Genomic DNA, 57,671 nt, shown 5'->3' with positions numbered 1-57,671 from the left:
TAAAACAGGAATGGAACAAGAACAACTAGAAGGTTTTGCTGCTGCAATGCTAGAGCGAATTCCACTAAAACGTATCGGACAACCAGAAGACATCGCCAATTTAGTAGCCTTTTTGGCTTCTGATGATGCATCTTTCATCACAGGAAGCGAATATAATATTGATGGTGGAATGAATGTGAATCCACTGTTAAGTTAATCAGGAATATTTGTATGTTTGTAGAGACAGTTTTTTTACTGTCTCTACAATCTGTCACGATATGCCAAGAGTAAAAAAATTTAATGAAGAAGAAACGCTAAATAAAGCCATGTGTTTGTTTTGGCGAAATGGTTTTCACGCAACTTCCATGCAAGATTTGGTAGATTATTTGGGAATTAATCGTGCAAGTATTTACGATACATATGGAGGAAAAAGAGCTCTTTTTGACAGCGCTTTTGACCATTACAGAAAAGCAAATAGAAAGCAATTACTAGCATTTTTAAAAAGTCAGAAAAGCGTAAAAACAGGGTTTCGAAAACTTTTTGAAAATGGAATCTCTGAAGCGGTTTTCGATACCGAACGTAAAGGTTGTTTTGTAATTAATGTAACGACAGAATTAGTGCCAAACGATGAAGAAATACTGCACGTTGTACAAGAAAATAAAGCTTTTATGACAGCTACTTTTGAAGAATTTTTACAATCGGGAATTGATTCAGGTGAAATTTCTGTGGATAAAAATATCAAAAACTTGGCTTCACTCCTACACACATTTTACAACGGAATTAAAGTAGTTTCTAAAACAGACGTTGATGAAGAAGAATTATTAACCTCGGTTGATACTATATTGACGTTGTTGGACTAATATATGAAACTATGAAATACATTGCTATTCTTCTATTATTTACAATTTTTTCCTGTTCAAATCATAATCACAAACTACAAAACGAAACAAAACGAAATCAACAAATTGACACTGTAAAGTATTCATATTCTGTATTCAATCATGGAAAAAGATTGTTTTTACTAAGTGACGGAAGCTTTATGAACGAAGTTTATACATTTAGTTGTTCTGGTAGTGGTTTTCACAAAAAAGTTTCTGGTACATACAAAATAGATAGCATCAGTTTAAGTCTCTTTCCTCAAAAAATAGCATTGACAACATATTCGTTTGATAGAAAAGTAAAACCCACCAAAGTTCAACTCGATTACGGAGTCGATTCACTTAAGATAAAAACTGAATTTAAAATTATACATTGGGAAACAAAAACGTATCTTCTTTCAGAAACGTATGATTATGATTATAGCGAAGACGAAGAAAACGATTTTATGAGATTTGCGGATTATGTCAATATTGGATTTGAACCGAAAACAAGTGGCATGTACTTATCACACAAAGAAAAAGATACATTTACATCTGCATTTGACATGCAACAGATTCCTGAAAAGTGGCAAAAATACTTTCTTAAAAAACCTATTGTAACAAAAATTAAAAATCTAAAAAAGGTATATGATTCTGAAGACTCAACATACTTTTTTTGGGAAATTGAATTGGACAAAGGAAAAAATGACGGAATGACAAAACGACTTTCATTCACCACAAAAGATGATATGATTTCTCTCGATATTGATTCCATTACAAATAATTCAAGTTTTGGAAAACATTTCGATCCAGATTTCATCACAAAAGACTATCCTATTGGAACTGAATTAAGAACAAAATGGGAGTAAAAAAGTTAACTACTATAACAAACTAAAAATGAAAGCATTCCTAAAGAAATATATTTTTCAAAAATGGTGGTTTCCAATATTATTGTTTTTAATATCATCGCTATTTTTTATGATGCTTCTTGCCTCTACTAAAAAAATTCTTCTATTTATTTCTGACTATTTTTTGTTGTTTACCTTCATTCTTTTGCTAATTGCAGGATTCTGGCAGTTATTTAGAGGGAAATGGTACTTGGGCTTACTTCAGTTAGGAGCATTATTTGTAGGTTTTGTCATATTGGTATTTGTATCAACATTTATGATGATGTTCGGACCAGATACAGATACATTTGCTGACAATTTGAAACTACCTGAAAATGTAAAACTAGCCTATCCGACTGATGTTAACATGAGAGTTAATTTTGAAAGAATCAGACTTGATAGCATGCAAAATAATGTACCCAAAGAAATTTCATTTCAACTTTACAACTCGTTTCAACCTGGTTTGTATGAATATGACTTATGGTTAAAATCTAATGAAAGTGGCACTATATTTCTAAAAGCATTTGAAATAACTCAAGAAATTGAATTATCAGTACCAAGACTTCAAAAGCGTTCAAGTATCAGTATAAGTAACACTAACGGAAAAATTAAAAAATTTGGAACTGTTGACAATTTTACCATTTACGAAGGAGATTGGGGAAAACCTTACGGAGCCAGATTTGAAGTTTGGTTTACGCCTGATGATGGCAATAAAAGCAGAAAACTTTATGAAAAAAACTATGTGATTGAAGGTTGGATGCGATAAAATAATTACAATTTTTACTGCAACAAATTACCAACTACTTTTCTTAGTGCGCATTTTGTCATGTTCTGTTTGTAAAAACTTTAAAATCGTTTCCACTTGCTTATCTACATTTTTAATTCGCAATACGCTAAAAATTAAGGTTCGTTTTCTTCCATCGGTCAACTTATCAAAAATTGCTTTTCCCTCAGGATCTTGCGCTAAAAAAACTTCCAAAACCTCTGGAATATCAACACCAAGCGGATTCGGGTCTTCTTCCAACCTATAAGAAAGCAATTCGCCAGCTTCTTTGCCTATTTCTTTGATGTAGCGTTTGGCAAGCATAATATAAAAGTCTCCATTTCCCAAATGATTCAAACCACATTGAATCTTCACTTTATCGTCAATGGTACAAATCAAACGTGTAGCGCGTTTCTTTTCAAACTGATTGACGATAGCTGCGGAAACTTCCAAATGGTAGTAACTTCCTCTTTTCTGTAAATGTTGTGTTCCTTCGAAAAACATACTATTCTTTTTCTTTAGTATAAGTCAACGTGCTACCACGATCAAGATAACTCAACACCATCGATTCGTCTGAATATTCGAGCAATCCGTAAGTAGTTACCTTTCCATTCCTGTCTTTTAATCTCAGATATTCAATACCATCTTTTTCATCAAGTTCGTAATAGTAGGTTTTATTTACAATCTCATCGCCTTTTTTGTGAAACATAGACAATCGATCGTTATAAATCTGAATGCCCTTATTTTTATCATCTGTGCTAATCCAACGTCCGTTTTCTAATCCAATTTTTTGAGTAGCTTCTGTAATAACCTCTTTATCATTTGAAGATGATGTCGTTGTCTTCTTTTCTCCACTTTCACAAGCAAAAAATGGTAAAATCATCGTTAAAAATAGAGTGATTTTTAATTTCATAAAAAATAATATTTTGTCAATTAACTAAGGTATTGATTTTTTACTACAATAGCACAAAAACTTATAACAGAGTATTTGTTTTAATTATACGATAATTCAAAAAACATCCTGAAAATCAAAAACTTGGCAAAATTTTTGAAAAACTCTATATTTACAACACAGAAAACCTTTCCCATGATATCATTTTCCCGATTACTCAAAAACTATTGTTTCATCCTATTATTTTTTGTGATTCCCTTTCACATGTACGCACAAAATCCTGTACAAGAAGGACAATGGTACGTAATTCAAAGCTGCAAAAAGCAATTAGTTATACAGACGCAACCACCGTTTCAAAATAATGGTATGGCTGTAATTTTAGGAAGATATAATACCAAAGATAATTCTCTTTTTAAATTTGAAGCAGCTGGAAACGGTTATTATATCATTCGTTCCAAACAAAATAACAAAGTATTAGACATTCGTGGCGGAAGTCAAGAAAATAATGCCGTGCTTCAAATGTGGGATCAAGCTAATGTAGAAAATCAGAAGTTTAAGCTAAGTCGTGCTACAAGTGATGAGCTTTATTATATCACTGCAAAACATAGCAACAAATCAATTGCAGCAGGCCCAGGATTTAAAATAGGAAGTACCGTTACACAAAAATATGGCGACGGACTTTCTAATGCAATGTTCAAATTTATTCCTCACAATCCCAAAAAGGAAAAACCGAAACCAAAACCTGTTGTCAATATTGCAATTCCTAAATTAATTACTCCTGTGACTGGACAAGTAATTGAAAATAAAAAAGGAAATATCATAAATTTTAAATGGAGTAAAGTACCAAATGCCACAAAATATCAATTATATGTAGAACATAGTAATAAAAAAGATAAACTTTTAAATAATATCTTCAAGGATAACTATTATGATTTAACGCTATCAGAAACACTACCAACCACATTAGCAAAAGGTGCTTGGGGTTGGTGGGTTAGAGCTCAAGTAGGTAACAAATGGAGTAAATGGAGCAAACCAAACACCATATACTTTAAAGAATCAGTAAAAACTACCATCACCTTAAATTCCCCACAATCCAATGCCTCATTGGCAAATGGGATAGAAAGCAGAAACGCAAGTTTCTCTTGGGACTTTGACTGGGAAGATGTGCCGAATGCAGAGCAATATGAAATTGTCATCATTCATCCAAACAATAACAAAAAATCAATTCTGAAAAACACACCTGTTTCCAGATATCAACTTGTGCAACGCGGCGGGCTTAAAAACAATGAACTTATTGGTTGGAAATGGAAAGTACGTGCATTTATAAATGGATCGTACAGAGATTGGTCGGCAACCAGAACGTTCAACGTGAAGCAAGCTAAAAAGCAAAGCACGCCTGTAAATCCTCCACCAGTTGTTACCGATAATTTAACAACACAAAGTACTGCCAATTTTAACAAAGCCGTAAAAAATAATTTTGCTGTCGAACTGAAAAACAAGATCAACAACAGAAGTACTTCTCTTGGATACAACGTTCAAAAAGATCACTTTAAAATGGGCGATTTTTTCAAAAATTGGCGCATCAAATATGTGCGAAATGGGATCTATCAGTTGCAAGTTGAAATAGATGGCAAATTTTGGTCATTAGCTTCCAAAGGTGCCGAAAAAGGCGATGTGAAACTCGCTGTTGACAATAGAAACGATGCATATCAACTTTGGAAAATTGAACAACAAACTGATGGCTACTATAAAATTACTAATATTGGAAACCAAAACAATCCAATCGTTGATGCAGAAGCACTTTTTTATGACACAAAAAATCATGACTTCTTTTTAACAATCTGGAAACCTGAAAGGAGTCTCAACGGACGTTGGTATTTTGATGCTAAAAAAACTGTAAATATTAAGCCTAAACCCATAGAAGACAGAATATTTAGAATGAACGCATCCAATGGAAAACGTGTTTGCTTAGCCTATATTATGACCTCGGATGCAACTGGGTACAACTCTTTACGATTTTGCAGTAAATACAATAGCAATAACACGTTGTTCAAGTTTGAAAGAACAACCAACGGAAATTACCTGATAAAAGTAAAATCAACTGATTTGGGAGAAAATAAATGGTATTATTTATCGAGTAACATGGAACTGTACGAAATTGACAAAAACAAAGATATTCCTATCAAAAATGAATATGGAATGTATTGGGCTATTATGTCAAAAGGCAATGGAAATTACACAATTTTTAATGTTGATGACAGAAAAGCGCTTGAATATGTAAAACGTCCGTATAGCTCACCGCGCGAACTTATAGAATTAAGAAAGTTAGCAAATAAGTATGAACAGTATTTTAAATTGTATTAAGTTAAATTCTAATTGATCTCTTTTATTACGAAGCTATATTTAGATGGTGGATTTATCACAAAGTAAAATTTACCCTAAAATTCATCTTATTAAGATCATAAAAAAACGGATTCCGTTAAAGAATAAAAAAGTTTCTCAAATTAAGGAAAAATTAACAGCATCAAGTCGTCAAAAACAGTTAAAAGGGTTTATTCTTTTGTAAATTTAAAAGGAAAAAATGAATTTAAATGACCACTTACAGTGGCGCTATGCCACAAAAAAATTCAATAAAGAAAAAAAAGTATCTGAAGAAACATTACAAGAAATACTTCATTCCGTTCAACTAAGCCCGTCTTCTTACGGATTACAATTATTTAAAGTTTTGGTAATTTCGAATGATGAAGTTCGAGAAAAATTAAAACTAGTGTCCATGGGGCAATCACAAATAACAGACGCTTCACACCTGATTGTTTTTTGCAACTTCACAAACTATGATTCACAACAAATAGATGATTACCTTGAATTAAAAGCGCAAACGCAATCTATTATTCTAAAAGATTTAGAAGCTTACGGAAATGTCATGAAAGATAATGTAGGTGCAATGGACGCTGATACTTACAAGAATTGGACTGCCAAACAAACATATATTGCACTCGGAAATTTACTAACATCGTGCGCAACACACAAAGTAGATGCATGCCCAATGGAAGGTTTTGAAGTAGAAAAATACAATGAAATTCTCGGTTTATCTGAAAAAGGACTCAACGCAGCAGTAATTGCTACAATAGGATATCGTTCCGAAGAAGACAGAACAAAAGATCAGGCAAAAGTTAGAAAACCAATGGCAAACCTCTTTGAGTTTCATAAATAAAACCAATTACTAAATATTTTATATAAAAAAAACACTGAAAATCATACGATTGACAGTGTTTCTGAGATTTTTTGGGAAAATTTTGTCGGGGTGGCAGGATTCGAACCTGCGACCTCCGCGTCCCAAACGCGGCGCGATAACCGGGCTACGCTACACCCCGAAAATTTAAATTCGTAGTTTTTAATTCCTAAAAAATTTCAGAACTACGCTCAAAAATTGGATTGCAAATATAAGGCTTTTATCGAAACAGAAAAGCAAAAACAATTTATTTTTTAAAAATAAATACAATCAATAATTTACTTAATTTTGTCACGTCTAAAAAAACTAAAAATATATGCTCATTATTGGTATTGGCGGAGGAACAGGAAGTGGAAAAACCACCGTAGTAAATGAAATCATTAAACAACTCCCTGAAAATGAAGTTGGAATCATCTCTCAAGATTCGTATTACAACGATACTTCTCACCTAAATTATGAACAACGCACAAAGATAAATTTCGATCATCCACGATCTATTGATTTCGATTTGCTCTGCGAACATCTAAAAGAATTAAAAAAAGGAAATCCTATTAACCAACCTGTATATTCGTTTGTAAAACACAATCGTACAGGCGATACCATTCATACACTTCCGCGAAAAGTAATGATTGTAGAAGGAATTCTTATTTTAACCAATACCGAACTTCGTAAAATGTTTGACATCAACATTTTTGTTCATGCTGATTCTGACGAACGTCTCATCCGAAGAATAAAGCGAGACATCACGCAACGTGGGCGCGATATTGATGAAGTGTTGGCGCGTTACCAAAACACACTCAAGCCTATGCACGAACAATTTATTGAACCTACAAAAGAATTTGCCGATATCATCATTCCAAACAATCGCTACAATACAGTAGCTGTTGATATTGTACGTACAATTATTAGCGAACGATTGGCCTAATTTTAGTACATTTATACAATATTTGTAACGCAATCACTAGCATGCTCAATCAATTTAAAAATATTTACATCATTGTATTAACCGCTTTTGTGATATGGATGCTTTTCATAGATACCAATTCGTGGTTAACACATCATGAACTAAATAGTCAAATAGAACTGCTAGAACAACAAAAAGCAAACCTACAACGTGAAATAGCCAAAGATCATAAAGTCATCAGAAAACTTTCTAACATCGAAGAATTAGAAAAATTTGCCCGCGAACGCTATTTCATGAAAAAAGAAAACGAAGAAATTTACATCGTAGAGTATGCAGATAGTCTAAAAATAACAACCAATGAGTAATTCACTATTCAACGAATTTGACCCAGTTTCTGCTGCGCAATGGAAACAAAAAATACAAGTCGATCTAAAAGGTGCCGATTACAATGAAACCTTAATCACTGCAACACAAGAAGGTATTGACATCAAACCATTTTATCACAGTGAGAATTTTGGCATAACACAACCAATTGCTACTCACTCAACTGCTTGGAAAGTCTCGCAACGTATTGTGGTAACAAACGCCAATGAAGCCAACAGCAACATCAAAGACATATTGGCAAGAGGCGCAGAAAGTATCATCTTATACATTACAGACGAAACAATTGCAATTGCTGAAATACTTGCTGAAATCGACCTAAAAAACGTTCCAATTCACATCGAAATGAGCTTCTTATCGGTGTCGTATTGTGCGGATATTGACGCTTTCGCGAAAGCTGCTCCTGCAAGTATCACACTTGGAGTTGATATTATTGGAAACTTAGCTTCCACAGGAAATTGGTTTGACAATCTTACGAAAGATCATGAAGCGGTTGAACGAATTCTGGAACTTCAAAACCTTAAAAGTTCACTAACTGTTCATGTAGATACGTATCAAAACGCAGGCGCAAACATGGTACAACAGCTTGCGTATGCACTCGCTCACGCAAACGAATACTTGAATCATTACGGTTCAAAAATCTCAAACAAAATCACGTTCAACGTTACAGTTGGCACACACTATTTCTTCGAAATTGCCAAACTAAAAGCCTTACGTCAGTTATGGAGTATTTTGGCAAAAGAATACGAGTTGCAACAAGAATGTATCATCATTGCTTCACCTTCAAAACGTAACAAAACCTTGTATGATTACAATGTAAACATGCTACGAACTACCACAGAATGTATGAGTGCAGTGTTAGGTGGCGCAGATATTGTGTACAATCTTCCCTACGATGCTTTATATCATCATGCCAACGAATTTGGAGATCGCATCGCAAGAAATCAACTCAGAATTCTAAAAGACGAAAGTTACTTTGACAAAACGGACAATCCAACGGAAGGTTCATATTACATCGAGAGCATCACACAACAACTCGCGGAAAAAGCACTAACACTCTTTAAAGACATGGAAGCCAATGGTGGATTCCTAAAGCAACTCAAAGCAGAAACCATCTATCGAAAGATCAAAGAAAGTGCCGCAAAAGAGCAAGCATTATTCGACGAAGGAAAAGAAGTTCTCTTAGGAACAAACAAATATCCAAATCCAGAAGATCGTATGAAACACGATCTAGAAATAGAACCTTTTGCTCAAAAAGAAGTACGTAAAGTATTGGTCATTCCAATCACATTACGACGATTGGCAACCAAACTAGAAAAAGAACGACTCAAAAATGAATAGAATCATTTACATCATACTATTCAGCTTTCTTTTCATTCAATGCGAAGATGACAAACATATTGCGGTTTCTAACAAAAATGTGGAAGGACGCTACATTCATCTGGAAACTGAAAATATTTACCTTTTTGTTCCTGAAAAAGTAAAACTATACACTAATGATGAATACGCACAATTCATTAATTCAATAGAAAACGAAGAATTCCGCAAAATGGAACGTGCGCGCTACCTACAAATGAAATATGGAAGCGCAGGAAACTTCTACATCATGGCAAGTGAAGACAGCGAAATTGACGTGACCTTCAGAACAGTTCCCTACATACCAATTAACAAAGAAGTTTCACAGCAAATTTTAAAATACTTAAACAGAGAACACAAAGCTGGAGGACGAATTCTTGGTTTGGAAAGTTCGTTTAGCAGAGCTGGAATAATAAAAAAAGGAGACGATCGTATTTTTAGAGCGATCTTTCTCTACAAAGGAATTGACTTGCTTACTGGAGAAAACGCAGAAATTTACACCTACTTTTATCTAGTAAACAGAGAAGGAAAATCATTCGTTTTAAGCTTTAACTCCAGAAAAGCATACGATTTTGATTCTTATGTTCAAAAAATAAAACTTTAACATGACGAGAAAAAACCTGCAACATATCACACTCGACGACACTACGAAAACGTTGGAAAAAAAACAAACTGCACCATTTAGCACTGCAGAAGATATTGACGTACAATCGTCGTACAGTAAAGAAGACATGAAAAAAGTGTCGCACTTAGATTTTGTAGCTGGAATTGCTCCCAATCTTCGCGGACCATATTCCACAATGTACGTTCGTAGACCGTGGACCATTCGCCAATACGCAGGATTTTCTACCGCAGAAGAAAGTAATGCATTTTACCGAAGAAACTTGGCTGCAGGACAAAAAGGATTATCAGTTGCGTTCGATTTGGCAACACATCGCGGTTACGACAGCGATCATGAACGTGTAGTTGGTGATGTTGGAAAAGCCGGCGTTGCCATTGATTCTGTAGAAGACATGAAAATTCTTTTCGATCAAATTCCACTAGATAAAATGTCAGTTTCCATGACCATGAATGGTGCCGTTTTGCCAATTATGGCATTTTATATTGTTGCTGCAGAAGAACAAGGAGTAAAACCAGCGCAATTGGCAGGAACCATCCAGAATGATATTTTAAAAGAATTCATGGTGCGTAATACGTACATATATCCACCAACGCCATCCATGAAAATTATCTCGGATATCTTTGAATATACTTCGGCAAACATGCCAAAATTCAACTCTATCAGTATTTCAGGATATCACATGCAAGAAGCTGGTGCAACCTGCGATATTGAACTTGCATACACCTTGGCAGATGGTTTGGAATACATTCGCAAAGGACTCGCCGCAGGAATGGACATTGACACCTTTGCTCCTCGCCTATCCTTTTTCTGGGCAATTGGAATGAATCATTTTATGGAAATTGCCAAAATGCGCGCAGCTCGAATGTTGTGGGCAAAATTGGTAAAACAATTCAATCCGAAAAATCCAAAATCATTATCCTTACGAACACATTGCCAAACAAGTGGTTGGAGTTTAACGGAACAAGATCCATTTAATAATGTGGCGCGAACGTGTATTGAAGCTGCTGCGGCAGCTTTTGGTGGCACGCAAAGTTTACATACCAATGCCTTGGATGAAGCAATCGCACTACCAACGGACTTTTCTGCACGAATTGCTCGTAACACGCAAATTTACTTGCAGGAAGAAACGAAAATCACCAAAACGGTTGATCCGTGGGCAGGAAGTTATTATGTAGAAAAACTAACGCATGAAATTGCGAATAAAGCCATGCAATTGATTGAAGAAGTCGAAGAATTAGGCGGAATGACCAAAGCGATTGAAGCTGGAATTCCTAAGATGCGTATAGAAGAAGCTGCTGCGAGAAAGCAAGCGAGAATCGACTCTGGACAAGACGTGATTGTTGGTGTCAACAAATACAGACTTGACAAAGAAGATCCATTACACATATTAGAAGTAGACAATCAAACTGTGCGAAATGCGCAATTGGCGCGTTTGGACGAATTGAAGAAGAACCGAAATGCATCAGAAGTAACAGAAGCTTTAGCAAAACTGACTGCTTCAGCAAAATCTGGGGAAGAAAACCTATTAGCATTAGCTGTTGATGCAGCTCGTAAACGTGCAACATTAGGAGAAATTTCAGATGCATTAGAAGCTGTTTTTGGAAGATATAAAGCACAAATTAAATCATTTTCAGGCGTGTATAGTAAAGAAATAAAAGACGATAGTTCATTTCAAAAAGCAAAAGACTTAGCAACAAAATTTGCAGAAATGGAAGGTAGACAACCGCGAATTATGATTGCAAAGATGGGACAAGACGGACACGATCGTGGTGCCAAAGTTGTCGCTACAGGTTATGCAGATGTAGGTTTTGATGTAGACATCGGTCCGTTATTTCAAACGCCGGCAGAAGCGGCAAAACAAGCAATGGAAAACGATGTACACATTTTAGGAGTTTCCTCTTTAGCGGCTGGACACAAAACCTTAGTTCCACAAGTAATTGCAGAATTAAAAAAATACGGACGTGAAGATATTATGGTAATTGTCGGAGGCGTGATTCCGCATCAAGATTATGAATTTTTATTTGACGCTGGTGCCGTAGCCGTTTTTGGTCCTGGAACAAAAATTAGTGACGCAGCCATTCAATTATTGGAGATTTTGATTGATGAATAATTTTTTTTTGGAGTTTGGATTGCTTCCTTTCGACTTCGCTCAAGATAAACGCTTTTGGAGTTAGGATTTTGGATTCTAGATTCAGGAGTCAAGATTGTTGCTTTTAGCATACAGGTGATACAAAACTGAGGAAAGATTTTATAAAAAATGGAATTTCAATCCATTTGTAAATTTCGAGATAATAATATGAGTACAAACTTTACAGTGGGTAATGATACGTTCGCAAGTAATCCTGGCAACGCCAACCTCAACCCATTTGTTTGGCTTTTTCATGATTTCAAAACGATATTTACGATTAGTGCCCTTTTTGGGTTTTCAATCTTTCTTACCATCAAATTTTCAGGTTGGTTCGGCATTCTCGCAGTACTATTTATGGCAATTAACATATTTTATTGGCTACGAAAAAAAGAACATTTTAAAAGTGGAGATTCTAATGGTGGAATGGTGGTTTCGATCAATCCAACATTAGTTGCAGTTACGACTGATTTGACAAAAGGATTTGGTGAATTCCCTGTTGTGAAAATAATTACGTGTAATACACTTAAAAATGTAAAAGTTGGAGATAAAATAGCAACCGTTGCTTTATACTCAGCTTCAGAAGATGACGACTTGCCTCATTGGATTGACTTTCATCCAATACCACTATCCTTTGCTACAAACAATGAAAAAGTTCTAAAAAGAGCTTTTGAATCTTATGACAGCGAACAATGGAAGAACTTGCAAAATCGTCTAGAAAAAATTAGGAAACCCTATAAAGAAGGATTGTATACATCAGAAACGCAAACCAGTGATTGGAAAAGCACGAACATTTTCTAAAAAATTGAAAGCTAATTTTTCTTCATTATTTTAAGTCAATTACCAAACCAATCCACTTCAAATTCTTTTACAATTTCATCCATTGATTTATGATCGTGAAGATTTTTAAACAATGCTGTTTCATGCCTGCTTTGTTTTCCGCCACCAACTCTGATTAATACATCAATATAGCGAATAAAGTCTTCTGATTCATCACCAAATCGATTTCCTATGATGATTTTCTTTTTCACAGGATATACACCACTTCGCACTCGTAACGCTTGTTTTGCTGAGAATCCTACCGTGACAAAACCAAATTCATCTGCCAATTCGTACGCGATTTTAGGAACGCCCGAATTGGTATAACCACTCACAATTTCGATAGTTTCTTCTGTATGTTTTTCTTTGATTTTTTGGAATTCTTCCTGCAAGATGTCACGTGCTGCTTTTTTGTCAAACTGATTTCTACTAAATCCGACAATTCCGTATTTTACAATTGGTTTCACTTTTTAATTGTTTTAAATTATTTAGCGTCAAAAATACACAAATAAATTTTAAAAAGCCGATTTGATAAATTTAATTTCTTATGAGAACTGCTAGTAAACTATTAGGTTTGACTCCAAGTACTACAAAAGATTAAGCTTTGCAATAGCATCGATAGCTGTATCTTTTTGAAAATTTTTACTAAAAAACGCCAACTATTTTCTATGTATTAAATTCTGTTTTTTAATTCTCAATTTTCATTCCCATCTACAACTTTAAAAATTTGTTCACTTAGTTTAAGACTATCATATTTTAAATTAGAATAATCTTTGTTATCATTTAAGAAGAATACTAAAATTACCTCTTGTAACGAAAACTTTTTTCAGGAACTTTCCCTACAACACCTTCAAAGAATTTATGAAAGTATTCAAAATCTGCTTCCATATCATCAGTCGTGTAGAATGGTTTGTCAATTTTGACTTCTTTTTTCCCAAAGTCAAATGCTACTAAAACAATGGGCACATTCGCTTCTTTTGCAATATAATAAAAACCTGTACGCAATTCATCTACGCGTTTGCGTGTTCCTTCGGGCGCAAGTGTTAGTCGAAATTCTTCTTTTCCATCAAATACGGCTGCCATGGCTTGCACTTTATTTTGTCCTGGTGTACGATCAATTGGCGCGCCACCTGTCCAACGAAAATACCAACCAAACGGAAACTTAAACAACTCTTTTTTTCCTACATAATTGATGTTCATTTTAGAGATGCTTCTCACCATAAGACCAATGTAGAAATCATGCCAACTCGTATGTGGAACTACAGCAACGATACATTTTTTTACTTTTGGATCAAAAGCACCTTTGAGTTTCCAGCCCATTAATTTGAAGTAGATAAATTTGTAAATCGCTCGTATCATTTGGGGATTTTTTATGGTGATTGTTCCTTTTTTATAGAAAGGCTAATTTAGTGAAGTTTCAAGGATTGAACTATTTAATTGTAATATAATGTCAGTATCCAATTAATTGTCAGCATACTCACTTAACCGCATTGTTTATTTGTTCTATTACCTAATCAACTATAAAATACAACTGATTATTAATTTATTTTTCTACTTCTTCTGTGAAAAAGTAGAAACAGATTGCCACACATTTTTTTAAAACGTTTGCAAAAACGTATGGAAAGAGTTTTGAAATTCTTTACAACAATAAGTAACTCGTGAAAATATTTTCAAGTTCAGAGAAAAAGAATTCGTAGTAAAAAACTATGACTTTCAAAGTACTTCTCGACACACCAAATCAAAAATTTGACATTCGAAATGACGTTTTGTTTTGTATATAGTGCCTAGATTCCTGCCTTTGTAGGAATGACAAGCATATAATTAAACAAGCGAAGCACCCCAAAAGCGTTTACCTTGGGCGAAGTCGAAAGGAAGCGAACCTAATTAATGTAGCAATTTGAAAATTTGGAAATGTATCAATTAGTTTCAAACAACGCTCAAATTTTTCTTAGAAACACATTTAGCATTTTTTGTAAAATCAAAACTGTTTTTAGAAACAACTTTGAATCATTGAATTTTTGAATGTTTCAATTGAGTGAAGTGACCTAAAAGTACATCTACTTCAATACCGAAAACTCAATTTTAGAATCGTTAAAAATGGTATGTGTCTGGTTTTTGAAATCTTCTTCTTTGGCTTTGTAAATGTTAGGTACAAAAGTTTGCGGATTCAAATCAATCAATGGAAACCAAGTACTTTGCACTTGAATTTGCAGTTTGTGACCTTTTTTGAAGGTGTGATATACGTCTTGTAATTTGATATTTACTGCCGTTTTTTGATTTGGCACAAATGGTTCAGGGTTTTCAAAACTATTGCGAAAACGTCCGCGCATTACTTCACTTCGTACCATTAAATGATAATTGCTCATCGCCAAATGATCTTGCATGCCTTCTTTTTGTTCTTCAGCATCATGCGGATGCACATCGATTACTTTTACAATCCAATCGGCATCTGTTCCAGTTGTGGCAACTTTTAGTTTTGCTAAAATGTCTCCTGCAAGCGTAAAATCTTCCGTGAAGACTTCCGTTTCATAAATCATTACATCAGGACGACGCGCTGCAAATCGTTGATCGTCTGTCATATATTTTCTTGGCGTAAATACCGTTTTTATATCTTCCGAATACGGAACAGGTCGTTTCAAATCGCTCACAAATGTTTCTTTCGTATTGCCTTTTTTAGTGGTAGAAAGTTCTTGATTCGCATTCAAATACATGTCTTGCTTTGTCATGTTTGCTGGCGGCCAACTGTCGTAACTACTCCACTTTTTCCGTCCAGAATCAAAAACATATGCTTCTGGCAAACCTGAATTTTTACTTCCATCTCCTTTTAAGAAATGATTGAAGAATTTCGTTTCCACATCACGCTGAAAGTTCAACGAAATGGAATCTCCAAAATAATAATTCCCAACAAAATTTTTCGCTTTACTACTTGCCCATTTTCCATGATCCCAAGGTCCAAAAACCATCGTGTTATAGTTATCTGGATTGTATTTCTCTATTGTTTTGTAGGTTTCAAACGGTCCGTATAAATCTTCCGCATCAAAAAATCCGCCGACAACCATCGTTGCTACAGACGATTTTATATTTTTTAGATTTTGAATCAATCCTTTCGGTTTCCAAACACTGTCATAATTTGGATGATCGATGATTTCTTTCCAAAACACGTCATCAATTTTATCAGATGAAGACGTAATGACGTTGTCTAGCTTTTCATATTCAAAATAACTATTCAAATTGCTCAATGGTCCAGCATCTAAAAAGAATTGGTATTGATCTTTGGTGCCTAAATCAGGTAATTTGTACCAAGCAGAATCTTTTGGGACATTTTTCATCGTTCCAAAAAGCGAAACAGCTCTAAAGTAACTTAGTAAAAACGCTCCGTTGTGGTGAAAATCATCAAAAAAGAAGTCGCCAATACACGCTTGTGGAGAAGCCGCTTTTAACGCAGGATGCGCATCAATGGTAGAATAGGTACTGTAAAAACCTGGATATGAAATTCCCCAAGTTCCTACGCGGCCATTATTATTTTCAACATTTTTCACCAACCAATCAATCGTATCGTACGTATCTGACGATTCATCAACTTGTGTATTATCCGTTTTATTCGGAATGTATGCGCGCATATTGTCATATACACCTTCACTCATCCAACGACCACGCACATCTTGGTATACAATAATGTTACCTTCTTTCATTAAATGCGAGTTTGGACCAATTTTAGTTTTGAATTTATCTTCTCCATACGGTTTGCAACTGTACGGCGTTCGCATCATCAAAATAGGATATTTTTGACTTTTATCTTTTGGTGAATAAATAGTCGTGTGTAACTTGATTCCATCACGCATTTCAATCGTAACTTCCTGTTTATCATAGTTATCCTTCACATAAGTACTTTTTGCTTTATCAGCTTTTTTGGCAGTTTTTTCTTGATCTTTACAAGCTGTGACGAAAAGAACTAATACGAGTATCAGTCTAAAAAAGGGTTTTATCATTGTGGTTGGTAAATTTTGAATGCCTAAATTTACAAAATTATAATCGCTATTTTATCGCAATGAAAAAAATCCTGATACTTTTAACTTTTTCGCTATTTTTTGTGAGTTGTGAACAGACGACAGAAAATAAAACTACTACAATTGTTGAAGGCAATTTGGCTTCCGCCGAAAAGACAGCAAAGCAATTTCCTAAGATTGAACCCAACCGTTATAATGTTGGTTTCCTAATTATGGATGGCGTTTTTAATACAGAATTGACAGCACCTTTTGATATTTTTCAACACACCATTTTCCGTGAGAATATTAAAGCGATGAATGTTTTTACCGTAGCAAATACCGACGAAGCTGTAACAACTTTTGAAGGCATGCGCATTCTACCTGATTTTAATTATGTAAAAGATAGTTTGCCTAAGATTGATATTTTGGTTGTGCCAAGTGCTGAACACCATTTGGATACGGATTTAGAAGACGAAAAGATGATCGCTTTTGTGCAAAAAGTTGCGAAAGATGCTGAGTTTGTGACTTCTCATTGTGATGGTGCTTTTGTGTTAGCCAAAGCAGGATTGTTGGACGATGTAGCTTCTACCACATTTCCGAGTGATATTGCGAAGATGCGCGAAATGTTTCCACAATTAGATATTAGAGAAAATACGTTGTTTGTACACGATGGAAAATACATTACTTCTGCTGGTGGTGCCAAAAGTTTTGAAGCCGCTTTGTATTTGTGCGAACATTTATACGGAAAAGAAATTGCAGAAAGTCTCGCTGGCGGACTGGTGATTGATTGGACATTAGATGGCTATCCACACACTATTATCAAAAAATAATTTTATGATTGAAGACGAATTAAAAGACAATTCACAACGTAGTAAAGACATAACGATGGTTTTTATTACGGCAATTTGTATTGATGCAATTTCAATACTACTGTTGATTTTTCAGAGTTACAAACTAAAAAATTTCACAAATACAGAAGACGAAATGGCAATCATTGAATTGCTTGATATTTTTGTTCCTATTTCAGGAATTGCACAATTTGTTATATTTATTGTTGCAGTGATTTTCTTTCTTCGTTGGTTTACCAGAGCTTATGAAAACCTTATCATCAAGAATCAAAAGACAGATTACAGCAAAGCTGGTTCTGCATGGGGATTTTTTATTCCAATCGTAAGTTTGTATCGTCCAATTACTACTGCAAAAGAAATTTATTTAAAAACACAATACGCCATCAAAGGGTACAATTCTAATTTTAAGGTAGATACGGACACTTCATTTATTGTAATTTGGTGGATTGTTTATATTGTAAATGGTATTTTCGCGAATTATGTTTCTAGAAAACAAGTAAATGCATTTGATATTGATTCTTTTGTAGAATCTAATGGATATTTAATTGTTTCAGATATTATCAATATTATCACACTTGTATTGGTGTTGTATGTGATTCATAAAATTACAAAAGTGGAGACCGTTTTGAGAGAAACGAATGAATCTGTCTCTGAAATTGACGAAATTGGGAAAACGGTAGTTTATTAATTATTTCTAGTTTAATTAATACCCATTAAAATCAGGAATCCAAGGATTGTCTGCAAGTTTGTTTTCATCAATTTTGGTCAAATCTCGTCTCGGATCAAGCATTAACTGTGTTGGCATTCCGTTAAATTCTACCATTAAATTTGCTTTGATAATTGGATTTACCAAACCGCGTTCTACGTATAACTTGTCGCTGATATATTTTGCCAAATGAGGAAACGTATATGGATCTTCTACCATATGCATGAATTGATTTTTGGTCACAAACGAAGTTCCATCCAAATTATAGGTTTGAGACGTTTTACGATCGGTTAATGACATTGTAAATTGTGTCACGTTTCTGGATTGCATTTTCATTCGCCAAGAAAATTTTTGTGCAATTCCAGTCCATTCAGGATTTGAAGTAAGGAAAAAATGTCTTAATGGAAATAAAAGTTGAAAGAGTACAAATATGCTTAGACAAGTTATCGTGAGCATTTTGAATTTTGGAGTCGTTTCTTGTGTAGCATCTTCTTTATTTTCTGCGGTAGCTTTTTTACCAAAGATAGAATCAATATAGTTTCCAATTTTTGCACTGTCAAAATATACAATCGTCACACAAATCATGAAAAATGGAAAGATTCCGATGTCATTGAACAAGATAGAATTGTTCGTATAGCTAAATATTATCACGAGAATTACGCCATATATTCGTGTTCTTTTGTTGAGTAAGATGAACGCGATACTTAAATCAAACAACAATCCGCCGTATTTGATTAAAGTGATTAAAGTTTCTTTTGGAAACAAGTTGGTTAGCAAACTGCTTTGCGCTTGATCGATGGTGTAACTTATCAAATTACTATCTAACCAATTGGGAGATAATTTTGTAATTCCTCCATAAAAATATACGATCGAAATTAAGAAAATAAGAATATTTTGATTCCATGCAGGAACAAACTTTGACAACGTTTTTTTAGAAAATTTAGCACGAAGACTGTACTTTTTATCTGCGCTGATAAAAATCATCACGAAAGCAATTAATGAAATCAAATAGATGTGATTGTTGTATAACGTTTTATCTACAAACGAAAAGTATGAAAATCCTAAGAAGAAAAATATCATGGCGTATCTGTAGAGAAATCCGAGCGCAATGAATATCGCCGAGATCAATAATCCTACGTGAATGGCCTTGAGAATTCCTAATGAAAATGGCTTTAAAAACTCTAAACCTTCATACGGAAATAATACTTCCGGACCGTAAATAAACTGAAACGTATAATCTATTTCATAGTAATATATCATTTGATAAACCATGAATAATCCAAAAATAATTCGGAAAAGCGAAACGATGGAAACATCTGTAGGTTTGAATATTTTTGCGTAAATATACTTCATGTCGGTCGGTGTTGTTGTCCGCCTAAAATACAATTTTCCGCAAAAGCGTGCTCAAAATCAGAAAGAAATTCTTGATATTTTATTCAAAAGCAGCAAGCTCTTATTCCTATAATTATGAAGTTTAGAAAAATTTCACAAAAAACTAATTGCAAACTTTACATTGTTTTTTGTCCTTGACTTCGCCCGTAAGGAAACCTTTGTCGTTCAGTTTGTAATCGCAACACTCCATGTAGCCTTGTACAATGAGTCTTCGACCGCGTTGTATTTGCGATTTTACCGTTGCCAATGGAAGTTTTAATTGTGCAGCAATTTCCGCTTGTTTCAAACCTTTGATGTCTGATAATAACAACGGATTTCTGTATTTTTTAGGTAAATTTTTAATAATTCCAGGCAAACAATCTTTTTCTGAATGCGTGTAACTTTCCTCGCTGATAATAGTTTCTTCCTGTTCCAAAGGAACTTCTTTATTTGACTTCCGATAGTAATCTAAAACAGTATTCCTACTCACACTTAACAGCCAAGATTTTACTTTTCGTTCGTCTTTAACCGTTGTAAGTTTTGTATGTACTTTGATGAATACTTCTTGCACCAAATCGTCTGTAATTTGAGCATCTTTTACTTTACTCATTATCAAACGCTTTACATCGTCAGCATACATTTCCCAAACTTCCGTTGTAGTCATGTTTCTTTTTTTAAAAAAGTTGCCTTAGAAAGATAAAAAATACTTTTAAATTTATACAACTTTCTAAGACAACCTTACGATTAATTAACAGTTACAATTTGTACAAGTACAGTTTTCACAAGTACATTGATTGCAGTTTCCACTTTTACAACTTGTACAATTACAGAGACAATTTTTATGATTTTCCATGATATTTTGTTTTAGAGTTCATTCAGTAGACGAAGAAGTGTCAAAAAAGATGCATTTGTTATGAAAAATATGTTTTTGATTGAAAATTATCGACAACATTAAACCAAATTCAACATTACTGACTTCTAATTATTGATTGTTTCTTTTTGCTTAATCGCTTTACGGTAACGCTGTAATTCTTGCTTTACTTTTGGTGCTAATAAATACAATCCAATCATATTTGGCACCAACATTGAAAAGACCATTGCATCCGCAAAATCTACCACAGCTTGCAAACTTGCTGCTGCTCCAATGATGACAAAAACACAAAAGATCGTTTTGTAAATGTATTCTGCTTTTTTACTTCTTCCAAATAAATATGACCATGCTTGATGTCCGTAATAAGACCAAGAAATCATGGAAGAAAATGCAAATAATATCACGGCAATCGTTAAGACATAAGGAAACCATGATATTCCACTTTCAAGCGCGTTTGATGTGAGAATTGCGCCTTGTTCAAAGGTTACTTCCGTTCCAACGGCAATTTGTCCAGTGATAATTAACACGAGTGCTGTCATCGTACAAACGACGACCGTATCAATAAAAGGTTCTAACAATGCTACCAAACCTTCGCTTGCGGCATATTTTGTTTTTACAGCAGAATGCGCAATAGACGATGAACCAATTCCTGCTTCATTGGAAAATGCTGCACGTTTAAATCCTTGAATCATCACACCAATAAATCCGCCTGCAACACCTTTGTAACTAAAAGCGCCATTGAAAATTTCTCCAAACGCGGCTGGAATGCTTTGGTAATTGATTCCGAGAATAATCAATATGGCAATGACATAAGTTGCTACCATTAATGGAACGACTTTGTCGGTAACTTTTGCAATCTTTTTGATGCCGCCAATAATGACAATTCCAACGAAAGTTGCCATGATGAATCCGAAAAGCCAACCTTTTCCATAAAACAGACTTTCCTCGCCACCTGTTACGTATTGAAACAATTGAAACGCTTGATTTACCTGAAACATGTTTCCTCCACCAAACGATCCGCCAATACACATAATTGCAAAGACAACTGCTAAAAATTTCCCGAAACGTTTCATGCCTTTTTCGCTTAAACCTTTGCTTAAATAATACATCGGTCCGCCAAAAATAACGCCATTTTCATCTACTTCTCGGTATTTGACGCCAAGTGTACATTCTACAAATTTGGACGCCATTCCCAAGAATCCAACAAGAATCATCCAAAAAGTTGCGCCAGGTCCACCAATTGATAAAGCAATAGCAACACCTGCAATATTTCCGAGCCCGACAGTTGCCGACAATGCTGCTGTGAGTGCTTGAAAATGCGAAACTTCTCCTGCTTCACCTTCTACACGAATAGTATCAGGATTATCGTTACTTGCTGTGGTATGAACCGATTCAGAAACCTCAACGTGGTGATTCGTTTCCAAATTGTCATAATCACCTTTTACAACTTTGATTGCTGTGAAAAATCCGCGAATATTGATGAGTTTAAAATAGATGGTGAAGTAACTTGCACCCAAAATCAATACAATTAAAACCCACGGAATTCCGACTTCATCAGTAATGGGAATTTCTGCAAAAATGGCATCGGTAAACCAACTTGTCGCATTTCTAAAATTTTCATTGATGCGCGCATCTAAGGTTTCTGAAGTTTCCTGAGCTACTGCAAAAATTGGCAATAACACGCTAATGAGTAGTAATTGTATTGATTTCATCTGTTCGTTTTTTGATGTTTACGAAGATGAAATTATGTACTGTATTACAAAAGGTTACGCAGTGCTGTTTTAAGTATTGTAATTGCTTAAGCATGTACTTAATCACATGCAATTGTAGCAAACTGAAGCAAATTATTTTCAGTAGCATACGCAATAAGTTGTTCTTTTCCGCCAGCTCCGCTAATGTTAAGGATTTTTTTGATTTGATAGATGTGCGCTTGAAAACCATCTACACTAATGTGCATGGCTTCGGCAATTTCTGTGTATGATTTTTTGCTTCCGCAGATTCCCAAGTTTGCCAACACCTCTTTTTGTCGATCAGATAGTTCTATTTTGGAAGCTTCTTGTAGTTTGGTAACTTTCTTTTCTTCTTGTTTAAGCTTTTTTGTTAAGGATTGAATGGTGTCAATATGACTTTCATTGGCAACAAGCAATTTTTCGTTTTCCATGTGTAAACGATTGCGTTCTGCTTCTAATACTACAAATTCTGAGTGTTGTTGTTCTTTTTCTGAAAGAAACTTCCAACTGTATAACAAGATTGAAAAGAGCAAAATAAAGATGAATTTAAACGAAAGTGCCGCAATGATTCCGATAAAACTCCAATCGGCAACGTTTATGTATTGGTCAACGAATGCATGCGGAATGATTCTGTGGGAAACGGCAATGACAATCAGCACGAACAACGAAAAACACGGCAAGTACATGAACTTCATATTTCGATTGATGAAAGCACTGTTTAATTCATATAGTAAAGCAAGCGCTACAACTAACGAAATTGGAATATCTATGAGCCAAATAAAACTACTACTGATGTCTTGATTGGTGTAAGAAGTGGCAATAAAGACAAAAGCAATCATAATGAAAATTCCGCTGAAAAGCATGACAAATTCTTTTACAGAAAAACGTTCAACAATGCGTACAATCATGTTGCGCTTTTTTTGGTGTTCTATGGAAGGTAATGATAGTAGAATGAATAGCGAATTGATTAGTGAAATGAAAACTCCCCAATAAATCAGCCATTTTGAACTTGCGGAAAAGCCAAAATATTTTGTCGAAATTAAGGTAATAAATGCTCCAATTCCCCAAACAAAAATTGCCAAACCAAACCATTTGATTCCGCTTATGGTATTGACATTTTGCTGTTTTCGTTCTTTGTCGTAAATCCGCTGAATGACAAACGCCGTGAGCAAGCAAACCAATGCAGTGACTGTAGATTCGATGTGCGCGTACATACTTTGTTATTGATTGATGTTTTAAAGGTAGGCAAAATAAAACAAGTTGAAAATGATGTTACTTTGTATCTTCTTCAAAAAGCTTCTTAAATTTTTTCTTTTGGTTGAATTTAGCAAATAGCGGCGCATTTTCAATAGCTTGAAAACGTTGCAATCCGAGTTTTTTTGCCTTTTTTAAATTCCGAATGGTATGTTTAAAATCGTTGTTTCGCGCATAACTTTGTGCTAGACGATAATACCAATATGCCTGATCGGGATTAAAATACACCAACAATTGATCGCAATACAAGGCATGTTTATACTTTTTTGCAGAAATATATCCCATAGAAGATTCGTATGCACCTGCAAACAACGTATATTTTAAGCGTTTGAGCATTTTTGCTCGGTGGCTAGTCTCAGCATTTGCAATATCTGAATCCAACCGTTTCAATTCTTTTCGCCACCACTGAAAATTATCATCACTTTTTGCCGCTAAGATATCGTTGGAATATACTTTGGAGAATTTCTCATACAATTCGTTTTCTAGCTTAATATTTGTTGCTCTTGCAGCTACTTCATTTTGATATTGCGGCGTTTTTTTGATAGCTCCCAATTTTTGCTGAGTTCCTTGCAGATCAAAATACGGTGTAAAGTTTTTCAAGATACTTTCATAAGCCAAAACAGACCGGAATTTGTTATGAATTGCTAGAGAATCTGCAATTTTATACTGCGACTCAAAGTACGATTGTACAAATTCTGAATTGACCGTTCGAATGTTTTTCTGATACGCTTGCAATTCCAACCAACCAAAAGCACGTTCAATTTGTTCGCTTGGCGGCCATTTGTGCGTGTCATTGTACACAAATAACTGATTCGCTACTTTAAACTTGTCCAACCACTTTTTGGTATTGAACATTTCCTGATAATTCATGTCTTCATCGCCAACCAAACCTACAAAAGAAAACATTTCTTTATGGGGCGTAAATGATTTATTGATTGCCAAACCTGCGCCACAAGCAATGACACCTTGCATTTTATTTGTCAATGCGGCAATTGCTGTTGCCAAACGCGATCCACCAGAAAATCCTGCGGCATAAATTTGTTTCTCATCTATGGAAAAGGTTGAAAAAATAGTAGCAAATAATCTATTTGCAGCTTCAAAATTTGTATCGTAAGGAACACCATTTTTTGTTGCATTAGAAGCAACTAATATGTAATTGAATCGTTCTGCGGAAGCGATAAAATTTTTCATCCCAAATGCTCCATTTCCGCTAGGATCAAAAATAAAAACAACTGCCGAAAGTTTGGTTTCGTCATACGATTGTGGCAAATACAACGCATACGTTTCTGTACTATTGCTCACAGCAAGTCCATTGAGAATTTTCCCTTTTTCAAAACGATTACTTTGCGAGAATCCGACAGCAATATAGAGGTTTAATATGAGGAGAAATACGATGCGCATGCAATTACTTTCTTTAAAGTTACAGAATTTCATAGAAGCATGCTGATTTTTAACATTTTGTGTTTTAAAAACAATTTGAGCTGTAAATTTGAAAAGTGCTTCCTATTCTCTACTTTTAAGATGAATTCTCAATCAATCTTAATTCCACCGAAAAATGAAAAAAACTTTTTTATACAGCTTCGCAATAATTTTATGCTTCTTAATTTCAAGTTGTAACAGTTACAAATCTACCAATACGCAAGACGAACTGAAAGCTTTGCAAACGTTAATGACAGGTTCTTTTGACAGTAGTGAGCAAGCTTCTGCTGACGACAGTTATTACAATATTTCACTACACATGTATCCTATTTGGACTTCCAAAGATGGATATTGGTTATATGTAGAACAAGCACTGAACAGCAATCAAGATAAGCCTTATCGCCAACGTGTGTATCAATTGGAAAAGCTAGCTAATGGTAAATTTTCAAGTAAAGTATATACCTTAGAGAATCCGAAAGAAGCAATTGGCAAGTGGAAAACTCCTGCGTATTTTGATCAATTTGATGTTTCTATGCTGAAAGAACGTGAAGGTTGTGCCGTAATTTTAGAAAAAAAAGGAGCATATTATTCAGGAAGTACTAACGAAAAAGATTGTAAAAGTACCATGCGCGGTGCTAGTTATGCAACTTCGGAAGTAACGATAAAACCGAATGTTATAGAAAGTTGGGATCGTGGTTTCAATGCTAAAGATGAACATGTTTGGGGCGCAGAAAAAGCTGGATATGTTTTTAAACGATTGAAATAAAAAAGTGCCACGCCACGTTGATTAAAACGTTTTGTGACACCCTAAGTTAGGTTATCAGACTACTAACTTTACTATAACTTTTAAAACGTACTGATAGAGACTTCTCTCCGCGAATACGGTTGCCCTGAGAAGTCTCTCGTATCAGTATTTTTATAGATTATAGTATTGTATTTATTGTGAAAATCTAATGTTAGAGTCATATCAAAAAAACAGTGTATGCTTTTCTGAATGTATTGGTTTTTGAATGAAAATCTTTCTAAGTAAAGTAATATAGACCTCATGTAATTTGCCCCTAATTTAGTTTTACGAGCATGAAAGTACTTCCTTTTATGTAAGTAGCTAAAAAAAAATGTATAAATCGACATGATTTATACATTTTTGGTAGTGTTTATTTTCTGTTTAGACGAAACTACATATTTCTTCGATATTGTCCACCAACTTCAAATAATGCTGACGTAATTTGACCTAACGAACAGACTTTACAAACATCCATCAAGGCTTCAAAGATGTTTTCATTATTGACTGCTTTTTGTTGTAAATCCAACAATAATTCTTTGGTGTCGTGTACCTTATGAAGATTATTTAATATCTTGATTTGATATTGTTTTTCTTCTTCCGTAGCACGAATAACTTCTTTTGGAATGACCGTTGGCGAACCTTTACTACTTAAGAATGTGTTGACTCCGATAATCGGGAATTGTCCGTTGTGTTTCAACGTTTCGTAGTATAAACTTTCTTCTTGAATTTTAGAACGTTGATACATGGTTTCCATCGCGCCTAATACGCCACCACGCTCTGTAATTCGGTCAAATTCCATCAATACAGCTTCTTCAACCAAATCGGTTAATTCTTCAATAATGAACGAACCTTGAATTGGATTTTCATTTTTTGCCAATCCTAATTCTTTGTTGATGATTAACTGAATTGCCATTGCTCTACGAACCGACTCTTCCGTTGGTGTCGTAATGGCTTCGTCATACGCGTTTGTATGCAGCGAATTACAGTTGTCATAGATTGCGTATAATGCCTGTAATGTGGTACGAATATCGTTAAAATCAATTTCTTGCGCATGCAAACTACGTCCTGATGTTTGAATGTGATATTTTAACATTTGTGCTCTGGCGTTTGCTCCGTATTTATGTTTTAAAGCTTTTGCCCAGATTTTACGTGCTACACGACCAATAACAGCATATTCAGGATCAATTCCGTTAGAGAAAAAGAACGACAAGTTTGGACCAAATTTATTGATGTCCATGCCTCTACTCAGATAGTATTCTACGTATGTGAAACCGTTTGATAAAGTTAATGCCAATTGTGTGATTGGATTTGCGCCTGCTTCCGCGATGTGATATCCAGAAATGGAAACCGAATAGAAATTACGTACATTGTTATTGATGAAATATTCTTGTACATCTCCCATTAATCGCAATGCGAATTCTGTAGAAAAGATACAGGTATTTTGCGCCTGATCTTCTTTTAAGATATCTGCCTGAACCGTTCCACGAACTTGTGCAATGGTTTTTATTTTGATGTCATTATAGATGTCTGCTGGCAACACTTGATCGCCTGTAACTCCTAAAAGCATTAATCCTAAACCATCGTTCCCTTCTGGCAAATCGCCATTGTATTGCGGACGTTCTTTTCCTTTGTAAATTTTAGCAATTTTAGCTTCAACTTCTTTTTCGAGTCCGTTTTCTTTAATGTAAATCTCACATTGCTGATCGATTGCGGCATTCATAAAAAACCCTAATAACATTGGTGCAGGACCATTAATTGTCATACTTACCGATGTCATTTTATCTGCTAAGTTGAACCCTGAATAGAGTTTTTTTGCATCATCTAAACAACAGATAGAAACTCCTGCATTTCCAATTTTACCATAAATGTCTGGTCGTAAATCTGGATCGTTTCCATAAAGCGTAACACTATCAAATGCGGTAGATAAGCGTTTTGCTGGCATTCCTGCACTTACGTAATGAAAACGTTTGTTGGTACGTTCTGGTCCACCTTCTCCGGCAAACATTCGCGCTGGATCTTCTCCTGTACGTTTAAACGGATATAATCCTGATGTATATGGAAATTCTCCTGGCACATTTTCTTGCAAACACCATTTTAAGATGTCGCCCCAAGCTTGATATTTTGGCAAGGCGACTTTTGGAATTTGCTGATGTGATAACGATTCGGTATGTGTATTAATTTTGATCTCTTTATCACGAACTTTAAACGTGTAGATCGGATTTTTATATTTGTTTACTTTTTCGTTCCAACCGTTGATGATTTCCCAGTTGTACGGATCCAAATTTAGCTTCACACGATCGAACTCTTTGAGTAACAATTTTACCAATTCGATGTCACTTTCGCTGTCCAATCGATCTAAAATAATGTTTTCGTCTAAGCCAGTTTTAGACATAAACGACCTTTCGACTTCGTGCGATTTTACATTAGAGATAGAACCGATTGTTTTGTAAATTCCGTATAGTTTTTGAGCAACTTCAACTTGTGCTTCCGCTTTTTTATCATAGGCTCTGTTATTTTCTGCAATTTCAGATAGATAGCGCGTTCTTGATGGTGGAATGACAAAGATTTTCTCGCTCATTTCGCTAGAAATTTTTGACGTAGATTGCAATTCTGCTTCCGTTTTTTCTACTAACTTATCCATCACTGCTTTGTACAAGGTATTCATTCCTGGATCGTTGAACTGTGAAGCAATTGTTCCATAAACTGGCAATTGATCTTGCGGAATATCCCATAGATTGTTGTTACGCATGTATTGCTTTTTTACATCGCGTAAGGCATCTAGCGAACCACGTTTGTCAAATTTGTTGATCGCAACTAAATCAGCAAAATCGAGCATGTCAATTTTTTCTAATTGTGTCGCTGCTCCAAATTCAGGCGTCATTACGTATAAAGCGACATCACTGTGTTCCATGATTTCTGTGTCCGATTGACCAATTCCAGATGTTTCTAGAATGATTAAATCGTATTCCGCAGCTTTTAATACTTGCACTGCTTCATTCACATATTTTGACAATGCCAAATTTGATTGACGCGTTGCCAAACTACGCATATATACTCTTGGTGAATTGATCGCGTTCATACGAATACGATCGCCCAATAAAGCACCGCCTGTTTTACGTTTTGAAGGATCAACTGAAATTAATCCGATGGTTTTTTCTGGAAAGTCTATTAAAAATCGGCGTACTAATTCGTCTACCAAACTCGATTTTCCTGCGCCACCAGTTCCGGTAATTCCTAATACAGGCGTTTTTGAGGTTTTATTTTTGATGTGAATCGTTTCTAATGCATCTTTGGCAACTTCTGGAAAGTTTTCTGCCGAAGAAATCACACGAGCAATCGCTTTTGGATTTTTTTCGTGTAGATGATTTACTTCTCCGTTTAAAGTATCGCCAATGGCAAAGTCCGATTTTTGAACCAAATCATTAATCATTCCTTGTAATCCCATTTCACGTCCATCGTCTGGCGAATAGATACGCGTGATTCCGTAGTCCATCAGTTCTTTGATTTCTTCTGGAAGAATTACGCCGCCGCCGCCGCCAAATATTTTAATGTGTCCCGCGCCTTTTTCTTGTAACAAATCGTACATGTATTTAAAGTACTCATTGTGTCCACCTTGATACGAAGTCATTGCAATGGCGTTTGCATCTTCTTGAATGGCTGTATTTACTACTTCTTCCACGCTTCTGTCATGACCTAAATGAATGACCTCAACTCCAGTTGATTGAATAATTCTTCGCATGATATTAATGGCTGCATCGTGTCCATCAAATAATGACGCTGCAGTTACGATTCGTACTTTATATTTTGGTTTGTAGGGTTGCGCTTGTTCCATATCTGTAATGAAGTATCTATTTTGAGGGTGCAATTTACGGAATATTCAAAAAAATATCATATTTATTATGAATTTTCTAACATCATTATAAGCAACTCCTAAGGGCAACTTTCGTTTTAATATTTCCCTGTTACATGATCTTTGATAAGTTTGTATTGAAAGTCGTTCAATCGTTTTGCGTTGTATTCTTTTTCTATCACTTGAAGAATTTCTTTGTAATATTTTTTGTCAGAATGTCTAAAGAGTAACCAAATATTGAGTTTAGGACAGTTGACGCGTTCATCACTTAGCCAACCGTATTTTTTGGTAAGTTTCAATAGTTTTTCTGTATTTGAATCGTCTAGTTTCCGTTGTAAAACCCAAACAGAATCAATGACTTTTTTCGGATACGTGCTTTTTCTTCCAAATTTTCCGCTTTTTAGTATTTCTCCATTTCTATATAATTGATCGCTTTCAACCATTTGGATAAGTATTTGACACATTTCTGCTTTATTTGTAATGGTTTCTTGCGCAAAACTCAAAAAAGAGTAACATAATAAGGTGCAAATTATGAGTTTCTTCATCATAGATACATTGTGAATTGTGAAGATACGATAGTTTTTCTTTACAAATATGTTTATGAAATTTTACGATTAGAGCAAACTTGTTTTAATTATTCCCGTATTTTTGTGAGGTACAATTTTGAATTTCATTAAACTTTTGTACTTTTTTACAGTCTAAAAATCTTAAAGATATACTCATGAAAAAAATCATTATTGCTTTTGTCGGATTACTAATGTTGAATTCTTGTGCAGAGTTGCAACAAGTTGTAAATCAATTGCCACAAGGTGGAACACTAGGAAACGCTGATATTGCCGCAGGATTGCGACAAGCATTAGATTTTGGAATTGATAAACAAGTACAGCGATTGACCTTGAAAGATGGTTTTTATAAAAATAATCTTGTAAAGATATTAATGCCAGAAGAATTACAAAAAGTTGATAAAACTTTACGTGATATTGGTTTGGGAAGTTTGGCTGATGATGGAATTAAAATGTTAAACAGAGCCGCAGAAGATGCTGTAAAGGAAGCAACTCCAATTTTTGTGGATGCTGTAAAAGGAATCACTTTTAATGATGCAAAAAATATTTTATTAGGTCAAGACAATGCTGCAACGCAATATTTAGAAAGTCGCACAAACACAGCTTTGTATGGAAAATTTAAACCTGTAATTCAAAATTCATTTGCAAAAGTTGGCGCCGATCGAATTTGGACAAATTTGATTGAACGCTACAACAAAATTCCTTTTGTAAACAAGGTAAATCCTGATTTGACAGATTACGTTACTAATGAAGCTTTAAAAGGTGTGTATACGATGATTGCTGTTGAAGAAAAAAAGATTCGTACAAAAGTAGGATCGAGAACTACAGATTTGTTAAAGAAAGTGTTTGCATTGCAAGATTAAGCGTTTATAGCAATTTGCTATCAGCTGTAAATCATTTTTATATAAAAAAACACCATTGGAAAATAAACATTTTCCAATGGTGTTTTTTCGTTTTTTACTACACGAGTTCATAATTGAACCGTTTCGGTTAATAAAATCTTTTTATCTGACTTATTTTTGATAAAATTCTGAATTTTATGACAACCCAAAAATACGATGTTTTTATAATTGGTAGTGGAGTTGCTGGACAAACTGCTGCTAAGATTTGTGTAAAAAATGGACTTTCGGTTGCCATTGCAGACAAACGCGCTTTTGGTGGTACTTGCGCAATGAGAGGTTGTGATCCTAAAAAAATAATGCTTCAATTTGCGACTTTGGTTCAAAAAAGCACACAACTGAAAGATTTGGGCGTGAAAAATATTCCTGAAATTAGCTGGAAAGATATTCAAACGTTTCAACAATCATATACATCAAAAGTTCCTGAAAGTATTAAGGAAAATTTAACTTCATTGGGAATTGACTTATACCATGAATCTCCAAAATTTATTTCCAAAAATGAAATTTCTGTTGCAGGAAAAAATATCAAAGCTGACAAGTTTGTCATTGCAACTGGCTTAGTTCCTCGAAAATTATCTTTTAATGGTGCCAATTATTTAAAGACAAGTGATGACGTTTTTCATCTTAAGAAAATACCAGCATCAGCAACATTTATCGGCGCAGGCTATGTAGGAATGGAGTTTTGCTTCTTGTTGTCTACACTAGGTTGTAAAGTCACTTTAATTGATCGTGATTCGCAAGCCTTATCACAATTTGATTCGTTTTTGGTTGAAAAATTAGTAACATCCATGAAAAATCGTGGCGTTGAATTTATTTTTGATGCAACTATTGAAGCTGTAGAGAAAAAGAAGAAGAATTATAAAATTCACTATAAACGCAAAGGCAAACGAGCAAGCCTAAAATCTCATGTGGTGTTTAACACTTCTGGGAGAGTTCCTGCTACAGCATTATTAGATTTGGAAAATGCAAAAATTGAGCATGATGAATCAGGCATTATTGTCAACGATTTTTTAGTGAATCGCACTAATAAACATGTGTATGCTTGTGGAGATGTTTCAAGCAAATCACTACCGTTAACTCCACTTTCTGGCTTGCAAGGATATATTGTTGGGAACAATATTTTAAAAGAAAAATCAAAGAAATTTACAAATCCAATTGTTCCTTCTGTGGTATTTATACATCCAAATTTGGCAACAGTTGGTTATTCTGAAGCGGAAGCAAAAAAACGCTATAAAAACATACTTGTGCTAAAAGGTGATGCATCAGATTGGTACAATGCCAAAAAAGCCAATGCAAAAACATACGCTTTTAAAATTATTGCCAATAAACGAACCAGAATTATTGTTGGGGCACATTTGTTAAGTGCGGAAGCCAATGAAACTATTAATATTTTTGTTGTAGCTATCAATAAAAAGATGACAATTGACGAACTTAAAAAGATGATTTTTACGTATCCTTCGTATTCAAGTGATTTGAAAAAAATGTTGAAAGATTATTAATATTTGAATATTTTTATTTTACGGTAAACCGTAGTTGTATATACTTGTTTTGGTGTAATTTTATAAATTATGAAAAAACGTTTCTTGTTATTTTTTCTGCTTATACAAACGCTATATGTGATTGCGCAAGATGTCTACAAAACACCTTCGGGAGCGCGTTATCATTTGAGTTCGTGCCGAATGGTGGAAAATGTTTCGAGTAAGTTGGTTGGATTGGACGCAATTAATACTTCAAAATTAACTCCTTGCAAGATTTGCAAACCAACCACCAAAAAATCAATTACAAAAACAATTAACTTCCAAAGATAAATCGGTTGGCACTTCCAAAAGCGTTCAATGCAAAGGAATTACTCAAAAAGGAAAGCGCTGTAAACATCAAACGCGATTGGCAAACGGCTATTGTTATCAACATACCAAACAAAATAGCGATCGTACCATCTCATCAAAAAATAAATATAAAAATTCTAAGAAATCAGCAACGCCAACTTGTGGCGCAAAAACACAATCTGGGAAACGTTGCAGGCGAAAAGTAAAAGGTGGTGGCTATTGTTATCAGCATACGTAATTCGCTATTTTAGAAACTAGCTGTTTTAATTGAATTCCTTCAAAAAACAACCGCGTAAAACCTGTGAAATCCTTCTGATTTTTGTATCTTTAAGAAAGAACATTTAACAAAAAACTATGAGTAAAGTAAAAATATACACCACCACAGAACAAATTCAGGCAATGGACGCTAAACACATTTTAGATGAAGCAAGAATTAACTATTTCGAAATCAACAAAATGGATCGTGCTTATGCGGGAATGCTTGGCGGAAGTATAGAATTACATGTAGCAGAAGAAGATGTTGAAAAAGCGGCACAACTGCTCTCTAAGTTGAAATAAAAAACTTCTGTGAAGTTAAAAATACATCCAATCATCTTTCTTGCGCTAATTGTTTCATCATTTTTTTAAATGGTTTATGGAAGACATGTTGGCGGACCTTAAGTACTATTTGAAATTTTCCTGATTACCAAATTGCCAACAATGTTATTAAAAGGTGATTTATTAGGTTTTCTGCCTATCTTTTCTATCATGATTGGACAATTACTATTTTTATTTTTAACGTCAGTTCGATATAAATCATTCAATTTATATTTATAGTAATTTTAGAAACAACTCTACTATATAATTAATTTTCAGTGTTTTATTTTCGTTTTCTTTGCTTACCCAAAGAAAAGAAACAAAAGAAAGGGAACTTTTCCAGAGGTATTTTTAGTTTTTCTTTTATGGAAAAACTAAAACCGCATGAATTTTTCTAAATTTTCTCCAAGGCTTCGAAATTTTTTAACGAAAAACTCCTGCTATACTGCGGAAAAGAAAAGTTTTAAACTAAAATTCTTACATCGAACTCACGTATTTTTAGGATTGCGAACCGTACAAGGTTACAAACTTTGGCTGTTATTAGTTTCACCTTTATTAGTCACGATTCCCGTTATTGCCTATTTAATGAATGTCACTGAATTTCAAAAAGAAACTACACAATCTGCAATTCCTTTTTTTGTAATGGTTGTTATTTTCTATGCGCATTCATTTTGGAAATTAAAGAAGAATCAACAAAAAGCAAACGTATCGTAACATTTTAGGTTGGTTTTAAAACTAAGTGTTTTCACCCTTTTTCATTGTGTTCTTTTTTCCTTAATTTGCTAGAACATAAAAACTTATCACCATGGAATGTTCAAATTTACTTGAAGCGGCATTAAAAAAAGGAACTATCAGCAACTCTTTATTTCAAGGATCTTCCGACAAAGAGTTGGTCACCGATTTGCAACGAACATTATTTGAACTAGGTTTTAGAAAAGAACTAAAATGGGATAATTACCAAGCTGATGGCGATTACGGAAAAGCTACAGCCGTTGCTGTTGCTGCGTTTGCCCAAAGAAACAATCATTCGAGTGATGGAAAAGTAATTACTGACGATTTGGCAAAATTGATTCTTCAACGTCACGATTTTTTACCAGAAATGTATGTTTTATGGCAAATTCATACTTCCGATCTTCGAACAAAAAAATATATTTCAAAAGGAACGAAGATGAGCATTACTGCCATTCAAGTGTTCCTAAACACCGAAGGTTATGGCGAACAACTAAATTTTGCCAAATATGGTGCAGATGGCTTTTATGGAAACAGTACACGAAATGCAGTGGTAAAGTATGCAAGTGACCATAATATTAATTCGGATGGCGATTTACTTTCTCGTCCGTTAATTGATCTTTTTCTGAATGATATCAACCGATATTATGGAAGTAAATGGACAGATTTAGCTGAACAAAATTTACCAAGCAGAAAATCGCCTTTGGTATTGTTTGAAGCTTCTAATTTTTCTGGAAAACCGTGCAGAGCTGATGAAGAATTTGTCCCTGCGCTTGAAAAAATTAACGGTTATGCCAAGCAAGCCAACGTTTTTGTACATGTTACAAGTTCTTTTAGAACCACTACAAATGTGCGTGGCGCCATTGTAAAACCTGCTACATTTTCCAATCATTTGGCGGGACACGGAATCGATATGAATGTACGCTATGGAAATGGCGGCTGGGCAAACTCTAAAGTTTTAGCGAAATATCCAAACGTACCTGAACCTGTAAAATACTTTTTAAAGCTTATTATTGATGATCCAAAATTACGTTGGGGCGGAAATTTTAACACAACCGATCCTGTACATATTGACGATCATTTAAATAAAGACCGAGCTGCTTGGAAAAAACGATATGAAGCGATGCAAAAAGCGGTTCAATTAGGTGAAGTGTAGTTTTGAAGTTGAAACTGAAATTGAAGTCGAAATATCACGTAATTTTCTTTTAATAACAAACTCATTCTCAACAAGCTTTGAAAGCCTTCTAAGAATGAGTTCGTTCACTTTTTTTACCAACATAAAATGCAGGTATTAAAACATGTCATCGGACTATCACTTGTACATGAAGGAGTCGCTCTGCATTCATCTGTAATTTCTACGGGATCACATCCTCCAGTAATACAACCAATTACTTCTGAAATATCTATGGCGCCACCTTTGCTTCTATTTCCATTGAGCGAAGAAATTGCTTTTTTATTTAGTGATAACGACTTAAGATTCTTTTTTTTCATTTTTAATATATTTTAGAATTAATAATGAAACGAATGTACCTCAAGAAGCAAACTAATAAAAATGAATTATCTGACGATTCCGTGAATTATCGGATAGTTTGGAAACCTATTTTTCCTTCACATACAAACCATCAAACACCGTTTTCCATGTTTTTTGATCGCTTGATGTTTCCCAATGTTGTCGTACAGAACCATCTTCATTCAATGTCCACGTAACTTTGTTTACATATTTTTTTCCGCTGGGAGAACGTACTTCATCACTCATTAAAATCATCTGGTTTCCTACTCTATTTCCTTTTAAGTGTAAATTTCCACCTTGATTATCAACCCAAATTTGTTCCCATTGCTTTTTTTGCAAATTGTAGAAATTGTAGCTTGTTCCTGTATAATTTGCTTTGGCACTTGTCCAATTTTCACGTAAAACACATTCGCCTTCAATCTTTGTAATGACGTTTTTTCCTGCTGGTGTTCCGTCGGTATTTGTCACATTCCAAGTTCCAATCCAAAAGTCAAAAGCTTGATGATTTTCTGTACAACATACACAGTTATTTTGTTGTGCAACGATCGTTATCGAAAATAATAGTACGAAACCAAGTAGTAATTTTTTCATTATAAAGGGAATTAGTTAATGATAATGAAGATAGTTTAAATTCAGCACAGAAACCGTTAAGCATTTGTTAAACAACAACTTAATCATTGTGTCAAAATTATTTTTTAAGCTAAATTGTAATGCTAAGTTTTTACAATTCTTAACATTATTTAATCAATTTCTAATATTCTCTTAACATACCAAACTAGATTTTCGACATATATTTGCAGTGTTGTAAGAATCTAATACAACATTTTGGGTTAGTTAAAGAAATAAAATCGGGTTCTCATTACCCGATTTTTTCTATTTAAAGACTTTGATGTAATTTTTTGAAATATGAAAATGCCTTGACAAGTCGCGAACCATACCAACTAAAATATTCTCCATCTACAAAGATCGTTTTTGCATGATGTGTAAAACGTCCCAATTCAAACGCATGTTCTTCTTTAAACGGATATGGTTCTGAAGACAACATCACCATATCAGGATCGCCTTCTGAGCGAATTTTTTCAATGTTTACCTCTGGATATCTTCCGTGTGCTTCGTAGATATTTTCAAACTTACACAACTTCAATAAATAATTGACAAACGTATCTTGTCCGGCAACCATCCAAGGTTTTCGCCAAATAAAATATGCTACTTTTTGTACAGGAATATCTTTTACAAACTCTTGAAAATCTTTTAAGTGAAATGCAATTTTTTGGTTGATTTTTGCTGCTTCGGTATTACACCGCAACATGTTGCCATACTGCGTAATCATTTCCATAGATTCGTCAATCGTCTTCACATCAGAAACATGTACGGGGAAAAATTTTTCTAACGTCTCTACAATTTCCTTTGTGTTTTCTTCCTTATTACAGAGAATAAGGTCAGGTTGGAGTTCTTTTATTTTATCGAGCTTGATATTTTTTGTTCCACCAACAATGGTTTTGGTACTTTTTAAATGATACGGGTGTATACAGAATTTTGTGATTCCCACTATGCGATCTTCCAAACCTAAATCGTACAACAATTCGGTTTGCGAAGGTACTAACGAAACGATGCGTTTTGGCGTTTTTTTTAACGTAAAAGTTCGCAGCATTTGATCTGTAAATTCCATGAGATAAAAAGCGTTACTTCGTCAAAATTGCTGCCATTTGTAATTGTAATTCTTCTGCTTTTTTCGCTGCGGCGGAAGCAAAATCTGCTTCGTTTGACGCGTAGATTATTCCGCGAGAAGAATTGATTAACAAACCAACATTTTCTGTCATTCCGTACTTACAAACTTCTTGTAGGTTTCCGCCTTGAGCACCGACTCCAGGAACCAATAGAAAATGCTCTGGAATAATTTTTCGGATTTCGCCTAAAAATGAAGCTTTCGTCGCACCAACGACATACATTAAGTTTTCGCTGTTTTCCCAACTTTTAGAAGTTTCCAGCACATGTTTGTAGACTTCTTTGTTGTCAATTATTTTTGTCTGAAAGTCAAATGCGCCTTTATTTGATGTCAACGCTAATAAAATGGTATGTTTTCCTTTGAAAGCTAAAAAAGGTTCAACAGAATCTTTTCCCATGTAGGGCGCTACGGTTACGGAGTCGAAGGCTAAATCTTCAAAAAAAGCTTTCGCATACATACTCGACGTATTTCCAATATCACCACGTTTGGCATCAGCTATCGTGAAAATTTCAGGATGATTGGTATTTAAATATTGAATTGTCTTTTCTAAAGCTTGCCAACCTTTGATACCATAAGCTTCGTAAAAAGCAGTATTTGGTTTGTAAGCAACGGCTAAATGATGTGTAGCATCAATAATTGCTTTGTTAAATTCAAAAATTGGATCTTCTGTTTCTAACAAATATTTCGGAATCTTTTGCAAATCGACATCCAATCCAATACAAAGAAATGATTTCTTTTTATGAATTTCTGCAATCAGTTGTGTTGTGGTCATTTTGTTTAGTTTAGTTGCTGGTTGCTGGTTGCTGGTTGCTGGTTGCTGGTTGCTGGTTGCTGAATGTTAATTTAATAAGAAAAACATCTTTACATGAAAACGAACAACAAACAACAAATAACTGACAACTAGATTACAGTTCACTAGATTCCTTTAATTTCTCCGTATTTTCTACCAACATCAATTCATCAATAATTTTTTGAATATCACCATTCATAATGTTTGATAAATCGTATAATGTCAATCCAATTCTGTGATCTGTAACACGTCCTTGTGGATAATTATAGGTTCTAATTTTAGCACTTCTGTCACCAGAAGAAACCATACTTTTACGACGCGCTGAATCTGCAGCGAGTTTCTTTTCAAGTTCTTTTTCATATAATCGAGAACGCAATACTTTTAAGGCTTTTTCTAAGTTTTTATGTGATGATTTCTGATCTTGGCAACTTACTACCAATCCTGAAGGTCCGTGATGCAAACGAATGGCAGAATAGGTTGTATTTACCGATTGTCCTCCTGGTCCAGTAGACGTTGTACGTTCAATTCGCACATCGTTCATGTCTAATTCTACATCAAATTCTTCGGCTTCTGGCAATACCATTACGGTTGCCGCACTTGTATGCACACGACCTTGCGTTTCTGTTTGTGGCACACGTTGTACACGATGCACACCTGCTTCAAACTTCATGGTTCCGTAAACATCTTCTCCAGAAACTTCAAAGATAATTTCCTTAAATCCACCCGAAGTTCCTTCACTGTAATCTACAACACTTACATTCCAACCACGACCTTCACAGTATTTTGTGTACATACGGTGCAAATCGCCTGCAAAAATACTAGCTTCATCTCCACCAGTTCCTGCACGGACTTCCACAACTACATTTTTACTATCTTCTGGATCTTTTGGAATCAATAATACTTTAATTTCTTCCTCCAAAGCAGGCAAGGCAGCTTTGGCTTCGTCCATTTGTATTTTTGCCATTTCTACCATTTCGGCATCGCTTCCATCTGCAATAATTTCTTCAGCTTCAGAAATGTTGTCTAAAAGCTCTTTGTAAACATCACGTTTTTCTACAAGTATCTTTAAATCCTTATATTCTTTATTAAGCTGTACGTATCTTTTTTGGTCAGCAATAATATCTGGTTGAATGATTAAATCATTTACCTCATCAAAACGCTGCTTTACTATTTGTAACTTTTCTAACATGGAACTTTTCTTTTCAGGTTTGCAAATTTACAATTTTTATTGATTGTTTGAAGTTTTCTCTTGTAGTTCTAAAATACTTTTACTAAAAAAGTGATTTTCTTAGAATTCCAATAGAAGAACCTTACATTTTAATTGTAATTTTAAGACTAATATTATTAATTTTTTACACATAAAAAAGAAGTCTGAACTCATTACAACTTAACAAAAGAAGAATTGCGTCATTAAAAGAGGTTGTAAAAGGAGGATTGCAATCGCCATTGGACAGCGACTGTACATCTCTTGGAAATGGAAAGCCATGTCCTAAAACTCATGACTGTCAAACAGATCAACAATAGTTTTACACTTCATCATTTATTTTATAACTGCATCATTTTCAATTGAAAATGATGCAGTTATCTTTTACGACATTACTTTAATTACGGATTTTCCATAGAAATTTGATCTACAATTTTCCTAATTTTGAGTTTTAACCAAAACCTACAGATCATGAAAAAAAAGAAAGTAAATTTAAAACAATTAGCTTTAAAAAAGTCTAGAGTAGCATCATTAGAGTCTGGAAGCCTAACAGGTGGAACTAGCGGATGGAACACAGGAAATTTCCAATCTTGGACAGGAACTGCTGAACCATGCTTCTCTGATTTTGACTGCGATACTACTGGTGGCGGTGGAACTACTGGCGGTGGTGGTACAACTGGTGGTGGAGGAACTACTGGTGGAAATACCGGAGGAAATACTGGCGGTGGAACTGGTGGATATCCAACAGATTTCTGTCAATCACATTCTGTTTGTCCTCCAGGAATACAGTGCTACTAAGAAATTTTCGATAATAACAATAAAGAAGAATAAGGCTTTCATGTATTTGAAAGCCTTTTTTTTGGACTAAAACTTACTTTTATTACGGATTTTCCATAAAATAAAGCTATATCTTTTTTCTACTTTGCATTTTTTAACCGCAAACCTAGAAATCATGAAAAAAAAGAAGGTAAATTTAAAACAATTAGCTTTAAAAAAGTCTAGAGTAGCTTCATTAGAGTCTAATAGCGTTACGGGAGGATTCCAGTCTTGGACAGGAACGGCTGAGCCATGTTTCCCATCAGAATTCAATTGTGGAGGAACTAACGGTTGTCCTCAACCTACAGATGGTTGTCCACCACAAACTAATGGTTGTTACACAAATGGATGTCCACCACAAACACAAAATTGTCCACCACAAACATTATTATGTAACTCACATTCTGTATGCCCTCCAGGAGTATACTGCTACTAGTAAAAATCTTTCTTACATAAAAATTATTTTAAGAGCTTTCAGTGTTAATACTGAAAGCTCTGTTTTTTTTGACTTTTCAAAACTTACTTTTACTACGGATTTTCCATAGATAATTTTTGTGAGTAATTTCTACTTTTAGGTTTTAATCATAAATTTTATATAATCATGAAAAAAAAGCAAATTAACTTAAAACAATTAGCGTTAAAGAAATCGAGTGTAGCTTCTTTAGCATCTGACGGTTTAAAAGGAGGAACAAATTATCAATCTTGGACAGGAACCGCTGAGCCATGTTTGTCGGAGTTTGAGTGTCAAACAGACGATTGCGCTACTAATAACGGATGTCCACCACAAACACAAAACTGTCCAACAAATGGTTGTCCACCGCAAACTAATTACGGCTGTGACAAAACAGCGCTGTATAGTTTTTGTAATGGTATGCAATGTTACTAATACCAATATAATTATAGAATGTAACAAAAAGGCTTTCAAGTTGTTGAAAGCCTTTTTTAGTGTAAGTAGATCAGTAGTTGATAGGTAAGATTTTCTTTTAGAATACACGCACAATATTAAATCCGAAAAAAACATCGCCGTCGCCCCAATCGCCTTCTGCATAGCTTAAAAAGCCAGGCTCATTGGTAGATTGCGCATTAGAAAATAACAATTGAAATACGTGCCCGCCTGTTTCAATATCTACGCCAATTGTAAACGGATTTCTAAATGCTGTTCCATCTGCTCTACTAAAATTGTATGCATAATCCATGTTGATAGACATGCGCTTGCTTACTTTTAAACGTCCGCCTGCTCCCAATGCAAATTGATCGTGTTTTTGAGGTGCTTCTAGTGTTAAGTTGTGACGCACGTATGATGGTGCTAATTCGAATGAAAAGCTATTGCTAAATCTGCGTGAAATTAATAGTTGTGTTGTGTAGCTTAAACGATCTTCGAAACGTAAAAATGGAAAACGATCTTTTCGTACTTGTGTGTTGATATTCGCAGTAGCGTATCCAACCAAATTGACCGGAAAGTTATCTGATTGACTTTTTAGATTCACTTTTGTAGAAAGCGCGTAAGTTTTACGTAATGATTCTCTACTGATTCCAAATTGCCAACCTTCAAAAAGTCCATAAACCAATTGAATTTTCGTGTTTGCATTGTCAAATCCAAAAAAGGTAGATAATCCATCTTCTAAGGTTCCAAATCGGTGCGATACGTATAAATAGAAATCGCCTTTTGCGGCAACTTTAGTCGATTGTAAGTTTCCAATTTTCATGGCTTTAAACGCAGGTGAGACAAAAGTTTCTGGTGTAGCTTCGTCTTCTAATTCATCCAATAAATCGTCTTGCGCGTGCATTCCTATACTGAATAAACAGCATATTGCTAGTATGTAGTAATGTTTCATGTGTGTTATTTTTTGACAATAATGGCTTTGTCTAGTTTTAGTTCTTCTAACAAGTCGTCATAACCAATAATTCTTCCTTTGATTATTATTTTTTTTCCTTCTGCCAAATTTTCGGTAGTTGTTCCTTCTGCCAATTGAAAGTAGATGCTTTCGTTCAACGAAATTCCTTTGTCATCTATGGCAGTAATTAATCCTGTGAGTTGAATGACTTTTTCGCCTTGTGTCCACGCTTCTGGAGTTTCTTTTACTTTGCTAAGAAATTCTTGCGTGTTCCCAGCGTAAGCAACTTCCATGTCTTCAATAGCAGTGTGTGATTTGTAAGCGTAATTGTATGCGATGATAAATGCAAGTACAAACGCTATTAAAAACGAGATGATGAATTTACTTTTTTTCGACAAGCTCATAATGTAGTGTTACGTTAATTTTTTTTGCGATTTTTTTTCTCACGATACTTGGAATATCAATGTCGAAGTCTTGTGGTTTTACGGAAAAAAATGAGTCGATTGTAATTTTTTCGCCATTTTTTGAAACCTTTGCAGTTGTTGTAATTTCCTTGGTTTTTCCGCGAACAGTTAGTATTCCTGATAGTTGATATTCTTTTGCTGTACTAGATATATCTGACATAGAGAAGTTTTTCAGTTTCCCTTTGAAAGTTGCTTTTGGATGCTTGTCTGAATCCATATAGTTTTCATTAAAATGTTCTTCCATTAACGCTACTTTAAAGTGAAAGGATTTGATAAATAGTAACGCTGCCAAATCGCCCGAATCTACTTTTAAGATAGCTGTTGTACTATTGCTTTTAGCTTCAACTGGCTCAAAGGCTTCTACCGAAGCTTTAAAATCGGTTTCACCAGTTTTGGTAAAATATTTTTGTGCCGTCACAGTTCCTACTGTTATAAACATGCACAGGATGAGTATTTTTTTCATGTTGCTTATTATTATTTTAGGTGTTGTTTCACTATTAATTTTGAAGGTACCCATCTGCAACCCATTGGTCAATAATTTGGCGCGTTTCTGGCGGCAATTGTCCTGATGGTGGCATTGGATTCGCTGCATTGTTGATACGATTTACAAGATTTCCTTGCTCAGCAGCAGCTCTTACGTTTACATAACTTGTGAGTTGTAAACCTGCGTTTGCATTGGGTCCGCTGTGACAGTTGACGCAATTTGTTACAATTATCGCTTGCACATCGTCCTCGTAAGTTACCACTTCTTGGATTGGAGGTAAATCTTCAACATCGCCTTCGTCAATAGTATTTGTTGTACAGTTGTAGAGTACAATTACTACTACAGAGACCGTCAGTAAGGTAAATTTTCGATACATTGCTTTTAGTTTAATTTTCATTGAATTCTATTATGGTTTTTACTTTATGGATATTTCTTGTTTTATCATTCTATTTTGAACGATGTAAATTAATGACCGTTTTATGTATAAACTTTATAAAAACTGCTTGAAACGGAATTTTGAGCGTTAAAAAGGAATTCTTCTACACGCTGATTCCCTGCTTGTTTCGTGCATTTATCACGAATTTATATTTGAAGTAAATGTAATTTCAATTGATAGCTTTCTCTGTAACAAATCCGTTTTATGCTAGTAATTTTCCGTCAATTGTATGCGATTTTTTGAAGAAGAATAATCGCTTATTTATGGTGATCGTTTAATTGGTTCTGACTACTTCTGTAGGACGAATTCCGAATTCTTTCTTGAAACATTTTGAGAAATATGACGGACTGGAAAACCCAAATTTGAACGCGATTTCAGCCACCGTATCAATTTTTCCTACCAAGGCAGATTTTGCTTTGTTGAGTCGAATGAAAGTTATTAGTTGTCCTGGTGATTTCCCTGTGGTTTCTTTGATGCGTCTTTGTAACTTTCGTTCGCTTACGCCTGTTTCTTTTGTTAACATTTCCACACCAAAATTATTATTATCCAAATGTTCATCGATAATTTTTAGTACGTCTTCCAAAAATGAATCGTACTTCGAGAAGCTATACGGAAAAGAGGTTTTTACGTGTGTGTTCGATTTGTCAGTTACGTGATACAATTTGCAAAGTTGATGCGTTTTATAAGTTAGAATAGAGGTGTTTTTTGTAAAATTGAACGCAACTCCCGATAGCAAATGTTTGATGGCTTGCGTAACCACAATTTTATTCGGTTTGATGAGTGATAAAATAGACGTAATCATATAATTATCTCTATGATCTAACGGCGTAATTTGGCTATCATCACTTTCTTTCATGTAAATGCCCGCGGCAAAAGGAATTGCTTTTTCTCTGTATGTGTTTAATAGTGACATTCCTGTACAAATTGCCTTGCTCGGCACTTCAAAAGAAGCCACAAAAAACTTTTTTTCTATGGTTAGAATTTTTCCGCCTTTTTGCTGAATGATTTCTTCTAGCATTTGCGATTGAATGCCATTATTAGAAACCGTAAACATATGCCCAAAAAGCATCGTGGCAAGTCGTTTTTTGTGACAATTATCACACGGTGGCAATTCTCGAATAAATGTTTTTATTTCCTCTAATACTTCTTGGGTATTTCCTGCCCAAAAGAGATGATCGTTTCCGTCAAATTCAACAAATTTTGCATCTTTGATACGTTCCGAAATAAACTTTCCTTCTTCTATTTTTACGTCAATATCATTAGTTCGCTGCATGAGCAATGTCGGCACTTTGATGTATTCTAAAATATCAATGATATTAACTTGCGTGTTCATTTTAGTTAATTTCAAAGCCGCTCTAGGACTTGCACCTGAGCGAAAATAACTTGCCAACCAACTCATAAATTGTCGATCATTTGCTTTGGATGGCACTAGCGATTCTAAGTTCATTTCACCACTTCCCCAGTTGTGCTCAATCATGTCGTACACTTTCTGACGTTCTTCGTCGGTTGGTGCCCATGGATAATCTTCAGAATAGCGTCGTTTTGCAAAAATTCCAAATGTAATCAGCGCCAATACTCTGTTTGGATATGTTGCACTAAATAAAGCCGAAACACTTCCGCCTTCCGAATGTCCAAATAGAATGGCTTTTTTGGAGTTCGTGGCGTCCATGACGGCTTTGATGTCTTCCATGCGTTCTTCAAGTGTCGAAAGTTCCACAATACGATCGGACAAACCTGTTCCTCTTTTGTCAAAAAGAATAATTCGTGCGACTTTCCCAAGTTCTTCAAAAAAATCTACCAATTCTGGACACGCCCACATCCAGTCAATGTTGGAAATCCAACCTGGAATATAAACCAAATCTACAGGTCCTGAACCAAAAACTTGATAGGCAATGCTTAGGTTTCCGCTTTTTGTATATTGTATTTTAGGAATCATATCATTGTGTTGTTGTAATATGGTTAAAAGCCATAGCGTAGATTTTTAATACTAATGAAGTGACCTTGAAATAAATTAAACTTCTATTATAAATTACACTTAAAAAATTTCGTAAAATTCTGATTTTCAACTAAAAAAATAATTTATTATATCATTAGTATTCTTGACTGGATTTGGGATGTATTATTTATTGTTTGATTAATTTGATTGTTGTATTTGCATTGTTAGTGTACAATTTCATGAGGTACATGCCCGCTTGTAAGTTGTGAATCTGAAATCTTTCCATTTGCGTCGTTTTTGTTTGTAATAATTGTCCGTTGAGATTGTAAATTTCAATTTTTTGCAAAGGTGTTTCAGTGTAGTTGATATTCACCACATCAGTAGCTGGATTTGGATATATTGAAAGATTTTCAAACTTTATATCTGCTAAAGAAAGCGTTGTAAAATCGAATGTGCTGTCTCCAGACAAACCTGAACCATTTGGATCTACTCTGTTGGAAAACGCAGCTGAACCGTCATCTTCCATATCCGCTGACATAAAACTTTTTAGCGGCGTAACTGCCGTTGCAAGCGCAGCGTTATTAGCTAGTATTTCTATAATTCCACTCGTTGGAGTTCCTTGTATTTCAAAAGTTACCATAGGTGTTGTGGTTGCTACAGATGGCGCTGGTAATGCAATAGGACTTCCTAAGGTTTCTGTGATTAAATAACCATCAATCGTTGGTTGTCCTACGTTGTTTCCATCAAAAAATGTAGTTGCTGCACCATTTCCTAAGGAAGAAGTAATTACTGCAGTAACGCCATCAGGTACGATAATAGTGAATCCGTAACTCTGTACTGATGTTGGAAAATTGGATGTACTTGCATTTGGCACAGCTCCTACAGAAAAACTATAGCCGCCATTGTGAATTAGCGTGTACGTATAACCGTCTTGTGCGTTTAGTTGCATTGTACATAGACAATAAATTGCTATGCAGAGATTGGTAAAAGTAAATTTGTTCATCGTTTTTAATATTTAGTATTTGTATCTAGTTTTTCTGATAATTGTTTATTGTTCTTTTTTTAAAGTTGGTTGAATAGAGTCGTTTTACATGCTGTTATTATTTTCAACTAATGTCTTTGATATAACTTACTTATGCCTTACAAAACTCCTTGAAACGGAAAAATCAACTTCAAAAAGGAAAAAAACGGATTCAATTTTTAACACATTTTTTAATTGTATTGTAATAGTAAATTCGGCACATTAGTAATTGGTATTTTTACTCAAAAAAGTATCGCTTTTACTTCTAAACAAAGGAAGTCTTATGTCGGATTTGTTACAAGTTTTGGGTGGTATCAAAAGGGTATCAAAATCATAAAATATTGATTTTCAATACATTTTAACCGTAAAAAAAGCCATCAACAGTATATTAATGGCTTTTTGAAATTATGAAACGGAGAATATATTATGAATCTAAATCTGAAGTGCTTTTTGTTTCAATATATGCAATGATATCATCGTCTGAATTTAGTTCTAATTTTTTACGAATTCGATATCTTGACGATTTTATAGAAGCAATTGTAGTGTTGAATAATTTGCTGATTTCGGAAGTACTCAATCCCAATTTCATCATACAAAGCAATTCTTTTTCTCTCGGTTTTAAGGTTAGAAAATGTGTATCCAATTTCACTTTGAAATCAATACTTACCTCATCCAAATAATTCTGCGTGTTTGAAGTGGTAGTTTTTGCCGTTTTTTCTGAAAGTAACGAAGCAGATAAAGACTTTAACGCCAGTTTTCGCTCTTTTTCGTTTTCAAATGTGATGATTTCTTTGATGTCGTCTAAGGTTTTGTTGAGTACTTCTTCGGTGATGGAGTTTTCTATGACTACTTTTTTGAGTTCTTTTTCTCTATTTGCTAAGGCTAAATCGGCTTTTAATTTTTCAACTTCTTTGAGTTTTAATTCGTTTTCCTTCAATTGTAAGCGTTGTTTGTTATTTTTTCGAACTAAAACAAAAGCGATAATCGCTCCAACAATCGTGACCACAAGTAAAATGATATACAATGTTTTTTTCGATTGCTCGTTTTTCAACTGAATTGCCGCAATTTCTTTTTCTTTCGCAAATTTATAGTTGAGTTCCAATTCGGTAAAACGCTTCGCCGCTTGCAAATCGTTGAGGGAATCGTAATATTTTTTGTGCATTTCAAAATCTAGCATTGCCGCTTTGTAATCTTTAAAATGCAAATTGATGTTACGTCGTGATAAATACTGAGATTCCAAAAAATCCTTATTGCCTAAAATTTTGGAATATGCAATGGCACTGTCCAACGCTTGCAACGATTTTTCCTTCTGATTTAAAAAAGCATATACATTTCCCAAATTCAAATAGCAATTACTCAAACCGAGATAGTTTTTGACTTTTTTGTGTGGTTCAATTAGGCTTTCATATATTTTTCGTGCTTTTTCATAATCTTGATCGAAGATGTAGAACGTTGCCAAATTCACATCCGTGTGTATCAAATTTTCAAGAGAATTATCATACTTTTTGGATAAGTTCATATAATACGACATGGAATCTTTTCCATTATTTTCATGATAAGATAACACGCCCAAATACATATATGAATCTGCAATTCCGACAGAGTCATTGACTTTTTTTCCAATGTCAACAGACTTTTTGTAGAACTCTTTTCCTTTGATGGTGTCTTTATTTTTGATAGATAAAATTCCTCTGATACGATATGATTTTCGTAAACTTTTGGTGTCGTTGATGGTATTGGCAATGTCAATGGCTTTTTGTATGTATTCAAGAGAACTTAATGTTTTGTCTTGCAATTGATCGCATTCAGCAAGTGTTTGATACAGATGTATTCGTTGTTTTTGATAATATACGCTGTTTGATGCAATATCGTCAGCGATGTCTTTTGCTTGGAGTGCAATTTCACGCGCTTCATCTACATCAAATTGATACACATGTTCCGCTAATTTTAATAACAACGGTACTTTTAAAGAATCTATAGTGGTTTCTGCTATCTGAAATTTGAGTACGTCTTCGATACTATCTTCTGTTTGTGCCTTTATTGATAAAGAACACAAAAACAACAATGCTATTATGATACGTACTTTCATTAGGCAGGATTTAAAAGTTTTTGGTGGTACAAACAAAGTTACTATTTCCTTTTGGTATTTTTTATGGTAAAAAAAGAGGCTGTCTAAAAAGTACAAATTCCGTCAAACCAAACTTGTTTTGGTTTCCCATAACAGCTGAAAATCAATGTGATGAGATTCTAAGTCAAGCTCAGAATGACGTTTATAAAAACTTTTTAGACAGCCTCTTTTACGTATGTTGAATTATTCTAACAATCAAGAAAAATTACTGTTTTCTTTAGTTTTCAGGCAATTGTTCTAGTATTTGAAACGTACTAAAGTTTAAAAAGTTTCCTGGATGCGCTAGCACATTTTGTAAGATAAACGGTGCATCTGGAGAAACGCCTTCGTATTGAATATTTCCGTCCAAATTCAAATCATTTTCATCATATCCATTGACTGCAAAGGTGGAGAAATTTAAAAAGTTTCCAACATCATTCAATACCAACGATAGAATGGCTGGTGTATCGGGCGACACTCCTGAATACTGAACAATGGTGTCTCCATTTACATTTCCTGTCCACATGCCCAACGTATCTGCTGGCATTCCTGCGGTAGTTTGTGCATTGCTTCCAAACGTCATCGGATTGGTAGCATCTGTAAAGTCTAAATTGACACGATTTCCGTCCAATTGCAATGCTGTATTCGACATAACTCCTAAGTGATTTCGATGGTGAATGGCTACAAAATAATTATCTAACGGAGAGGTAAATTTTAAAATTCCAGCACCGTTTACATCCACAATATCACCATCGCGTTGTAAGAGTGCAGAGCGACTTTCAACTACAGTTGTATTATCTGTTGCATCGCGCAATTCCACAAAAACCCAATCTACAATAGCATTATTTCCTGTCGTATTAAAAACGGAACTATTGCAGGTAATTCCATCCGCATACGGCGATGTTGTTGGAATAATTCCCGCTATGCGTAAATCATCTCGCATTAAGTTTTCTTCTCCTGTAGTTGGATTGAAAAATGCACCTTGTAAAAATGCTTTCGGCTCTAAAATTACCGTTCCTTCTTCTACAATCGATTTAAAACCTGTCCAATTGGCATCTAAATATGCTTGTGTGGTTCCTTGCGGGATGAATAAATCTATTTTACTTCTATTTCCAAAAGTGCCGCTGGCAATATTGAAGACTGTAGTTGTTTCAGAGATGACTTCTACCAAACCTGTATCAAAAAACGCTTCATTTCCAATAGAAGTGATCGTTGCAGGAAGTGTTAGCTGTGTTAAACTTCCATTGTCACGGAACGCTCTAAACTCAAGCGTTGTTACGGTTGATGGAAAACTTATACTACGCACTCCACGATTTCTAAAGGCTGAGTTGCCAATGGTTGTTATGATAAAATCGACGCCATTTTTTGATAACAACTCAGGAAATATATAATCACCATTTGGTACCTCGCCACTTTTCGCAATGGCTTTTACCGTATTTGGCGAAAGTGTTACAATCTCGTAACGAATACCTCCAACAGAAAAGGCACTTCCCACGCTTGGTCCGCTACCATTTACAGAGAAAAATCCTGTCCAACCAGCGTTTTCATATGCTGTTTCTGTTCCGTTAGGAATAGTTAAAGAGATATTTTCATTCTCTCCAAAAGAATTGGTTTCGATCGTTGCTGGTGTGGTTCCTAACGCAATAACTTCCTCTAATGTATTTGTATTAAAAGCATTGGCTCCAATCGTGGTGATACTTGCAGGAAGCGTCACGCTGGTAATGTCATCATCTTGAAAAGCATTGTCGCTAATAGTGAGTACAGAAAATGTATTGGTCTCTAAATTAGCTTGCGCGGGAATGACCAAATCGCCTGTAACAGAACTACCTGCCACTGTTACTTCATTCGGATTTAAAGATGTAATTTCATATGTAATACCACCATCCACAAAAGTAGCTCCCAAAGCACCATCGGATAATTGTCCATTTACGGTTCTAAATCCTGTCCAACCTGCGTTTGCATATACTGTTTCCAAACCAAATAAAATGGTTAAATTTATCAAAGACCTATCGCCAAAACTAGATGCTGTAATCGTTGCAGGCGTTGTACCTTGCGCATCAACTGCAGTTAAAGAAGCGCCTTGAAATGCATTGTTTCCTATGGTTTGTATGTTTACGCCAATTGTTACTGTGGTAATGTCTGTATTTTGAAAAGCGGCGTCTTCAATAGCTGTTACACTAAAGTTTGTTCCAACACTCGATTCGGTCACCGTTGCCGGAATGCTAATCGTTTGTGCTGCCGTTGCTCTATTCAACACTGTTACTTCGTTAGGACTTGTGCTTGTCACTTCGTATTGTAAATCTTCTTCTGTAAATTGTGCGCCGAGTTGAAATTCTCCATTCACACTTTTAAAACCTGTCCAACCTGTAGCCACATAATCGTCAATCACCGTTTGTTGATTTGGAATGATAATCAAGTTAATTGTATTTCGCGTTCCAAAACTAGACGAAGTAATGGTTGCTGGCGTAGCACTATCTGCAGTAAGCGTATTGATAGGATTGCTAGTAAAAGCATCATTTCCTATATTGGTAATATTATCAGGAATAATAATGTCTGTCAGTTGATTTTCGCTAAATGTATGAGCTTCTATTGTTGAAATGGTTGTTGGTATGATAACACTTGTTAAATTATTATTGCGGAAAGCAAAACCTTGTAATTCGGTTAAACTTGCTGGAAAACTGATACTTTCAATGTTGTTATCACGAAACGCATCATTTTTGATTGATTGTAAATTTGCTGGCAAAGTGACATTGACCAAATTATTGTCGCGAAACGTTGCTGAATTAATCACGGTCACGCCATTTGGAATTACGATACTTATTAATTGATTACCTCGAAACGCACCTGCACCTAAAGTGGTTAATGCACTTGGCAAAGTAACGTTCATAAGTTGATTATTACGAAAAGCATCTGTTTCTATTGTTTGAACAGTAGACGAAATACTTAAACTCGAAATTGAGTTCTCAATAAAGGCGCTTCTACCAATGGTAATTACTCCCGTTGGAATCACGACACTTGTCAACTGATTGTTTCGAAATGCTTCTCGGTCAATTATATCTAAAGAAGTTGGTAATGATAGACTGGATATGGAATTGCTAAAAAATGCTCCGTTTCCTATTGTTACTGTTCCATTTGGAATGCTCACACTGGTCAATTGGTTTCCTCTAAACGCACTTTCGCCAATCGTTTCTGGTCCCGATTCAAAAGTTAATTGTGTTAAACTGTTATTAATAAAAGCTTGAAATCCTATTGATATTACATTAACAGGAATAGTCACAGAAGTTAAATTATTCTGTTCAAAAGCTTCATTTCCAATCGCAATAATACTTTCTGGAAATACAACACTATTGAGTCCTCTATTTCTAAAAGCAGTATCTCCAATAGTAGTTACTGTAAATGAAATATTATTTTTAGTAATGAAAGAAGGTACTATCAAATCTACAATTCCGTTGCCACCGCCGCGTATTTCTGCTGTATTTGGATTGACGCCGTTGATTCTATAATTAAATCCATCCACGGAAAAATCAGAACCGATAAAAGGTGTTCCGTTTACAGAAAAGAATCCTGTCCAGCCACCATTTACATACGCTGCTTCAGAGCCATTCGGAATTGTTAAACTAATATCTCCACGATTTACAATACTATTTGTTTGAATGGATGGAGCTGCTACTGCCTGAGAAATGACTTCTGTTAAAGCATTCAAATTGAAAGCTTCACTTTCGATGGTTGTTACAGAAGTTGGTAAGGTAATCGTTGTCAGATTATTCAGTTCAAAAGCTTCATTTTTAATCGTTTCTATGGTATTGGACAACACCACACTATTGATTCCTGCGTTTCTAAAAGCACGATTTCCAACGGCAGTTACTGCATAGGTGTCGCCAAATTGTGGCTCTAGTACAGATACAGGAATTACCACATCGACAATTCCGTTTAAACGAGCTGCTACCTCAACTTCTTTAGGACTTTGCGATGTCACTCTATATCGTAAATCGCCTACTTCAAACGTTCCGCCTATCGGAATTTCTCCATTGACTGTATTAAAGCCTGTCCAGCCTGCTAATCGATAGGTTTCTTCCAAACCATTTGGAACTGTTAAATCTATATTTTCCCGATTCCCAAAAGAACTATTGCCAATACTAGCTGGCGTGGTTCCTAAAGCAATGACTTCGTTCAATCCGCATCTAAAAAAAGCTTCTCCTGCAATTGAGGTCACACTTGCAGGTAAGGTAATCGTTGTCAATCCGCCATTGTCTCTAAAAGCTCTAAATGCAATGGTTGTAATTGTATTTGGTAGTATCACACCATTTCCAGCGCCATTTCGATACGCTGAGTTTCCAATGGTGGTAACGGTATATACAATTCCATTTCCGTCGGTTGCAGTGCTAGGAATGGTGAGTGGCGAACTTCCGTCGCTTCCTCCTGTAACTTCTACTTCGTTCGGATTGGTTGATAATACGTTAAAGTTAAATCCGTTATCCGAAAATGTTTGTGCAAAACTCATCACTGCTACTAATTGTGCAATGACGAATAATATTTTGGTTTTCATAATGTGCCCCTTTAAATATTTAGTATGTATTGGTAGTTGTATTTAAAACCTACAGTTATGATTTTTAAGGTTTTAATCACGTCACAAAAGTAGCGGCTATTTTATCTTGAAAGTATAACAATCCCGTTTATTGCTGTCACTTTTCCGACAGAGTGACGGATTTTTCACAATAATATCTAAAAAAAGTAACTTCATAAATATCAATTGTTTACAATCATAAAATTTGAACTCGAAATGTTTGTATTGTACAATTCTGACAACTAAAAGTTGTTTCTTATTTTTGTAATATGATTCAGAAAATTGCGTTTGGCGGAGGTTGTCATTGGTGCACCGAAGCTGTGTTTCAATCGTTGATCGGTGTGCAAAATGTAGCACAAGGTTGGGTACAATCTACAGGTGAAAATGATTCGTTTTCAGAAGCCGTGATTGTTACTTTTGATGTGAACGAAATTCCGTTGAAGGTTCTCGTGGAGATTCATCTGCGTACGCACAAATCGACCGTACAACATTCTATGCGGAAGAAATACCGTTCTGCTGTTTATTTTTATGACAAAGTACAACAAATAGAAGTCACTGACATTCTTTCAGAATTACAAACGAATTTTGAAGATAACATCATCACGCAAGTGTTGCCATTTGTGGCGTTTAAAGCTTCCCGCGAGGAAATTACCAATTATTATTATTCCAATCCGAAGAAACCTTTTTGCGAACAATTTATCAATCCGAAATTAAAGTTGTTGTTGACTGCGTTTTCGGAGTTTGCCGCTAAGGAGAAGTTAAAACATCTTTAATTTCTACTCTTTACTACAGATTCTCTGTTCTTGAGTAAAAAATATTTTAATCAAGTGTAGAATTTAACACTTTGTTAAAGCGTAGTTACGGAGCTGTTTTATGTGATACCGAGTTAAGCTCGGCATGACGAAAAGCTGAAGTATTTGTTCTTTTAGACGTTAGATTGTTGGAAACTTTAAAGTACTTCTCAATAGTTCTACTGAGTTTATCGAAGTTCAACGAATCGGAGATTTGCAACTTAAAGTGACGTTTTACAGAACGAATTTAATCTCACTTCTCATTACTAATATCTCAATACTAATTATACTCAAAAGTACCGTACGTGCTAGAAATCGTCAACTTTTTACTATCTGAAGCTACTACTTTTCCAACAATTTGTGCATCAACATTGTACGATTTTGAAATGGCAATGATGTCTTCGGCAATTTCTGAAGAAACGTACATTTCCATACGATGACCGCAGTTAAATACTTGATACATTTCTTTCCAATCGGTGTTTGATTGCTCTTGAATGAGTTTGAAAAGCGGCGGAATTTCAAACATATTGTCTTTTATAATATGTAGATTTTCCACAAAATGCAATATTTTGGTTTGTGCGCCACCACTGCAATGCACCATTCCGTGAATGTCTTCCGAAGTGTATTTATCTAAAATACTTTTGATGATTGGCGCGTAGGTTCTAGTTGGTGATAGTACCAGCTTTCCAGCGTCAATTGGTGCATCCGCTACAGCGTCTGTCAATTTTGTATTTCCAGAATACACTAAGTCCGAAGGAACGGCATTGTCAAAACTTTCTGGGTATTTTTCGGCAAGATATTTATGAAAAACATCGTGACGTGCAGACGTTAATCCGTTGCTTCCCATACCGCCGTTGTATGATTTCTCGTAGGTTGCTTGTCCAAAAGATGCTAATCCTACGATGACATCGCCTGCTTTGATGTTTGCATTGTCAATGACATCTTTTCGTTTCATGCGAGCCGTAACGGTAGAATCGACAATGATTGTTCTGACCAAATCGCCTACATCTGCTGTTTCGCCACCAGTAGAATGAATGGTTACGCCAAATTCTTTGAGTTCTTGAATGAGTTCTTCACTTCCGTTGATAATCGCAGAAATTACTTCGCCAGGAATGTTGTTTTTATTTCGTCCAATAGTCGATGACAACATGATGTTATCCGTTGCACCAACACATAACAAATCATCAATATTCATAATTAGTGCATCTTGCGCAATGCCTTTCCAAACCGACAAATCGCCTGTTTCTTTCCAATACATGTATGCCAAGGATGATTTTGTTCCTGCGCCATCGGCATGCATGATTAAGCAATAATCGTCATCATTTGTTAAATAATCGGGTACGATTTTACAGAAAGCTTTTGGAAATAATCCTTTATCAATGTTTTTGATCGCGTTGTGTACATCTTCTTTGGATGCAGAAACTCCGCGCATTGCGTAACGTTTTGATACTTCTTGACTCATAGTTGTGTTGTTGTGCTGCAAAGATAATTTTTTCATGTAAACCATGAATGTATCATGAAATAAAAATGTAGTATTTGTGTAAAGTGTTTGTTTTTTTTTGAAATAGAGAACTTGATTTACAGAGATTTTCCAAAACACACACTTTCTGGCGCATTGATATATGGTTCATAATTTGGAATGCGTTGGTAGTTGTGTTTCTCGTAAAAACGAATAGCTTCTGGCAACATTGTCCCTGTTTCCAAAACGCAACGTGTATTTCCCAATTCTTTTGCCCATGTTTCAAGTTCGTCCAAAATGGTAATACCTAAATTATTCCCTTGAAGCTTCTTGCGGACATACATGCGTTTTACCTCAACAGTATTTTTTGCGAATTGTTTTATAGCACCACAACCAATTGGATGTTCTCCATCATACAAAATCACAACATGCTGTAAAGCTTCCAATCCATTGAATTGACTGTAAAAAGCATCACTTTCACCATTTTTAACACTCAAAAACGCATCTAATTCTTTGACTAAATTGATAAAGTCTTTGTCTTTGGAATTGGTTCTTTTGATAGTCATTTTTTGTTTTTGTTGATTTGTTTAAAAGAAAATTTTTAACACACTTAACAACAGACTGCCACATCGTAAACTCCTCGCAGAGACGTATCGTTGGGAATGTGTCAATTTGAAAATTCATTTCAAAGGAAAACCCAACACCAAAATACCAAAAGCGAAGCGTTTCTAACAAGTCTAAAAATCTAAGAAGTCTATCATTCTAAGATTATCTCGTAAACAACAACTCTCTATATTTTACTAACGGCCACACATTATCATCAACCAAAAGTTCTAGTTTATCACAGTGGTATCGAATTTCGTCAAAATATGGTTTTACTTTATTGCAATACGCTTCTGCAGCTTTTTGTCCTTCAAATTTGTTTGCTTTTTTTCGTTCGTCAGTCATTGCGTTTACTTTCGAATTGATACCTGCAATATGTTCTGAAATTTTTTCAATCAAGTCTATTTGTTCTGCGGCTAGCTTTTTAAAATCTTTTCCAAAAATTTCTTTCAATCCGCTTACATTCTCAATCAACGTATTCTGGTAACTAATTGCCGTTGGAATGACGTGATTTCGAGCAATATCACCCAACACACGACCTTCAATTTGAATGCGTAAAATGTATTCTTCCAATTCAATTTCATGACGCGCTTCTACTTCAACCTTGCTCATTACGTTCATTTCTTCGTATAACGCAATGGTTTCCTTTGAAATTTGGGCTTTTAACGCTTCTGGAGTCGTTTTGTTATTACTCAATCCGCGTTTTTTAGCTTCCTTTTCCCAAGCTTCTCCGTAACCATTTCCTTCAAAACGAATTTTCTTAGAAGCCTTTATATATTCTCGTAAAATATTAAAAACTGCTTCATCTTTTTTCAAGCCTTTTTCGTCAATTAAAGCATCAACCTCAACTTTAAAATCCTTTAATTGTTTTGCCATTACCGTATTTAAAACCGTCATTGGTCCAGCACAATTTGCCCAAGAACCGACAGCACGCAATTCAAATTTGTTTCCTGTAAAGGCAAATGGTGACGTTCGGTTTCTATCGGTATTGTCCAATAATATTTCAGGAATTTTCCCTACAATATTGAGTTTTAAGTCTGTTTTTTCTTGTGGAGATAATTTTCCTTTGGTCACGTTTTCCAATTCATCCAAAACCGCCGATAATTGCGATCCTATAAATACTGAAATAATAGCTGGTGGCGCTTCGTTTGCTCCCAAACGATGATCGTTACTCGCACTTGCAATTGCAGCTCTTATGAGTTCTTCATTGTCATGAACAGCTTTGATGGTATTTACGAAAAACGTTAAAAATTGTAAGTTTTTCATCGGAGTTTTCCCTGGACTCAATAAATTGATACCTGTATTTGTCGCTAACGACCAATTGTTGTGCTTTCCAGAACCATTAATTCCTGCAAATGGTTTTTCATGGAATAGCACTTTAAATTTATGACGTTGCGCCACTTTTTCCATTACATCCATTAGTAAAGAATTGTGATCTACTGCCAAGTTGGCTTCTTCAAAAATTGGCGCCAATTCAAATTGATTTGGAGCAACTTCGTTATGACGTGTTTTTACAGGAATTCCTAGCAACATACATTCTTGTTCCAAATCGCGCATGTAACTCATTACTCTTGAAGGAATTGATCCGAAATAGTGATCGTCTAATTGTTGTCCCTTTGCGGGAGAATGTCCTAGTAAGGTTCTTCCCGTAAGGGTAATATCTGGTCTGGCAGCAGCTAGTGCGGCATCAATTAGA

The 57,671-nt window shown here is 35.0% G+C and carries 54 protein-coding genes and 1 tRNA gene (2 of these 55 cut by a window edge); 26 read left to right on the top strand and 29 right to left on the bottom strand.

Features of this window, described 5'->3' with window-relative positions; all coding sequences use genetic code 11:
* From KAOT1_RS01335 to KAOT1_RS01320, 4 genes are all read left to right on the top strand, one after another.
* Nucleotides 1-196, top strand: the final stretch of a protein-coding gene (locus tag KAOT1_RS01335; RefSeq protein ID WP_007092866.1) for an SDR family NAD(P)-dependent oxidoreductase. 560 nt of this gene lie to the left of the window's left edge; 196 of the gene's 756 nt are visible here — the last part of the coding sequence; its start codon lies off the left edge, out of view; its stop codon occupies nt 194-196.
* 61 nt (nt 197-257) lie between these two features.
* Nucleotides 258-839 (top strand): TetR/AcrR family transcriptional regulator, encoded by a 582-nt coding sequence (locus KAOT1_RS01330; RefSeq protein ID WP_007092865.1) that lies wholly within the window; start codon nt 258-260, stop codon nt 837-839.
* 11 nt (nt 840-850) lie between these two features.
* Nucleotides 851-1,705, top strand: coding sequence for a hypothetical protein (locus KAOT1_RS01325; RefSeq protein ID WP_007092864.1), 855 nt, complete (start codon nt 851-853; stop codon nt 1,703-1,705).
* 28 nt (nt 1,706-1,733) lie between these two features.
* A complete protein-coding gene (locus tag KAOT1_RS01320) occupies nt 1,734-2,489 on the top strand; it encodes a hypothetical protein (protein WP_007092863.1) in 756 nt (251 codons plus the stop codon).
* A 27-nt stretch (nt 2,490-2,516) separates the two neighbouring features.
* Here KAOT1_RS01320 and KAOT1_RS01315 read toward each other — a convergent pair whose 3' ends face one another.
* Nucleotides 2,517-2,990, bottom strand: a complete 474-nt coding sequence (locus tag KAOT1_RS01315; protein WP_007092862.1) for a YdeI/OmpD-associated family protein — start codon at nt 2,988-2,990, stop codon at nt 2,517-2,519.
* Nucleotide 2,991: 1 nt separating this feature from the next.
* On the bottom strand, nt 2,992-3,399 hold the full coding sequence (locus KAOT1_RS01310; protein WP_007092861.1) for a hypothetical protein: 408 nt from the start codon (nt 3,397-3,399) through the stop codon (nt 2,992-2,994).
* A gap of 174 nt (nt 3,400-3,573) precedes the next feature.
* Here KAOT1_RS01310 and KAOT1_RS01305 point away from each other — a divergent pair, with 174 nt between their 5' ends.
* Together KAOT1_RS01305 and KAOT1_RS01300 are read left to right on the top strand one after the other, a co-directional pair.
* Nucleotides 3,574-5,742: an RICIN domain-containing protein gene (locus tag KAOT1_RS01305; protein ID WP_083777262.1), complete on the top strand. Its 2,169-nt coding sequence runs from the start codon at nt 3,574-3,576 to the stop codon at nt 5,740-5,742.
* A 217-nt stretch (nt 5,743-5,959) separates the two neighbouring features.
* Entirely contained in the window at nt 5,960-6,592 is a 633-nt protein-coding gene (locus KAOT1_RS01300; RefSeq protein ID WP_007092858.1) for an NAD(P)H-dependent oxidoreductase, read from the top strand.
* Nucleotides 6,593-6,677: 85 nt separating this feature from the next.
* Here KAOT1_RS01300 and KAOT1_RS01295 read toward each other — a convergent pair.
* A tRNA-Pro gene (locus KAOT1_RS01295) sits at nt 6,678-6,752 on the bottom strand.
* A gap of 174 nt (nt 6,753-6,926) precedes the next feature.
* On the opposite strand from KAOT1_RS01295, the gene udk reads away from it, so the two are divergent.
* The 6 genes from udk (at nt 6,927) to KAOT1_RS01265 (ending at nt 12,799) form a co-directional block, all read left to right on the top strand.
* Complete coding sequence (udk, locus tag KAOT1_RS01290; RefSeq protein ID WP_007092857.1) at nt 6,927-7,535, top strand: uridine kinase; 609 nt, start codon at nt 6,927-6,929, stop codon at nt 7,533-7,535.
* Nucleotides 7,536-7,576: 41 nt separating this feature from the next.
* A complete protein-coding gene (locus KAOT1_RS01285) occupies nt 7,577-7,879 on the top strand; it encodes an FtsB family cell division protein (protein WP_007092856.1) in 303 nt (100 codons plus the stop codon).
* Nucleotides 7,872-9,236: a methylmalonyl-CoA mutase subunit beta gene (locus tag KAOT1_RS01280; protein ID WP_007092855.1), complete on the top strand. Its 1,365-nt coding sequence runs from the start codon at nt 7,872-7,874 to the stop codon at nt 9,234-9,236. Before KAOT1_RS01285 ends, KAOT1_RS01280 begins: the two co-directional genes overlap by 8 nt.
* Entirely contained in the window at nt 9,229-9,855 is a 627-nt protein-coding gene (locus KAOT1_RS01275; RefSeq protein WP_007092854.1) for a hypothetical protein, read from the top strand. Before KAOT1_RS01280 ends, KAOT1_RS01275 begins: the two co-directional genes overlap by 8 nt.
* A 1-nt stretch (nt 9,856) precedes the next feature.
* A complete protein-coding gene (scpA, locus tag KAOT1_RS01270; protein WP_007092853.1) occupies nt 9,857-11,983 on the top strand; it encodes a methylmalonyl-CoA mutase in 2,127 nt (708 codons plus the stop codon).
* A 186-nt stretch (nt 11,984-12,169) separates the two neighbouring features.
* Nucleotides 12,170-12,799: a DUF3239 domain-containing protein gene (locus KAOT1_RS01265; RefSeq protein ID WP_040559245.1), complete on the top strand. Its 630-nt coding sequence runs from the start codon at nt 12,170-12,172 to the stop codon at nt 12,797-12,799.
* Between the two features lie 35 nt (nt 12,800-12,834).
* Here the strand turns inward: KAOT1_RS01265 and KAOT1_RS01260 are convergent, their stop codons facing one another.
* From KAOT1_RS01260 to KAOT1_RS01250, 3 genes are all read right to left on the bottom strand, one after another.
* Entirely contained in the window at nt 12,835-13,284 is a 450-nt protein-coding gene (locus KAOT1_RS01260; protein ID WP_007092851.1) for a hypothetical protein, read from the bottom strand.
* A gap of 334 nt (nt 13,285-13,618) precedes the next feature.
* Entirely contained in the window at nt 13,619-14,176 is a 558-nt protein-coding gene (locus tag KAOT1_RS01255; protein WP_007092850.1) for a 1-acyl-sn-glycerol-3-phosphate acyltransferase, read from the bottom strand.
* 698 nt (nt 14,177-14,874) lie between these two features.
* Nucleotides 14,875-16,806 carry a CocE/NonD family hydrolase gene (locus tag KAOT1_RS01250; protein ID WP_007092849.1) on the bottom strand — a complete coding sequence of 644 codons (1,932 nt, stop codon included), beginning with the start codon at nt 16,804-16,806 and terminating at the stop codon, nt 14,875-14,877.
* Between the two features lie 59 nt (nt 16,807-16,865).
* Between KAOT1_RS01250 and KAOT1_RS01245 the strand changes: the two genes are divergently transcribed.
* Nucleotides 16,866-17,633 carry a DJ-1/PfpI family protein gene (locus KAOT1_RS01245; RefSeq protein WP_007092848.1) on the top strand — a complete coding sequence of 256 codons (768 nt, stop codon included), beginning with the start codon at nt 16,866-16,868 and terminating at the stop codon, nt 17,631-17,633.
* 4 nt (nt 17,634-17,637) lie between these two features.
* Nucleotides 17,638-18,339: a DUF4328 domain-containing protein gene (locus KAOT1_RS01240; protein WP_007092847.1), complete on the top strand. Its 702-nt coding sequence runs from the start codon at nt 17,638-17,640 to the stop codon at nt 18,337-18,339.
* A gap of 15 nt (nt 18,340-18,354) precedes the next feature.
* On the opposite strand, the gene KAOT1_RS01235 is transcribed toward KAOT1_RS01240, so the two are convergent.
* From KAOT1_RS01235 to KAOT1_RS01215, 5 genes are all read right to left on the bottom strand, one after another.
* Nucleotides 18,355-19,710 (bottom strand): HTTM domain-containing protein, encoded by a 1,356-nt coding sequence (locus KAOT1_RS01235; RefSeq protein WP_007092846.1) that lies wholly within the window; start codon nt 19,708-19,710, stop codon nt 18,355-18,357.
* 142 nt (nt 19,711-19,852) lie between these two features.
* Complete coding sequence (locus KAOT1_RS01230; RefSeq protein ID WP_007092845.1) at nt 19,853-20,392, bottom strand: sigma-70 family RNA polymerase sigma factor; 540 nt, start codon at nt 20,390-20,392, stop codon at nt 19,853-19,855.
* A 314-nt stretch (nt 20,393-20,706) separates the two neighbouring features.
* Nucleotides 20,707-22,311, bottom strand: a complete 1,605-nt coding sequence (locus KAOT1_RS01225; protein ID WP_007092844.1) for an alanine/glycine:cation symporter family protein — start codon at nt 22,309-22,311, stop codon at nt 20,707-20,709.
* A gap of 98 nt (nt 22,312-22,409) precedes the next feature.
* Entirely contained in the window at nt 22,410-23,543 is a 1,134-nt protein-coding gene (locus KAOT1_RS01220) for a helix-turn-helix domain-containing protein (protein WP_007092843.1), read from the bottom strand.
* Nucleotides 23,544-23,601: 58 nt separating this feature from the next.
* Nucleotides 23,602-24,984: a hypothetical protein gene (locus KAOT1_RS01215; protein WP_007092842.1), complete on the bottom strand. Its 1,383-nt coding sequence runs from the start codon at nt 24,982-24,984 to the stop codon at nt 23,602-23,604.
* A gap of 154 nt (nt 24,985-25,138) precedes the next feature.
* Between KAOT1_RS01215 and KAOT1_RS01210 the strand changes: the two genes are divergently transcribed.
* Nucleotides 25,139-25,768: a chromophore lyase CpcT/CpeT gene (locus KAOT1_RS01210; RefSeq protein ID WP_007092841.1), complete on the top strand. Its 630-nt coding sequence runs from the start codon at nt 25,139-25,141 to the stop codon at nt 25,766-25,768.
* A 409-nt stretch (nt 25,769-26,177) separates the two neighbouring features.
* Here KAOT1_RS01210 and KAOT1_RS01205 read toward each other — a convergent pair whose 3' ends face one another.
* Nucleotides 26,178-29,618, bottom strand: coding sequence for a methylmalonyl-CoA mutase family protein (locus KAOT1_RS01205; protein WP_007092840.1), 3,441 nt, complete (start codon nt 29,616-29,618; stop codon nt 26,178-26,180).
* A 116-nt stretch (nt 29,619-29,734) separates the two neighbouring features.
* Nucleotides 29,735-30,181, bottom strand: coding sequence for a hypothetical protein (locus KAOT1_RS01200; RefSeq protein WP_007092839.1), 447 nt, complete (start codon nt 30,179-30,181; stop codon nt 29,735-29,737).
* A 176-nt stretch (nt 30,182-30,357) separates the two neighbouring features.
* On the opposite strand from KAOT1_RS01200, the gene KAOT1_RS01195 reads away from it, so the two are divergent.
* From KAOT1_RS01195 to KAOT1_RS21745, 7 genes are all read left to right on the top strand, one after another.
* Nucleotides 30,358-31,062, top strand: a complete 705-nt coding sequence (locus KAOT1_RS01195; RefSeq protein ID WP_007092838.1) for a DUF4197 domain-containing protein — start codon at nt 30,358-30,360, stop codon at nt 31,060-31,062.
* A 176-nt stretch (nt 31,063-31,238) separates the two neighbouring features.
* Nucleotides 31,239-32,597 (top strand): dihydrolipoyl dehydrogenase family protein, encoded by a 1,359-nt coding sequence (locus KAOT1_RS01190; protein WP_007092837.1) that lies wholly within the window; start codon nt 31,239-31,241, stop codon nt 32,595-32,597.
* A gap of 69 nt (nt 32,598-32,666) precedes the next feature.
* Nucleotides 32,667-32,906 carry a hypothetical protein gene (locus KAOT1_RS01185; RefSeq protein WP_040559242.1) on the top strand — a complete coding sequence of 80 codons (240 nt, stop codon included), beginning with the start codon at nt 32,667-32,669 and terminating at the stop codon, nt 32,904-32,906.
* Nucleotides 32,907-32,943: 37 nt separating this feature from the next.
* A complete protein-coding gene (locus KAOT1_RS01180; protein WP_394330258.1) occupies nt 32,944-33,162 on the top strand; it encodes a DUF5763 domain-containing protein in 219 nt (72 codons plus the stop codon).
* Between the two features lie 116 nt (nt 33,163-33,278).
* Nucleotides 33,279-33,482 carry a putative signal transducing protein gene (locus tag KAOT1_RS01175; protein WP_007092834.1) on the top strand — a complete coding sequence of 68 codons (204 nt, stop codon included), beginning with the start codon at nt 33,279-33,281 and terminating at the stop codon, nt 33,480-33,482.
* A gap of 402 nt (nt 33,483-33,884) precedes the next feature.
* Nucleotides 33,885-34,214: a hypothetical protein gene (locus KAOT1_RS01170; protein ID WP_007092833.1), complete on the top strand. Its 330-nt coding sequence runs from the start codon at nt 33,885-33,887 to the stop codon at nt 34,212-34,214.
* A gap of 91 nt (nt 34,215-34,305) precedes the next feature.
* On the top strand, nt 34,306-35,385 hold the full coding sequence (locus KAOT1_RS21745; protein ID WP_007092832.1) for a peptidoglycan-binding domain-containing protein: 1,080 nt from the start codon (nt 34,306-34,308) through the stop codon (nt 35,383-35,385).
* Between the two features lie 113 nt (nt 35,386-35,498).
* Here the strand turns inward: KAOT1_RS21745 and KAOT1_RS22610 are convergent, their stop codons facing one another.
* The 5 genes from KAOT1_RS22610 to prfA all read right to left on the bottom strand — a co-directional run bounded on the left by KAOT1_RS22610 (nt 35,499) and on the right by prfA (nt 39,444).
* The gene (locus tag KAOT1_RS22610) at nt 35,499-35,720 is read right to left on the bottom strand and encodes a hypothetical protein (protein WP_007092831.1); all 222 of its coding nucleotides are present in this window, start codon (nt 35,718-35,720) and stop codon (nt 35,499-35,501) included.
* A 106-nt stretch (nt 35,721-35,826) separates the two neighbouring features.
* Entirely contained in the window at nt 35,827-36,330 is a 504-nt protein-coding gene (locus tag KAOT1_RS01155; RefSeq protein ID WP_007092830.1) for a hypothetical protein, read from the bottom strand.
* A 286-nt stretch (nt 36,331-36,616) separates the two neighbouring features.
* Entirely contained in the window at nt 36,617-37,408 is a 792-nt protein-coding gene (locus tag KAOT1_RS01150; RefSeq protein WP_007092829.1) for an ABC transporter substrate-binding protein, read from the bottom strand.
* 13 nt (nt 37,409-37,421) lie between these two features.
* The gene (gene pyrF / locus KAOT1_RS01145) at nt 37,422-38,237 is read right to left on the bottom strand and encodes an orotidine-5'-phosphate decarboxylase (protein ID WP_007092828.1); all 816 of its coding nucleotides are present in this window, start codon (nt 38,235-38,237) and stop codon (nt 37,422-37,424) included.
* Nucleotides 38,238-38,370: 133 nt separating this feature from the next.
* Nucleotides 38,371-39,444, bottom strand: a complete 1,074-nt coding sequence (gene prfA / locus KAOT1_RS01140) for a peptide chain release factor 1 (RefSeq protein WP_007092827.1) — start codon at nt 39,442-39,444, stop codon at nt 38,371-38,373.
* 486 nt (nt 39,445-39,930) lie between these two features.
* Here prfA and KAOT1_RS01135 point away from each other — a divergent pair, with 486 nt between their 5' ends.
* From KAOT1_RS01135 to KAOT1_RS01125, 3 genes are all read left to right on the top strand, one after another.
* Nucleotides 39,931-40,257 (top strand): hypothetical protein, encoded by a 327-nt coding sequence (locus tag KAOT1_RS01135; protein WP_007092826.1) that lies wholly within the window; start codon nt 39,931-39,933, stop codon nt 40,255-40,257.
* Between the two features lie 154 nt (nt 40,258-40,411).
* Complete coding sequence (locus tag KAOT1_RS01130; protein WP_007092825.1) at nt 40,412-40,711, top strand: hypothetical protein; 300 nt, start codon at nt 40,412-40,414, stop codon at nt 40,709-40,711.
* Nucleotides 40,712-40,876: 165 nt separating this feature from the next.
* Nucleotides 40,877-41,161 carry a hypothetical protein gene (locus KAOT1_RS01125; protein WP_007092824.1) on the top strand — a complete coding sequence of 95 codons (285 nt, stop codon included), beginning with the start codon at nt 40,877-40,879 and terminating at the stop codon, nt 41,159-41,161.
* A 97-nt stretch (nt 41,162-41,258) separates the two neighbouring features.
* Here KAOT1_RS01125 and KAOT1_RS01120 read toward each other — a convergent pair whose 3' ends face one another.
* The 8 genes from KAOT1_RS01120 to KAOT1_RS21730 all read right to left on the bottom strand — a co-directional run bounded on the left by KAOT1_RS01120 (nt 41,259) and on the right by KAOT1_RS21730 (nt 53,104).
* The gene (locus KAOT1_RS01120; RefSeq protein ID WP_007092823.1) at nt 41,259-42,110 is read right to left on the bottom strand and encodes a DUF5777 family beta-barrel protein; all 852 of its coding nucleotides are present in this window, start codon (nt 42,108-42,110) and stop codon (nt 41,259-41,261) included.
* Between the two features lie 5 nt (nt 42,111-42,115).
* Entirely contained in the window at nt 42,116-42,514 is a 399-nt protein-coding gene (locus tag KAOT1_RS01115; RefSeq protein ID WP_007092822.1) for a hypothetical protein, read from the bottom strand.
* Nucleotides 42,492-43,013, bottom strand: coding sequence for a YceI family protein (locus KAOT1_RS01110; RefSeq protein WP_007092821.1), 522 nt, complete (start codon nt 43,011-43,013; stop codon nt 42,492-42,494). Before KAOT1_RS01110 ends, KAOT1_RS01115 begins: the two co-directional genes overlap by 23 nt.
* A 58-nt stretch (nt 43,014-43,071) precedes the next feature.
* Nucleotides 43,072-43,455 carry a cytochrome c gene (locus KAOT1_RS01105; RefSeq protein WP_007092820.1) on the bottom strand — a complete coding sequence of 128 codons (384 nt, stop codon included), beginning with the start codon at nt 43,453-43,455 and terminating at the stop codon, nt 43,072-43,074.
* A gap of 313 nt (nt 43,456-43,768) precedes the next feature.
* Entirely contained in the window at nt 43,769-45,430 is a 1,662-nt protein-coding gene (locus tag KAOT1_RS21740; protein ID WP_007092819.1) for an alpha/beta fold hydrolase, read from the bottom strand.
* A 187-nt stretch (nt 45,431-45,617) separates the two neighbouring features.
* Nucleotides 45,618-46,433 carry a T9SS type A sorting domain-containing protein gene (locus KAOT1_RS21735; protein ID WP_007092818.1) on the bottom strand — a complete coding sequence of 272 codons (816 nt, stop codon included), beginning with the start codon at nt 46,431-46,433 and terminating at the stop codon, nt 45,618-45,620.
* A 442-nt stretch (nt 46,434-46,875) separates the two neighbouring features.
* Entirely contained in the window at nt 46,876-48,540 is a 1,665-nt protein-coding gene (locus tag KAOT1_RS01090; RefSeq protein ID WP_007092817.1) for a transcriptional regulator, read from the bottom strand.
* 256 nt (nt 48,541-48,796) lie between these two features.
* Nucleotides 48,797-53,104, bottom strand: coding sequence for a leucine-rich repeat domain-containing protein (locus tag KAOT1_RS21730; protein WP_007092816.1), 4,308 nt, complete (start codon nt 53,102-53,104; stop codon nt 48,797-48,799).
* A 287-nt stretch (nt 53,105-53,391) separates the two neighbouring features.
* Between KAOT1_RS21730 and KAOT1_RS01080 the strand changes: the two genes are divergently transcribed.
* Complete coding sequence (locus KAOT1_RS01080) at nt 53,392-53,895, top strand: peptide-methionine (S)-S-oxide reductase (RefSeq protein ID WP_007092815.1); 504 nt, start codon at nt 53,392-53,394, stop codon at nt 53,893-53,895.
* A 298-nt stretch (nt 53,896-54,193) separates the two neighbouring features.
* Here KAOT1_RS01080 and KAOT1_RS01075 read toward each other — a convergent pair whose 3' ends face one another.
* The 3 genes from KAOT1_RS01075 to KAOT1_RS01065 form a co-directional block, all read right to left on the bottom strand.
* Nucleotides 54,194-55,375 (bottom strand): AIR synthase related protein, encoded by a 1,182-nt coding sequence (locus KAOT1_RS01075; protein ID WP_040559799.1) that lies wholly within the window; start codon nt 55,373-55,375, stop codon nt 54,194-54,196.
* A 116-nt stretch (nt 55,376-55,491) separates the two neighbouring features.
* Entirely contained in the window at nt 55,492-55,938 is a 447-nt protein-coding gene (locus tag KAOT1_RS01070; RefSeq protein ID WP_007092813.1) for a GNAT family N-acetyltransferase, read from the bottom strand.
* A 202-nt stretch (nt 55,939-56,140) separates the two neighbouring features.
* Nucleotides 56,141-57,671: the 3' portion of a glutamine synthetase III family protein gene (locus KAOT1_RS01065; protein WP_007092812.1), read on the bottom strand. It continues 653 nt past the right edge of the window; the window shows 1,531 of its 2,184 coding nt (coding positions 654-2,184); the start codon falls outside the window, past its right edge — the gene reads right to left on this strand; its stop codon occupies nt 56,141-56,143.

Source organism: Kordia algicida OT-1 (assembly GCF_000154725.1).
GTDB lineage: Bacteria > Bacteroidota > Bacteroidia > Flavobacteriales > Flavobacteriaceae > Kordia > Kordia algicida.
The sequence above is the reverse complement of the archived record's forward strand: the minus strand, read 5'-3'. Positions and strand labels throughout refer to the sequence as shown.

Excerpts from the sequence above, each read along its gene's own strand:
- KAOT1_RS01330 (WP_007092865.1), top strand. The coding sequence starts at position 258 with ATGCCAAGAGTAAAAAAATTTAATGAAGAAGAAACGCTAAATAAAGCC.
- KAOT1_RS01325 (WP_007092864.1), top strand. The coding sequence starts at position 851 with ATGAAATACATTGCTATTCTTCTATTATTTACAATTTTTTCCTGTTCA.
- KAOT1_RS01320 (WP_007092863.1), top strand. The coding sequence starts at position 1,734 with ATGAAAGCATTCCTAAAGAAATATATTTTTCAAAAATGGTGGTTTCCA.
- KAOT1_RS01315 (WP_007092862.1), bottom strand. The coding sequence starts at position 2,990 with ATGTTTTTCGAAGGAACACAACATTTACAGAAAAGAGGAAGTTACTAC.
- KAOT1_RS01310 (WP_007092861.1), bottom strand. The coding sequence starts at position 3,399 with ATGAAATTAAAAATCACTCTATTTTTAACGATGATTTTACCATTTTTT.
- KAOT1_RS01305 (WP_083777262.1), top strand. The coding sequence starts at position 3,574 with ATGATATCATTTTCCCGATTACTCAAAAACTATTGTTTCATCCTATTA.
- KAOT1_RS01300 (WP_007092858.1), top strand. The coding sequence starts at position 5,960 with ATGAATTTAAATGACCACTTACAGTGGCGCTATGCCACAAAAAAATTC.
- udk (WP_007092857.1), top strand. The coding sequence starts at position 6,927 with ATGCTCATTATTGGTATTGGCGGAGGAACAGGAAGTGGAAAAACCACC.
- KAOT1_RS01285 (WP_007092856.1), top strand. The coding sequence starts at position 7,577 with ATGCTCAATCAATTTAAAAATATTTACATCATTGTATTAACCGCTTTT.
- KAOT1_RS01280 (WP_007092855.1), top strand. The coding sequence starts at position 7,872 with ATGAGTAATTCACTATTCAACGAATTTGACCCAGTTTCTGCTGCGCAA.
- KAOT1_RS01275 (WP_007092854.1), top strand. The coding sequence starts at position 9,229 with ATGAATAGAATCATTTACATCATACTATTCAGCTTTCTTTTCATTCAA.
- scpA (WP_007092853.1), top strand. The coding sequence starts at position 9,857 with ATGACGAGAAAAAACCTGCAACATATCACACTCGACGACACTACGAAA.
- KAOT1_RS01265 (WP_040559245.1), top strand. The coding sequence starts at position 12,170 with ATGAGTACAAACTTTACAGTGGGTAATGATACGTTCGCAAGTAATCCT.
- KAOT1_RS01255 (WP_007092850.1), bottom strand. The coding sequence starts at position 14,176 with ATGATACGAGCGATTTACAAATTTATCTACTTCAAATTAATGGGCTGG.
- KAOT1_RS01250 (WP_007092849.1), bottom strand. The coding sequence starts at position 16,806 with ATGATAAAACCCTTTTTTAGACTGATACTCGTATTAGTTCTTTTCGTC.
- KAOT1_RS01245 (WP_007092848.1), top strand. The coding sequence starts at position 16,866 with ATGAAAAAAATCCTGATACTTTTAACTTTTTCGCTATTTTTTGTGAGT.
- KAOT1_RS01240 (WP_007092847.1), top strand. The coding sequence starts at position 17,638 with ATGATTGAAGACGAATTAAAAGACAATTCACAACGTAGTAAAGACATA.
- KAOT1_RS01235 (WP_007092846.1), bottom strand. The coding sequence starts at position 19,710 with ATGAAGTATATTTACGCAAAAATATTCAAACCTACAGATGTTTCCATC.
- KAOT1_RS01230 (WP_007092845.1), bottom strand. The coding sequence starts at position 20,392 with ATGACTACAACGGAAGTTTGGGAAATGTATGCTGACGATGTAAAGCGT.
- KAOT1_RS01225 (WP_007092844.1), bottom strand. The coding sequence starts at position 22,311 with ATGAAATCAATACAATTACTACTCATTAGCGTGTTATTGCCAATTTTT.
- KAOT1_RS01220 (WP_007092843.1), bottom strand. The coding sequence starts at position 23,543 with ATGTACGCGCACATCGAATCTACAGTCACTGCATTGGTTTGCTTGCTC.
- KAOT1_RS01215 (WP_007092842.1), bottom strand. The coding sequence starts at position 24,984 with ATGCGCATCGTATTTCTCCTCATATTAAACCTCTATATTGCTGTCGGA.
- KAOT1_RS01210 (WP_007092841.1), top strand. The coding sequence starts at position 25,139 with ATGAAAAAAACTTTTTTATACAGCTTCGCAATAATTTTATGCTTCTTA.
- KAOT1_RS01205 (WP_007092840.1), bottom strand. The coding sequence starts at position 29,618 with ATGGAACAAGCGCAACCCTACAAACCAAAATATAAAGTACGAATCGTA.
- KAOT1_RS01200 (WP_007092839.1), bottom strand. The coding sequence starts at position 30,181 with ATGAAGAAACTCATAATTTGCACCTTATTATGTTACTCTTTTTTGAGT.
- KAOT1_RS01195 (WP_007092838.1), top strand. The coding sequence starts at position 30,358 with ATGAAAAAAATCATTATTGCTTTTGTCGGATTACTAATGTTGAATTCT.
- KAOT1_RS01190 (WP_007092837.1), top strand. The coding sequence starts at position 31,239 with ATGACAACCCAAAAATACGATGTTTTTATAATTGGTAGTGGAGTTGCT.
- KAOT1_RS01185 (WP_040559242.1), top strand. The coding sequence starts at position 32,667 with ATGAAAAAACGTTTCTTGTTATTTTTTCTGCTTATACAAACGCTATAT.
- KAOT1_RS01175 (WP_007092834.1), top strand. The coding sequence starts at position 33,279 with ATGAGTAAAGTAAAAATATACACCACCACAGAACAAATTCAGGCAATG.
- KAOT1_RS01170 (WP_007092833.1), top strand. The coding sequence starts at position 33,885 with ATGAATTTTTCTAAATTTTCTCCAAGGCTTCGAAATTTTTTAACGAAA.
- KAOT1_RS21745 (WP_007092832.1), top strand. The coding sequence starts at position 34,306 with ATGGAATGTTCAAATTTACTTGAAGCGGCATTAAAAAAAGGAACTATC.
- KAOT1_RS22610 (WP_007092831.1), bottom strand. The coding sequence starts at position 35,720 with ATGAAAAAAAAGAATCTTAAGTCGTTATCACTAAATAAAAAAGCAATT.
- KAOT1_RS01155 (WP_007092830.1), bottom strand. The coding sequence starts at position 36,330 with ATGAAAAAATTACTACTTGGTTTCGTACTATTATTTTCGATAACGATC.
- KAOT1_RS01150 (WP_007092829.1), bottom strand. The coding sequence starts at position 37,408 with ATGGAATTTACAGATCAAATGCTGCGAACTTTTACGTTAAAAAAAACG.
- pyrF (WP_007092828.1), bottom strand. The coding sequence starts at position 38,237 with ATGACCACAACACAACTGATTGCAGAAATTCATAAAAAGAAATCATTT.
- prfA (WP_007092827.1), bottom strand. The coding sequence starts at position 39,444 with ATGTTAGAAAAGTTACAAATAGTAAAGCAGCGTTTTGATGAGGTAAAT.
- KAOT1_RS01135 (WP_007092826.1), top strand. The coding sequence starts at position 39,931 with ATGAAAAAAAAGAAAGTAAATTTAAAACAATTAGCTTTAAAAAAGTCT.
- KAOT1_RS01130 (WP_007092825.1), top strand. The coding sequence starts at position 40,412 with ATGAAAAAAAAGAAGGTAAATTTAAAACAATTAGCTTTAAAAAAGTCT.
- KAOT1_RS01125 (WP_007092824.1), top strand. The coding sequence starts at position 40,877 with ATGAAAAAAAAGCAAATTAACTTAAAACAATTAGCGTTAAAGAAATCG.
- KAOT1_RS01120 (WP_007092823.1), bottom strand. The coding sequence starts at position 42,110 with ATGAAACATTACTACATACTAGCAATATGCTGTTTATTCAGTATAGGA.
- KAOT1_RS01115 (WP_007092822.1), bottom strand. The coding sequence starts at position 42,514 with ATGAGCTTGTCGAAAAAAAGTAAATTCATCATCTCGTTTTTAATAGCG.
- KAOT1_RS01110 (WP_007092821.1), bottom strand. The coding sequence starts at position 43,013 with ATGTTTATAACAGTAGGAACTGTGACGGCACAAAAATATTTTACCAAA.
- KAOT1_RS01105 (WP_007092820.1), bottom strand. The coding sequence starts at position 43,455 with ATGAAAATTAAACTAAAAGCAATGTATCGAAAATTTACCTTACTGACG.
- KAOT1_RS21740 (WP_007092819.1), bottom strand. The coding sequence starts at position 45,430 with ATGATTCCTAAAATACAATATACAAAAAGCGGAAACCTAAGCATTGCC.
- KAOT1_RS21735 (WP_007092818.1), bottom strand. The coding sequence starts at position 46,433 with ATGAACAAATTTACTTTTACCAATCTCTGCATAGCAATTTATTGTCTA.
- KAOT1_RS01090 (WP_007092817.1), bottom strand. The coding sequence starts at position 48,540 with ATGAAAGTACGTATCATAATAGCATTGTTGTTTTTGTGTTCTTTATCA.
- KAOT1_RS21730 (WP_007092816.1), bottom strand. The coding sequence starts at position 53,104 with ATGAAAACCAAAATATTATTCGTCATTGCACAATTAGTAGCAGTGATG.
- KAOT1_RS01080 (WP_007092815.1), top strand. The coding sequence starts at position 53,392 with ATGATTCAGAAAATTGCGTTTGGCGGAGGTTGTCATTGGTGCACCGAA.
- KAOT1_RS01075 (WP_040559799.1), bottom strand. The coding sequence starts at position 55,375 with ATGAGTCAAGAAGTATCAAAACGTTACGCAATGCGCGGAGTTTCTGCA.
- KAOT1_RS01070 (WP_007092813.1), bottom strand. The coding sequence starts at position 55,938 with ATGACTATCAAAAGAACCAATTCCAAAGACAAAGACTTTATCAATTTA.